58 protein-coding genes, 5 tRNA genes and 1 pseudogene (1 of these 64 only partly in view) are annotated in these 52,988 nt (G+C 64.5%); 28 read left to right on the top strand and 36 right to left on the bottom strand.

Features of this window, described 5'->3' with window-relative positions:
* Window positions 1–375 precede the first annotated feature (375 nt).
* Window positions 376–585: a cold-shock protein gene (locus tag FXN65_RS17030; RefSeq protein ID WP_151134597.1), complete on the top strand. Its 210-nt coding sequence runs from the start codon at window positions 376–378 to the stop codon at window positions 583–585.
* A 221-nt stretch (window positions 586–806) separates the two neighbouring features.
* Here the strand turns inward: FXN65_RS17030 and arsJ are convergent, their stop codons facing one another.
* The 7 genes from arsJ to FXN65_RS16990 are packed head-to-tail and all read right to left on the bottom strand — an operon-like array spanning window position 807 to window position 6,165.
* Entirely contained in the window at window positions 807–2,030 is a 1,224-nt protein-coding gene (gene arsJ / locus FXN65_RS17020) for an organoarsenical effux MFS transporter ArsJ (protein ID WP_151134595.1), read from the bottom strand.
* 9 nt (window positions 2,031–2,039) lie between these two features.
* On the bottom strand, window positions 2,040–3,044 hold the full coding sequence (locus FXN65_RS17015) for an ArsJ-associated glyceraldehyde-3-phosphate dehydrogenase (protein WP_151134593.1): 1,005 nt from the start codon (window positions 3,042–3,044) through the stop codon (window positions 2,040–2,042).
* A 33-nt stretch (window positions 3,045–3,077) separates the two neighbouring features.
* A complete protein-coding gene (gene arsH, locus FXN65_RS17010; RefSeq protein WP_151134591.1) occupies window positions 3,078–3,794 on the bottom strand; it encodes an arsenical resistance protein ArsH in 717 nt (238 codons plus the stop codon).
* A gap of 4 nt (window positions 3,795–3,798) precedes the next feature.
* A complete protein-coding gene (gene arsB, locus FXN65_RS17005; protein ID WP_151134589.1) occupies window positions 3,799–4,860 on the bottom strand; it encodes an ACR3 family arsenite efflux transporter in 1,062 nt (353 codons plus the stop codon).
* 16 nt (window positions 4,861–4,876) lie between these two features.
* Window positions 4,877–5,347, bottom strand: coding sequence for an arsenate reductase ArsC (locus FXN65_RS17000; RefSeq protein WP_151134587.1), 471 nt, complete (start codon window positions 5,345–5,347; stop codon window positions 4,877–4,879).
* A gap of 40 nt (window positions 5,348–5,387) precedes the next feature.
* The gene (locus tag FXN65_RS16995) at window positions 5,388–5,744 is read right to left on the bottom strand and encodes a metalloregulator ArsR/SmtB family transcription factor (RefSeq protein ID WP_151134585.1); all 357 of its coding nucleotides are present in this window, start codon (window positions 5,742–5,744) and stop codon (window positions 5,388–5,390) included.
* A 7-nt stretch (window positions 5,745–5,751) separates the two neighbouring features.
* Window positions 5,752–6,165 (bottom strand): arsenate reductase ArsC, encoded by a 414-nt coding sequence (locus FXN65_RS16990; RefSeq protein ID WP_151134583.1) that lies wholly within the window; start codon window positions 6,163–6,165, stop codon window positions 5,752–5,754.
* Between the two features lie 255 nt (window positions 6,166–6,420).
* Between FXN65_RS16990 and FXN65_RS16985 the strand changes: the two genes are divergently transcribed.
* Complete coding sequence (locus FXN65_RS16985) at window positions 6,421–6,567, top strand: hypothetical protein (RefSeq protein ID WP_226284048.1); 147 nt, start codon at window positions 6,421–6,423, stop codon at window positions 6,565–6,567.
* A 34-nt stretch (window positions 6,568–6,601) separates the two neighbouring features.
* Here FXN65_RS16985 and FXN65_RS27955 read toward each other — a convergent pair whose 3' ends face one another.
* Window positions 6,602–6,757 (bottom strand): hypothetical protein, encoded by a 156-nt coding sequence (locus tag FXN65_RS27955; protein WP_178119350.1) that lies wholly within the window; start codon window positions 6,755–6,757, stop codon window positions 6,602–6,604.
* A 164-nt stretch (window positions 6,758–6,921) separates the two neighbouring features.
* A pseudogene (locus FXN65_RS16975) lies at window positions 6,922–7,127 on the bottom strand (GMC oxidoreductase); the annotation flags it as partial.
* Window positions 7,128–7,297: 170 nt separating this feature from the next.
* On the opposite strand from FXN65_RS16975, the gene FXN65_RS16970 reads away from it, so the two are divergent.
* A complete protein-coding gene (locus FXN65_RS16970) occupies window positions 7,298–7,510 on the top strand; it encodes a BPSL0761 family protein (protein WP_151134579.1) in 213 nt (70 codons plus the stop codon).
* A gap of 174 nt (window positions 7,511–7,684) precedes the next feature.
* Window positions 7,685–7,888, top strand: a complete 204-nt coding sequence (locus FXN65_RS16965) for a hypothetical protein (protein WP_151134577.1) — start codon at window positions 7,685–7,687, stop codon at window positions 7,886–7,888.
* Window positions 7,889–7,890: 2 nt separating this feature from the next.
* On the opposite strand, the gene FXN65_RS16960 is transcribed toward FXN65_RS16965, so the two are convergent.
* The 4 genes from FXN65_RS16960 to FXN65_RS16950 all read right to left on the bottom strand — a co-directional run bounded on the left by FXN65_RS16960 (window position 7,891) and on the right by FXN65_RS16950 (window position 11,703).
* Complete coding sequence (locus FXN65_RS16960) at window positions 7,891–8,556, bottom strand: YcbK family protein (RefSeq protein ID WP_151134574.1); 666 nt, start codon at window positions 8,554–8,556, stop codon at window positions 7,891–7,893.
* Between the two features lie 103 nt (window positions 8,557–8,659).
* On the bottom strand, window positions 8,660–8,818 hold the full coding sequence (locus FXN65_RS27950; RefSeq protein ID WP_178119349.1) for a hypothetical protein: 159 nt from the start codon (window positions 8,816–8,818) through the stop codon (window positions 8,660–8,662).
* Window positions 8,819–8,896: 78 nt separating this feature from the next.
* Window positions 8,897–9,271, bottom strand: coding sequence for a helix-turn-helix domain-containing protein (locus tag FXN65_RS28095; RefSeq protein WP_151134572.1), 375 nt, complete (start codon window positions 9,269–9,271; stop codon window positions 8,897–8,899).
* 467 nt (window positions 9,272–9,738) lie between these two features.
* Window positions 9,739–11,703 (bottom strand): methyl-accepting chemotaxis protein, encoded by a 1,965-nt coding sequence (locus FXN65_RS16950; protein ID WP_151134570.1) that lies wholly within the window; start codon window positions 11,701–11,703, stop codon window positions 9,739–9,741.
* A gap of 275 nt (window positions 11,704–11,978) precedes the next feature.
* Between FXN65_RS16950 and FXN65_RS16945 the strand changes: the two genes are divergently transcribed.
* The 3 genes from FXN65_RS16945 to efp all read left to right on the top strand — a co-directional run bounded on the left by FXN65_RS16945 (window position 11,979) and on the right by efp (window position 14,049).
* A complete protein-coding gene (locus FXN65_RS16945) occupies window positions 11,979–12,188 on the top strand; it encodes a hypothetical protein (RefSeq protein WP_151134568.1) in 210 nt (69 codons plus the stop codon).
* A gap of 120 nt (window positions 12,189–12,308) precedes the next feature.
* On the top strand, window positions 12,309–13,439 hold the full coding sequence (earP, locus tag FXN65_RS16940; protein WP_244620769.1) for an elongation factor P maturation arginine rhamnosyltransferase EarP: 1,131 nt from the start codon (window positions 12,309–12,311) through the stop codon (window positions 13,437–13,439).
* A 43-nt stretch (window positions 13,440–13,482) separates the two neighbouring features.
* On the top strand, window positions 13,483–14,049 hold the full coding sequence (gene efp, locus FXN65_RS16935; RefSeq protein WP_151134564.1) for an elongation factor P: 567 nt from the start codon (window positions 13,483–13,485) through the stop codon (window positions 14,047–14,049).
* 59 nt (window positions 14,050–14,108) lie between these two features.
* Here the strand turns inward: efp and FXN65_RS16930 are convergent, their stop codons facing one another.
* Together FXN65_RS16930 and FXN65_RS16925 are read right to left on the bottom strand one after the other, a co-directional pair.
* Window positions 14,109–15,128 carry an alpha/beta hydrolase gene (locus FXN65_RS16930; protein ID WP_151134562.1) on the bottom strand — a complete coding sequence of 340 codons (1,020 nt, stop codon included), beginning with the start codon at window positions 15,126–15,128 and terminating at the stop codon, window positions 14,109–14,111.
* A 154-nt stretch (window positions 15,129–15,282) separates the two neighbouring features.
* Window positions 15,283–15,729 carry a MarR family winged helix-turn-helix transcriptional regulator gene (locus FXN65_RS16925; protein WP_151134560.1) on the bottom strand — a complete coding sequence of 149 codons (447 nt, stop codon included), beginning with the start codon at window positions 15,727–15,729 and terminating at the stop codon, window positions 15,283–15,285.
* A gap of 150 nt (window positions 15,730–15,879) precedes the next feature.
* Here FXN65_RS16925 and FXN65_RS16920 point away from each other — a divergent pair, with 150 nt between their 5' ends.
* Window positions 15,880–16,389, top strand: a complete 510-nt coding sequence (locus FXN65_RS16920; protein ID WP_151134558.1) for an RDD family protein — start codon at window positions 15,880–15,882, stop codon at window positions 16,387–16,389.
* Here FXN65_RS16920 and FXN65_RS16915 read toward each other — a convergent pair whose 3' ends face one another.
* Window positions 16,390–17,343, bottom strand: a complete 954-nt coding sequence (locus tag FXN65_RS16915; protein ID WP_151134556.1) for a LysR family transcriptional regulator — start codon at window positions 17,341–17,343, stop codon at window positions 16,390–16,392.
* 101 nt (window positions 17,344–17,444) lie between these two features.
* On the opposite strand from FXN65_RS16915, the gene FXN65_RS16910 reads away from it, so the two are divergent.
* Window positions 17,445–18,197: a sulfite exporter TauE/SafE family protein gene (locus FXN65_RS16910; RefSeq protein WP_151134554.1), complete on the top strand. Its 753-nt coding sequence runs from the start codon at window positions 17,445–17,447 to the stop codon at window positions 18,195–18,197.
* A 3-nt stretch (window positions 18,198–18,200) separates the two neighbouring features.
* Here FXN65_RS16910 and FXN65_RS16905 read toward each other — a convergent pair whose 3' ends face one another.
* A complete protein-coding gene (locus FXN65_RS16905; protein ID WP_151134552.1) occupies window positions 18,201–19,052 on the bottom strand; it encodes a LysR substrate-binding domain-containing protein in 852 nt (283 codons plus the stop codon).
* A gap of 97 nt (window positions 19,053–19,149) precedes the next feature.
* Here FXN65_RS16905 and FXN65_RS16900 point away from each other — a divergent pair, with 97 nt between their 5' ends.
* From FXN65_RS16900 to FXN65_RS16890, 3 genes are all read left to right on the top strand, one after another.
* Window positions 19,150–19,389: a DUF1127 domain-containing protein gene (locus FXN65_RS16900; protein WP_151134550.1), complete on the top strand. Its 240-nt coding sequence runs from the start codon at window positions 19,150–19,152 to the stop codon at window positions 19,387–19,389.
* Between the two features lie 77 nt (window positions 19,390–19,466).
* A complete protein-coding gene (locus FXN65_RS16895) occupies window positions 19,467–19,967 on the top strand; it encodes a DUF3291 domain-containing protein (RefSeq protein WP_151134548.1) in 501 nt (166 codons plus the stop codon).
* A 42-nt stretch (window positions 19,968–20,009) separates the two neighbouring features.
* The gene (locus FXN65_RS16890) at window positions 20,010–21,215 is read left to right on the top strand and encodes a winged helix-turn-helix domain-containing protein (protein WP_151134546.1); all 1,206 of its coding nucleotides are present in this window, start codon (window positions 20,010–20,012) and stop codon (window positions 21,213–21,215) included.
* 58 nt (window positions 21,216–21,273) lie between these two features.
* Here FXN65_RS16890 and FXN65_RS16885 read toward each other — a convergent pair whose 3' ends face one another.
* The 3 genes from FXN65_RS16885 to FXN65_RS16875 form a co-directional block, all read right to left on the bottom strand.
* On the bottom strand, window positions 21,274–22,623 hold the full coding sequence (locus tag FXN65_RS16885; RefSeq protein WP_151134544.1) for a class II 3-deoxy-7-phosphoheptulonate synthase: 1,350 nt from the start codon (window positions 22,621–22,623) through the stop codon (window positions 21,274–21,276).
* Between the two features lie 64 nt (window positions 22,624–22,687).
* Entirely contained in the window at window positions 22,688–23,410 is a 723-nt protein-coding gene (locus FXN65_RS16880; RefSeq protein ID WP_151134542.1) for a sulfite exporter TauE/SafE family protein, read from the bottom strand.
* Window positions 23,407–24,741, bottom strand: coding sequence for a flavin-containing monooxygenase (locus FXN65_RS16875; protein WP_151134540.1), 1,335 nt, complete (start codon window positions 24,739–24,741; stop codon window positions 23,407–23,409). Before FXN65_RS16875 ends, FXN65_RS16880 begins: the two co-directional genes overlap by 4 nt.
* A gap of 167 nt (window positions 24,742–24,908) precedes the next feature.
* Between FXN65_RS16875 and FXN65_RS16870 the strand changes: the two genes are divergently transcribed.
* Entirely contained in the window at window positions 24,909–25,655 is a 747-nt protein-coding gene (locus FXN65_RS16870) for a spermidine synthase (protein ID WP_151134538.1), read from the top strand.
* A 302-nt stretch (window positions 25,656–25,957) separates the two neighbouring features.
* Here the strand turns inward: FXN65_RS16870 and FXN65_RS16865 are convergent, their stop codons facing one another.
* Window positions 25,958–26,749, bottom strand: coding sequence for a crotonase/enoyl-CoA hydratase family protein (locus tag FXN65_RS16865; protein WP_151134536.1), 792 nt, complete (start codon window positions 26,747–26,749; stop codon window positions 25,958–25,960).
* A gap of 368 nt (window positions 26,750–27,117) precedes the next feature.
* On the opposite strand from FXN65_RS16865, the gene FXN65_RS16860 reads away from it, so the two are divergent.
* Window positions 27,118–28,785 (top strand): DEAD/DEAH box helicase, encoded by a 1,668-nt coding sequence (locus tag FXN65_RS16860; RefSeq protein ID WP_151134534.1) that lies wholly within the window; start codon window positions 27,118–27,120, stop codon window positions 28,783–28,785.
* A 129-nt stretch (window positions 28,786–28,914) separates the two neighbouring features.
* Here the strand turns inward: FXN65_RS16860 and FXN65_RS16855 are convergent, their stop codons facing one another.
* Window positions 28,915–29,682, bottom strand: coding sequence for a DODA-type extradiol aromatic ring-opening family dioxygenase (locus FXN65_RS16855; protein WP_151134532.1), 768 nt, complete (start codon window positions 29,680–29,682; stop codon window positions 28,915–28,917).
* A 99-nt stretch (window positions 29,683–29,781) separates the two neighbouring features.
* Between FXN65_RS16855 and FXN65_RS16850 the strand changes: the two genes are divergently transcribed.
* Window positions 29,782–30,438 carry a thiopurine S-methyltransferase gene (locus FXN65_RS16850; RefSeq protein WP_151134530.1) on the top strand — a complete coding sequence of 219 codons (657 nt, stop codon included), beginning with the start codon at window positions 29,782–29,784 and terminating at the stop codon, window positions 30,436–30,438.
* A gap of 112 nt (window positions 30,439–30,550) precedes the next feature.
* Here the strand turns inward: FXN65_RS16850 and htpX are convergent, their stop codons facing one another.
* The 3 genes from htpX to FXN65_RS16835 all read right to left on the bottom strand — a co-directional run bounded on the left by htpX (window position 30,551) and on the right by FXN65_RS16835 (window position 33,182).
* Window positions 30,551–31,423 (bottom strand): protease HtpX, encoded by an 873-nt coding sequence (htpX, locus tag FXN65_RS16845; protein WP_151134528.1) that lies wholly within the window; start codon window positions 31,421–31,423, stop codon window positions 30,551–30,553.
* Window positions 31,424–31,511: 88 nt separating this feature from the next.
* Window positions 31,512–31,964, bottom strand: coding sequence for a hypothetical protein (locus FXN65_RS16840; RefSeq protein WP_151134526.1), 453 nt, complete (start codon window positions 31,962–31,964; stop codon window positions 31,512–31,514).
* 6 nt (window positions 31,965–31,970) lie between these two features.
* Window positions 31,971–33,182, bottom strand: a complete 1,212-nt coding sequence (locus FXN65_RS16835) for a pyridoxal phosphate-dependent aminotransferase (RefSeq protein ID WP_151134525.1) — start codon at window positions 33,180–33,182, stop codon at window positions 31,971–31,973.
* 173 nt (window positions 33,183–33,355) lie between these two features.
* Here FXN65_RS16835 and msrB point away from each other — a divergent pair, with 173 nt between their 5' ends.
* The 3 genes from msrB (at window position 33,356) to FXN65_RS16820 (ending at window position 34,817) form a co-directional block, all read left to right on the top strand.
* A complete protein-coding gene (gene msrB, locus FXN65_RS16830) occupies window positions 33,356–33,748 on the top strand; it encodes a peptide-methionine (R)-S-oxide reductase MsrB (protein ID WP_151134523.1) in 393 nt (130 codons plus the stop codon).
* A gap of 119 nt (window positions 33,749–33,867) precedes the next feature.
* Window positions 33,868–34,353 (top strand): glutathione peroxidase, encoded by a 486-nt coding sequence (locus tag FXN65_RS16825; protein WP_151134521.1) that lies wholly within the window; start codon window positions 33,868–33,870, stop codon window positions 34,351–34,353.
* On the top strand, window positions 34,350–34,817 hold the full coding sequence (locus tag FXN65_RS16820) for a MarR family winged helix-turn-helix transcriptional regulator (RefSeq protein WP_151134519.1): 468 nt from the start codon (window positions 34,350–34,352) through the stop codon (window positions 34,815–34,817). Before FXN65_RS16825 ends, FXN65_RS16820 begins: the two co-directional genes overlap by 4 nt.
* Here FXN65_RS16820 and FXN65_RS16815 read toward each other — a convergent pair.
* Entirely contained in the window at window positions 34,798–37,167 is a 2,370-nt protein-coding gene (locus FXN65_RS16815) for a response regulator (RefSeq protein WP_212632315.1), read from the bottom strand. The two genes, FXN65_RS16820 and FXN65_RS16815, sit on opposite strands and share 20 nt — an antisense overlap.
* 56 nt (window positions 37,168–37,223) lie before the next feature.
* Here FXN65_RS16815 and FXN65_RS16810 point away from each other — a divergent pair, with 56 nt between their 5' ends.
* Entirely contained in the window at window positions 37,224–38,114 is an 891-nt protein-coding gene (locus tag FXN65_RS16810) for an ATP-binding protein (protein ID WP_151134515.1), read from the top strand.
* Entirely contained in the window at window positions 38,111–38,593 is a 483-nt protein-coding gene (locus FXN65_RS16805; RefSeq protein WP_151134513.1) for a GAF domain-containing protein, read from the top strand. Before FXN65_RS16810 ends, FXN65_RS16805 begins: the two co-directional genes overlap by 4 nt.
* A gap of 108 nt (window positions 38,594–38,701) precedes the next feature.
* Here FXN65_RS16805 and FXN65_RS16800 read toward each other — a convergent pair whose 3' ends face one another.
* Both FXN65_RS16800 and FXN65_RS16795 read right to left on the bottom strand, forming a co-directional pair.
* On the bottom strand, window positions 38,702–39,364 hold the full coding sequence (locus tag FXN65_RS16800) for a glutathione S-transferase family protein (protein ID WP_151134511.1): 663 nt from the start codon (window positions 39,362–39,364) through the stop codon (window positions 38,702–38,704).
* Between the two features lie 23 nt (window positions 39,365–39,387).
* Complete coding sequence (locus tag FXN65_RS16795; RefSeq protein WP_151134509.1) at window positions 39,388–40,158, bottom strand: hypothetical protein; 771 nt, start codon at window positions 40,156–40,158, stop codon at window positions 39,388–39,390.
* Window positions 40,159–40,388: 230 nt separating this feature from the next.
* On the opposite strand from FXN65_RS16795, the gene FXN65_RS16790 reads away from it, so the two are divergent.
* The 5 genes from FXN65_RS16790 (at window position 40,389) to FXN65_RS16770 (ending at window position 40,880) form a co-directional block, all read left to right on the top strand.
* Window positions 40,389–40,464 (top strand) — tRNA-Glu (locus tag FXN65_RS16790).
* A gap of 5 nt (window positions 40,465–40,469) precedes the next feature.
* Window positions 40,470–40,545: transfer RNA gene (locus FXN65_RS16785), tRNA-Gly, on the top strand.
* Between the two features lie 84 nt (window positions 40,546–40,629).
* Window positions 40,630–40,705: transfer RNA gene (locus tag FXN65_RS16780), tRNA-Gly, on the top strand.
* A gap of 6 nt (window positions 40,706–40,711) precedes the next feature.
* Window positions 40,712–40,787 (top strand) — tRNA-Glu (locus FXN65_RS16775).
* A gap of 17 nt (window positions 40,788–40,804) precedes the next feature.
* Window positions 40,805–40,880 (top strand) — tRNA-Gly (locus tag FXN65_RS16770).
* 54 nt (window positions 40,881–40,934) lie between these two features.
* On the opposite strand, the gene FXN65_RS16765 is transcribed toward FXN65_RS16770, so the two are convergent.
* Complete coding sequence (locus FXN65_RS16765; protein ID WP_151134507.1) at window positions 40,935–42,074, bottom strand: SRPBCC family protein; 1,140 nt, start codon at window positions 42,072–42,074, stop codon at window positions 40,935–40,937.
* 418 nt (window positions 42,075–42,492) lie between these two features.
* Between FXN65_RS16765 and FXN65_RS16760 the strand changes: the two genes are divergently transcribed.
* Complete coding sequence (locus tag FXN65_RS16760; protein WP_151134505.1) at window positions 42,493–42,684, top strand: hypothetical protein; 192 nt, start codon at window positions 42,493–42,495, stop codon at window positions 42,682–42,684.
* Between the two features lie 141 nt (window positions 42,685–42,825).
* On the opposite strand, the gene FXN65_RS27940 is transcribed toward FXN65_RS16760, so the two are convergent.
* From FXN65_RS27940 to FXN65_RS16730, 7 genes are all read right to left on the bottom strand, one after another.
* Window positions 42,826–42,999 carry a hypothetical protein gene (locus tag FXN65_RS27940; protein ID WP_178119347.1) on the bottom strand — a complete coding sequence of 58 codons (174 nt, stop codon included), beginning with the start codon at window positions 42,997–42,999 and terminating at the stop codon, window positions 42,826–42,828.
* Window positions 42,996–44,126, bottom strand: a complete 1,131-nt coding sequence (locus FXN65_RS16755; RefSeq protein WP_151134503.1) for a PepSY-associated TM helix domain-containing protein — start codon at window positions 44,124–44,126, stop codon at window positions 42,996–42,998. Before FXN65_RS16755 ends, FXN65_RS27940 begins: the two co-directional genes overlap by 4 nt.
* 61 nt (window positions 44,127–44,187) lie before the next feature.
* Complete coding sequence (locus tag FXN65_RS16750; RefSeq protein ID WP_151134501.1) at window positions 44,188–46,566, bottom strand: TonB-dependent siderophore receptor; 2,379 nt, start codon at window positions 46,564–46,566, stop codon at window positions 44,188–44,190.
* 222 nt (window positions 46,567–46,788) lie between these two features.
* Window positions 46,789–47,748, bottom strand: a complete 960-nt coding sequence (locus FXN65_RS16745; protein WP_151134499.1) for a FecR domain-containing protein — start codon at window positions 47,746–47,748, stop codon at window positions 46,789–46,791.
* Window positions 47,745–48,263, bottom strand: a complete 519-nt coding sequence (locus tag FXN65_RS16740; RefSeq protein WP_151134497.1) for an RNA polymerase sigma factor — start codon at window positions 48,261–48,263, stop codon at window positions 47,745–47,747. The genes FXN65_RS16745 and FXN65_RS16740 overlap by 4 nt, the downstream gene beginning before the upstream one ends.
* A gap of 160 nt (window positions 48,264–48,423) precedes the next feature.
* Window positions 48,424–48,834 carry a PA2817 family protein gene (locus FXN65_RS16735; RefSeq protein WP_151134495.1) on the bottom strand — a complete coding sequence of 137 codons (411 nt, stop codon included), beginning with the start codon at window positions 48,832–48,834 and terminating at the stop codon, window positions 48,424–48,426.
* A 70-nt stretch (window positions 48,835–48,904) separates the two neighbouring features.
* A complete protein-coding gene (locus tag FXN65_RS16730) occupies window positions 48,905–51,352 on the bottom strand; it encodes an acyl-CoA dehydrogenase (RefSeq protein ID WP_151134493.1) in 2,448 nt (815 codons plus the stop codon).
* 151 nt (window positions 51,353–51,503) lie between these two features.
* Between FXN65_RS16730 and FXN65_RS16725 the strand changes: the two genes are divergently transcribed.
* Window positions 51,504–52,166, top strand: a complete 663-nt coding sequence (locus FXN65_RS16725) for a transglutaminase-like domain-containing protein (protein WP_151134491.1) — start codon at window positions 51,504–51,506, stop codon at window positions 52,164–52,166.
* Between the two features lie 87 nt (window positions 52,167–52,253).
* Window positions 52,254–52,988, top strand: the 5' portion of a protein-coding gene (locus FXN65_RS16720; RefSeq protein ID WP_151134489.1) for an AAA family ATPase. The gene runs 183 nt beyond the window's last position; only the first 735 of its 918 coding nucleotides appear in the window; it begins with the start codon at window positions 52,254–52,256; its stop codon lies off the right edge, out of view.

Here is a 52,988-nt window from a genome sequence, read left to right as displayed (position 1 = left end):
CGTTCGGGTGCACATGCTGCTAGAGAGTGTGAACGGTAGCTTCCTGCTGCTCACTCGGGCTGACTCTTGGATGAAGGCCGCGGCGACGGTCGGTTGCAGGTGAGCGAATCGCCTGGCACGACGCAATCCCCATCCAGCCCCGCCCCGGATAATCGGCCGACCGTCCCAAATCGCTTCCCAGATAGCCGGCGATCCAGAAAGAGCTATCTAATCTCCCTAGACCCTGTATCCTTCCGCCACTGCCTGCTCAGTCTTGCGGCACCGTTTTGATGTTCTGTCCTCTCGATGTTCCATCTCCTCGGCACGCTTCACTTCGCATCCAGTCATGGCCAGGCCTTTGCCTGACCGCTATTTCTACACCTTGGAGATAACATCATGGCAACTCGCCAAAACGGTACCGTTAAGTGGTTCAACGCCGAGAAGGGCTTCGGCTTCATCACCCCCGAGCAGGGGCCGGACGTGTTCGTCCACTTCCGCCAGATCGAAAGCGACGGCTATAAGACCCTGGACGAAGGTCAGCGCGTGAGCTTCATCGTCACCGCCGGGGCGAAAGGTCCTCAGGCTGAACAGGTTCGCGCCCTGTAAGCACCTGCTTCAAAAAGAAGCCCCGCCCTCTGCGGGGCCTTTTTATTTCCGGCCTCTCGCCCCATTCGTCAAATGCCCCAGCAGTAGCGAGGCGAGCCTATCCGAAGCGCTACGGCATTTCCGACGACCCTGGCGACCCCTGGTGTGCCCAGCTGTGGTGGCCGTTCTGCAGATCGAGAACACCAGGCAGCGACTACAACTGACCTCTCGGGACGCCAGCCTCACGAGGCTGGTGTCTGGTGCCGAGGCAGCGCGATGGAAATCAGTGCCGCCAGTAGCACGAATCCGCTGGAAACCCAGAGGCAGGCTGCGAGCCCGTACTGCTGGAACACCCAGCCGGAGAGCAGGGTGCCGAGCAGACGGCCCAGCGCGTTGGACATGTAGTAGAAGCCCACATCCAGCGAGACGCCATCTTCCTTGGCGTAGCTGACGATCAGGTAGCTGTGCAGCGACGAGTTCACCGCGAACAGCACGCCGAACAGCATCAATCCTCCGAGCAACACCGCCTGTTCCGACCCGTCGGCGGCGAGCCCCAGGGCGATCAGTGCGGGAAGCCCGGCCAGGACCAGGGCCCAGGTGAAAGCGGCACGGCCGTCCGGCACATGGCCGCGCTGTTTGCCGGTGATGTGCGGGGCGAAGGACTGCACGATGCCGTAACCGATGATCCAGGCGGCGAGGAAGCCGCCAACCAGCCAGAAGTCCCAACCGAACACCTGGCTCAGGTAGACCGGCAGCGCCACCACGAACCAGACATCGCGGGCGCCAAAGAGGAACAGGCGCGCCGCCGAGAGGACGTTGACCGCCCGGCTTTTCGACAGGATGTCGCGGAATTTCGGCTTCGCCCTGGCCTTGCCCAGGTCCTTCTTCAGCAGCACCAGGCTGCCCAGCCAGATCAGAGCCAGCAGCGCCGCCATCGCCAGCACGGCCCCGGTGAAACCGAGCAAGGCGAGGAGCGCGCCACCGAGGAAGAAGCCCACGCCCTTGAGCGCATTCTTCGAACCGGTTAGGAGGGCCACCCACTGGTAGAGCGTACCCTGCTGGCTGTCCGGTACCAGCAGTTTGATGGAGCTCTTGGCACTCATCTTGTTGAGGTCCTTGGCGATGCCGGACAGCGCCTGTGCCCCCATCACCCAGGGGATGGTGAGCCAGGCCGTCGGCACAGCCAGCATCAGCAAGGCGACGACCTGCATCCCGAGACCGATGTTCATGGTGCGGTTCAGCCCCAGGCGGGCACCGAGGTAGCCGCCCACCAGGTTGGTGATGACGCCGAAGATCTCGTAGAACAGGAACAGCGCGGCGATCTGCAGCGGCGTGTAGCCCAGGGTGTGGAAGTGCAGCACCACCAGCATGCGCAGCGCGCCGTCGGTGAGGGTGAAGGCCCAGTAGTTGCCGGTGACCAGCAGGTATTGGCGCACTTGCGCGGAGAGGGCTGAGAACGCCTGCATGATCCCGGGTTACTCCGCCGCGCCGACCAGGCGGGCCAGTTCCGCCGCGCGATTGGCGTAGCCCCACTCGTTGTCGTACCAGGCGTAGACCTTCACCTGGGTGCCGTTGACCACCAGGGTCGACAACGCATCGATGATCGATGAGCGCGGGTCGGTGCGGTAGTCGATGGACACCAGGGGGCGTTCTTCGTAGCCCAGGATGTCCTGCAGAGGGCCTTCGGCGGCCGCCTTGAGCAGCGCATTGACTTCCTCGGCCGTGGTGGCGCGTTCCACTTCGAACACGCAGTCGGTCAGCGAGGCGTTGGCCAGCGGCACACGCACGGCGTGGCCGTTCAGCTTGCCGCGCAGCTCGGGGAAGATCTCGGCAATGGCCGTGGCCGAGCCGGTGGTAGTGGGGATCAGGCTCATGCCCGAGGCACGGGCACGGCGCAGGTCCTTGTGCGGCTGGTCGAGGATGCTCTGGGTATTGGTGAGGTCGTGGATGGTGGTGATGGAGCCGTGGAGGATGCCGAGGTTCTCGTGGATCACCTTGACCACCGGGGCCAGGCAGTTGGTGGTGCAGGACGCGGCGGTGACGATGCGGTGCCGTGCCGGGTCGAACAGGTGCTGGTTGACGCCCATGACCACGTTCAGCGCGCCCGTTTCCTTGACCGGCGCGCAGACCACCACGCGCTTCACCCCCTGGTCCAGGTAGGCCTGGAGTACCGCGACGGTCTTCATCTTGCCGCTGGCCTCGATCACCAGGTCGCAACCGCTCCAGTCGGTGTCGGCGATGGCCTTGTTGGCCGTGACCTGGAGGCGCTTGCCGCCGATCACCACGCAATCGCCCTCGCTGCCCGCTTCGTGCCGCCAGCGGCCGTGCACCGAATCGAAGTTCAACAGGTGGGCGTGGGTGGCGGCGTCACCCGCCGGGTCGTTGATCCGCACGAACTCCAGTTCGGGCCAGTCCCAGGCGGCGCGCAGCGCCAGGCGACCGATACGACCGAAACCGTTGATACCGACTTTGATGCTCATGCTCATGCTCGTGTTCTCGTAGGGCTGTCTGGATCAGATGGCGCGTTGATTGACGCGTTTGGAGAGTGCTTCCGCCGATTCCTTGCGTTCGGAGTAGCGGTCCACCAGGTAGTCCGCGCGCTCGCGCAGCAGCACGGTGAATTTCACCAGTTCTTCCATGACGTCGACGACGCGGTCGTAGTAAGCCGAAGGCTTCATCCGACCCGCCTCGTCGAACTCCAGGTAGGCCTTGGGCACAGAGGACTGGTTCGGGATGGTGAACATGCGCATCCAGCGCCCGAGCACACGCAGCTGGTTGACCACGTTGAACGACTGCGAACCGCCGCAGACCTGCATCACCGCCAGGGTCTTGCCCTGGGTGGGGCGAATGGCGCCCAGGGCCAGGGGAATCCAGTCGATCTGCGCCTTGAACACCGCCGACATCGCGCCGTGGCGCTCGGGCGAGCACCAGACCTGGCCTTCCGACCAGAGCACCAGTTCGCGCAGCTCCTGCACCTTGGGATGGCTGTCGGGGGCGTCATCCGGCAGCGGCAGCCCGGAGGGGTCGAAGATCCGCGTTTCCGCGCCGAAATGCTCCAGCAGGCGGGCGGCTTCGTGGGTCAGCAGGCGGCTGAACGAACGCTCGCGGGTCGAGCCATGGAGCAGCAGGATGCGTGGCTTGTGGATGGCCGACAGCGGACTGCCCAGCTTGTCCAGGTTGGGCAGGTCAACCAGGTCGGCATCGAGGTTCGGAATGTGGTCGTCGGTCATGGTTCTACTCCTCAGCAAGCGCGCCCTTCGGCTGATCAAACCAGCGGCGCTTCAGCCACCAGGCCACGCCTACCAGCGAGATCAGTACGGGAACTTCCACCAGCGGCCCGATCACAGTGGCAAAGGCCACAGGGGACGCCAGGCCGAAGGTCGCGATGGCCACCGCAATGGCCAGTTCGAAATTGTTGCTGGCGGCGGTGAAGGCCAGCGCTGTGGTGCGTGGGTAGTCAGCTTCCAGCAGCTTGCCCATCCAGAAGCTGAGGAAGAACATCACCACGAAATAGATGGTCAACGGGATGGCGATGCGCAGGACATCCAGTGGCAGTTGCAGCACCATGTCGCCTTTCAGGCTGAACATCGCAACGATGGTGAGCAGCAGCGCCACCAGGGTCAGCGGACTGATGCGGGGGATGAAGCGCTCGTGGTACCAGGTCTCGCCTTTCCGACGGATCAGCAATTTTCGGGTCAGGAAGCCGGCCAGGAACGGGATGCCCAGGTAGATCAACACCGACTCGGCGATATCGACGAAGCTGGTCTGGATCACGTTGCCCTCCAGGCCGAACAGTGGCGGCAGCAGGCCCAGGAATATCCAGGCGTACACGCTGAAGAACAGGATCTGGAAGATGCTGTTGAAGGCCACCAGCCCGGCGACGTACTGGTTGTTTCCTCCGGCGATCTGGTTCCACACCAGCACCATGGCAATGCAGCGGGCCAGGCCGATCAGGATCAGGCCGGTCATGTATTCGGGCTTGTCCGCCAGGAACACCACCGCCAGGACGAACATCAGCACCGGCCCGATGACCCAGTTCTGCGCCAGGGATAGCGCCAGGATGCGCTTGTCCTTGAACACCTGCGGCAGTTCCTCGTAACGCACCTTGGCCAACGGCGGGTACATCATCACGATCAGGCCGATGGCGATGGGGATATTGGTCGAGCCCACGGACAGGCTGTTCAGCCAGGCCGGCAGTCCTTCGAACAGGCTGCCAAGCCCTACGCCGATGGCCATGGCAAGAAAAATCCAGACTGTCAGATAACGATCCAGGAAGGCGAGACGGCTGTTGCCCATGGTCATGTCTCCAAGGTTAAAGGGTGCCGATCAAGGCCAGCTCCGCCTTGAGCTGCTCGCTGCTCATCTGCTTCAACGGCAGCGCCAGGAAGGCCCGGACACGGGTCTTGATCCGCTCCAGCGTGGCGTCGAAGGCCGCTTCGATCTCGTCGGAGCAGCCGGTGTGTTCGGAGGGGTCGGCCAGCCCCCAGTGCGCCTTCATGGCCGGGCCGAAGAACACCGGACAGGCCTCGCCAGCGGCCCTGTCGCACACGGTGATGACAAAGTCCGGGGCGAGATCCTGGTGGGCATCGCTCGACTTGCTGCTCAGCCCGTCCGTTGGGATGCCGGCCTTCTCCAGCGTCTGGAGGCTCATGGGGTGCACCGCCCCTGTTGGCCGGCTACCGGCGCTATAGGCCTGCATGCCAGCCGGTGCCAGGTGGTTGAACACGGCTTCGGAGAGAATGCTGCGGCAGCTGTTGGCGGTGCAGAGAAACAGGACTTTCATCGGACTATCCATATCGGCCAAACGGGGCTCTGGCCTGCGCTCAGCAGCAGGCGGCGACGCGCTCGGGCCGGTCGCCCATGCCATCGAGTCGCTTCGAATCGGGACTCAGCCAATGCTTGTTGGCCTCCAGTACCGTCGTCAGCACGCTGTGTACCCAATCCGGCAGGTTGGGATGCAGGCGGTAGTACACCCACTGCCCCTGGCGGCGATCCGCCAACAAGCCACAAGTGCGCAGTTGCGCCAGGTGGCGGGAAATCTTCGGCTGGCTCTCATCCAGGGCGCAGGTGAGTTCGCAGACGCACAGCTCCTCCTCGCGGGTGATGAGCAGCATCAGGCGAACGCGGGTTTCGTCGGCCAGGCATTTGAAAACGGTGGTCGGGGTCAGATGGTCGGTCATAGCGTTCTCAACGTTTGGTTTTCACCAGAACGAACATCTTGATGCGTTCGGCGATTTCCTGTGCGGCGCGGCGGAAGGCGTCAGGCCTGTCACTGCTGGCCGGATCTTCGAAGTGCCAGGCCAGCACCTCGCTGGCACCGGGCAATGCGTGGCACTCCAGCGCCGACTTGTCGCAGAGGGTGATCACATAGTCGAAGCGCTCACCAGCGAACTCGTCGACGGACTTGCTGCGCAGGCCCTCGGTACTGATACCCAGGTGCTGTAGCTCAGCCAGAGTACGTGGGTGGATCCCCTCTGGTGCGGTACCCGCGCTGAACGCTTCGAAGTGCTCGGAGTCGATGTGCCGAAGCAGCGCTTCGGCGAGCTGGGATCGGGCAGCGTTGGCGGTGCAAACGAACAGCACGCGGGTCTTGGAGGTCATGGCCATGCTCTTGGGTAGATATGGTTTTTCGAATATATGAATTTTCGTATATTAGGTAAAGCCGACTGGATGTATCGCAAGGGGAATCGGCCTGCGAAAGCTGGCGGAAATGGCTGTAAGCCTCAAGTTAGGCTGTTCGCCTCACCAGCAGTCACCCGAAACATCCGGTTACTCGCATATTCGAATATCGCCATGAACTTGTCATGACAGTCACCTTGGTTTCAGTCGCACCTCAACCCACACGGGAGCTGTACGATGAAAAAACTGACCTTGGGTGCAATGGTGCTGACCAGCCTGTTGACCGCCACCGCCTTTGCCAGCCAGTTCGACAAGCCTGGTTTCGTCACCGAAGTGGACGATGGTCGCCTCTCACCGATGTGGGCACCGGCCCGGAGGGCATGACGGTGAAGGCTGCCGACGAGAAAACCCTGAAGGACTACCTCCAGGCGATCAAGCAGTAGGCTGGGGGCCTACGCTGGCCCGCGCCGACATTGATGTCGACCTTTTCGATCAGGATGATCGCGTTGCGGACGATCATGCCGACCAGGGCAATGTCGCCGAGCTGCGCCACGAAGGCCGCGACCGCCGCCATGGCCGTGATTCGGCAGCGATTCCGGCAGGATCAGGGTGCCGAGCAATGGTGAAAACAGGACTGCGACCACCCAGGATGCCGACAGCGAGATCAGCGCCACCATGAACATCGAGTAGCGGTACCAACCCGCCTGGCCCGTCATGACGCAGCTTCTTGCCGGCGCCTCAAGCCGAGTCGACCCACTCGGCGCCGCGTTCGGCGATCATGATGGAGGCGGCGTTGGAATTGCCGCCCACCAGGGGCGGCATGACCGAGGCTCGATCACCCGCAGACCGTCGATGCCTTTCACGCGCAAGCAGCGGTCGACCATGGCCATTTCGTCCTGGCCCGTCTTGCAAGTACCGACCGGGTGGCAGATGGAGTCGATCCTCTACAGAAACGTTCCCTGAACCACGACAACCGATCGCTGTGATCGACTATGCCGGCGACCGCCCGGATTCCGTACAGTGACCTCTCTGCTGTTTTTGCCCTGGCGAAATCGAAGGGCTGCGGAAACATCAGCTATCCAATCGAAGACCTGCCTTTTACAGGAGGTACCGCATGAACTTCCCGAACAGACGCACTGAATCGGCACTCCAGACCCAGGATTTCCTGATCGGGCTGACCCGTAATGCCGACCTACCAGATTCTGTCCGGCAGGAAGTCGGCTGGTTGCTGCGGCATTATCCGAATGTCCTGCACGGCAGAATGGTCGTTGCCGGCACACTTGATACTCCAGCGTTACGGGAAGGATCTGTCCATTCCGGGCAGTGATGACGTGGGGTAGCCACGCGACACGGATGTGCCAGTCATGAGAAGGCTCAGCCAGGATGCTGGGCTTTTTGTCGTGGCCAGTACGGAAGCCCCCAGCGGATGGCCGAATATCGACCTCGCCCTGGTGCGGCGCTATAGTCCGCGACCTTCCCGACCCCCTCACGGCACCGCGCTATGGATGAAGATCTCGAGCTCCATGAACCCGAGCACGATCACCTGCTCGACAACGATGATGACCTGGACGACGAACTCGTCGATGACGAGGACCTCGACCCGCTCGATGCCTCGGAAGGAGAGTGCGAGTACTGCGGCGAACTGACCGAGTGCGTCGATCGGCGCGGCCATTTCGTGTGTGGAGATTGCGCCGACTTCGACTGAACTCAGGCGAAGTGTTCGCCCTGGTCCAGCACGGCCAGGGCCCATTCTTCCTGCCCCGGTTCTACCAGGGCGGCTACGCGCCAGGTCCTGACGCGACCGACATCGACGTGGATGAATCCTTTCGACGGATAGAAGCCCACGCCGCCAGCGCCGATGGCTCGGACCAGCTTGCCCAGTCGCTCGATGCTCACACCGGGAATGCGAATGTCGGCGGCCATGCCGCGGATGTGCAGGGAGTGGCGGGCGGCGCCTTCCAGGGTGGCGTTGTGTTGAGGGGTGCGATAGCCGCTGTTGACCAGGATGCGTGTGGGCAGCTTGTTGATGCGCAGCCAGGCCTGGATCAGGAACAGCAGGTCGAGCAGTTTGACGTTGATCTTCACCGTGCTCCTGTACTTCACATCACGCAGGATGCGGCAACCCTGGCGGTAGCCGTCGAGGTCCCAGCCCTTGCCCTTGCGGAAATAGCAGAAAGTGGCGACTTCACCCGATGCCGGGCGTTCCAGGCGCAGGTGCCGATCGCGGTTGAGCAGGCGTGCATGGAGGTTGCGGGGGCGCAGGGTCACTTCGATCCGAGTGGCCAGGGCATCGCCTGCGACCAGGGCGGCACCGAGGGCGGCGAAGGCCTGGAGCACCTGGCGTCTGGACAATCCGGAAGTGGAGGCAGCCATGGTGACCGCTCGCAGGGAGGACGGGGTTTCCGACTATACACCCGGCCGCAAAAGCTACAGAAGATCTCCGTAAAAACCCCGCAAATGCGGGGCTTTTCGTTACTCAGCGATGGCCTTTCCTGTGTCCGTCCCGGTCATCGTGGTCCCGGTGGCCGTCCCAGCCTCCGCGGTCATGGTCCCGATCGTAGTGATGGATGATGCAGCCGCCGCTGCTGGCGAGTACCACGGCCAGCAGCGCGATTTTCACAATATTGGCAAGCATGGGCGGTACCTCTCGAGGTGAGGGAAAGCATTTCCCATGTCCTTGAGACAGGCAGCCGGAGGAAAGGGTCGAGTCGAATCAGTCTTCGCGCTTTTCCAGGCGACGGGCGATCTGTTCCAGCAGGATCAGGTCCTGCTCGACCAGCCGGCCTTCGGTGGCGGCAAGCGTGAGGCGATCGAGCACCTGGCGTGAGCGGGGGCTGAGGTTCTGTTCCGGGTCGTAACGACCCTCTTCGGATTCGGCGATCTGCATGACGGGATTGAGCAGGTCGTTGAGCGATACCTCCAGCGCTTTGGCGATTCGCCTGAGGTCTTCGAACGAGGGCTCGCGGGTGTCCCGCTCGTAGTTGCCGATCCGGGACTGGGATTCCCACCCGCACTCGTTGGCCAGGGCCTGCTGAGAGAGTCCTTTCAGCTTTCTGTAGTGCGCAATGCGCGATCCAAGCGTATTCATGCCGCGAATCTTAATGACGGAATGAATCGTCCTTGGCTCACTTATCGTGTTTGCTTGGTTAGCAAAACGTGATTATCGTAGGCCGCAATCGACGGATTGCCAAGGGCATTCAAGGATGATGAGGAAAACCCGCAAGGACGGGGGAGGTAAGCCACCAGGGAAATGGCCATCCGGCAGTTCGACCTGCCGGGTGGCGAATGAACCTGGCGCTGGAAGTCGTGATCTGGTGTGGCGCGCCTGCCCGATGGTCCGCAGATGGAGCTGGGCTACCGGGCCGCCCGGGTGACGATTCGAGCACCCCGGCAGGCAGGATGAAGCTGATTCGGTAGGGGCGCCGGGCGCATCGGCGGTTTGACATGGTGCCGATGCTGATCCCGAACTCGGTGCGCACAGCGCATCCCTACGCCAGACCAGGCTCCCTCCAGAGGGCCATCCCAAGTCCACGTTCTATTCATGTTGGTGTTTCCTCAGGCCAGTCGGAAGCGATTGACTTCGGTCTGCAGTTCGCCGCCAAGGCGGGCGAGGTCGATGCTCGCGGCGGAGGTTTCTTCGGTGGCGGCGGCGGATTGTTCGGCCACGTCGCGGATGCTGGTGACGCTGCGATTGATTTCCTCGGCCACGGCGCTTTGCTGTTCGGCGGCGGTGGCGATCTGCTGGTTGAGTTGCTGGATGTCGGACACCGAGCGGTTGATGGCCTGCAGCGCAGTGCCGGCCTCCTTTGCGGCTTCCACGGTGTGACCGGCCTGGGTCTGGCTGCGGCCCATCATGTCCACCGCGCCCTGGGCGCCGTCCTGCAAGGTGCTGACCAGCTTTTCTATCTGAGTGGTGGATTCCTGGGTGCGGCGGGCGAGGGCGCGCACTTCGTCGGCCACCACGGCGAATCCACGGCCGGCTTCCCCGGCCCGCGCCGCTTCGATGGCGGCATTGAGGGCGAGCAGGTTGGTCTGCTCGGCAATGCTTTTGATCACGTCGAGCACGGTGCCGATGTTGGTGCTGTCGTGCTTGAGCCGCTCGATGGCACCGGCGGATTGCTCGATGGCCCGGGCGAGGTGTTCGATGCGTTCGATGGCTTGCTGGACGACGGCTGTACCGTGCTGCGCCTGGCGGTCGGCGTGGCCAGCGGAGTCGGCGGCGGACTCGGCATTGCGGGCGACATCCTGCACGGTGGCGACCATCTCGTTCATGGCGGTGGCCACCTGCTCGGTTTCCATCTTCTGCTGGGTCACGCCGGCGCTGGTCTGCTCGGTGACAGCGGACATTTCCTCGGCGGCGGTGGCCAATTGCTCGATTCCGCTGCTGAGGCGCTTGAGCAGGCTGCGCAGGCTTTCGGTCATGTCCTGCATGGCCTGCATCAGTTGACCCAGCTCATCCTTGCGGTTGCTGTGGATGTCCGAGGTCAGGTCGCCTGCCGCCACCTTGCGTGCCTGCTGCACGGCCTGGCGCAGGGGGGTGACGATCAGTTGGGCGATGACGAAGGCGGACAGCAATCCCACCACGAAACCGATGGCGGCTGCGGTGATGAGGATGGTCTTGGCCTTGCGGGCGTCGGCTTCCAGCAGCTGCATCTGGATGTTGAGTGCGTCGGTGGACGAGTCGGAAATGTCGGAGGCGCGGGTGGCCATTTCGGATTCGGAATCGGCGTGGAGCTGGATGCTCTGGCGCAAGTTGGCGAATTCGCTGCGATAGCGCTCGATCTGCTTGCGCGCCGAGTCGAGGTCTTCGCGGGCGCCGGGATCGCTGATCCGCCCGGCCAGGTCGCTGGCCCGGCTGTCCAGGGTGTTGAACAGGGCGTTGAGCTTGTCGGCGTACTGGTCGTCGCCGCGCATGACGAAGTCCTTCTCGTGGCGCCGCGCGGTGAGCATGTCCTTTGCCATGCCGGACGCGTGGGTCGCGCTTTCCAGCGCGCGGATGCTGTCCTCGTCGCCGTTTTGGCGAATCTGCACCAGGGCCGCCTGGGTCAGGTGCTGCTCCAACTCGTCGAACTGCTTGAGCGCCTCGCGGGCGGCCTGCTCCATGTTCTGCTGCGCGCTGCGCTTGTTCTTCTCCATGTCCTCCAGGCCGGTCAGATTCCGCTGATACTGGCCGAGATCGGTCTGAATCTGCTTCATCAGGTCGATGGTCCTGGGGATGGTCATTACCTGCAGGGTGTTGTCGGCGATGCCCTGGATTTCGCCGATTATCTGCAGTGCATTGCGGATGGCCTGCTCGTCGCTGCGGATGATGAAATCCTTCTCGTGCTGGCGAACCAGATACAGCTTGGTGTCGATGTCGTTCACCCGCAGCAGGATGTCGAAGCGGTGCAGGGCGCCTTCCAGAGCGCGCCAGCTGGTCCAGGCCACCAGCAGGGTGATGGCCAGCACCAGGCCGAATCCGGTGAGCAGCTTCTGACGGACGCTGAGGTCGTTGAAAAAGCCTGTGATGGAGCCGTTCATGGCAGCAGCCTCGCGTTGAGCAGGCGATAGGGGATGCAAAGGGCGAACGAACGTGTGGGGCGGGCGGGGGCGGGCATCGTTTGACTTCCTGTCAGGGGGCGCCATTCAAAGCTAATAGCTATGAGCCATCAATCTAGTCGCCCCATTTCGGTGCTGTCCAGTTGGCGACGGACGGCCAATTGCCGATATGGATAGCCACTATCGAGACAACTGATTTCTACCCAAGAGGCCGCCCTCGTAGTCTTTGCACCATGCAAAGCGAAGGAGGTGAGGCAATGTCCCACGTCGATGTCATGTCCCTGGTAGGTACTGCTGTTCCGGAACCGCTCCGGGCCGAAGGCCACATGGCCTGCTGGTTCGTCGTCGTGGATGGCGTGATGCGCTCCGGTCCCTTCACCTCCCGCGAAGCGGCTGGCGCCAGCAAGGCGATCTGGCTGCTGGAACTGTCCCGCCGCCAAAACGGCCCGCACCGCCTGGCCGCCTGAGGCGCCGGTCTTCCGCAAACATTTTTCGGCACCATGCTCCCCTTGGCCCGCCTTCATGGCGGGCATTTTGTTTGTGCGCCCCATGTCTTGGGTAAACTGCGGTTTTCTTCGGGAATCCGCATCGTGAAGTGGGACATCTTCTGCAACGTCGTCGACAACTTTGGCGACATCGGCGTGACCTGGCGCCTGGCTCGTCAACTGGTGGCCGAGCACGGCCAGGCGGTGCGCCTGTGGGTGGATGAGCCGGCGGTCTTCGCTCCCCTGTGTCCCCGGGCCGATCCCGAGGCGGAAAGCCAATACCAGCAAGGCGTGGAAATTCGTCACTGGCGAAAGGACTGGCCGGCAGTAGAGCCGGCGGACGTGGTGATCGAAGCCTTTGCCTGCCAATTGCCCGAACCTTACCTGGCGGCCATGGCTGCCCGGGCCGACAAGCCCTATTGGCTGAACCTGGAATACCTCAGCGCCGAAGACTGGGTGGCCGGCTGCCATGGGTTGCCATCCTTGCAGCCCAATGGCCTGCAGAAAGCGTTCTATTTTCCCGGCTTCGTAGAGGGCACCGGCGGTCTGTTGCGGGAAGACGCCCTGGCGGAGCGCCGTCAGCTCTTCCAGGCCGATCCAGAAGCGCGCCGGGCGTTCCTGGAGGAACTGGGGGTGGAGCTGGATGCAGCTGCATTGCTCATTTCCCTCTTCGCCTACGAGAACGCTGCCCTTGCCGGCTGGCTCGACGCGCTGGCGACAGGTGAGCGCCCCGTGCAGTTGCTGGTGCCCGTCGGTCGGGTGCTGGCGGATCTGGCCAATTGGCTGGGCGAGGAAAAGCTGAGCGCGGGTGAATGCTTCCGTCGTGGAAGCCTGGCGATCCAGATCCTGCCTTTCGTCAGCCAGGATGATTACGACCGGATTCTCTGGTGCTGTGATTTCAACGCAGTGCGCGGTGAGGATTCCTTCGTCCGTGCCCAGTGGGCTGGACGGCCGCTGCTCTGGCACATCTACCAGCAGGAGGAGGGTGCCCATTGGGACAAGCTGGAGGCGTTCCTTGCCCTCTACTGTCGCGATCTGTCCCCTTCCGCGGCCGCTGCACTGACCGAAGGCTGGCGGGCGTGGAATCGTGGAGAAGGCATGGGGACGGCCTGGAATGCCCTGCTGGCGCAGTGGCCGGAACTCGTCCTGCACGCCGAGCGCTGGTGCCGGGAACAGGTGGCCCGCACCGACCTCGCGGCGGGTCTGGTGCAGTTTTGTACAAAGCGGCTATGATACGCGGCCTGTTTTTTGTCACCCATCCACATCGGATATTCGTATGAAAACCGCTCAAGAGTTCCGCGCCGGCCAAGTTGCCATCATCAATGGCGCTCCCTGGGTCATCCAGAAGGCCGAGTTCAACAAGTCCGGCCGCAACGCTGCCGTGGTCAAGATGAAGCTGAAGAACCTGCTGACCGGCGCCGGCACCGAGACCGTGTTCAAGGCCGACGACAAGCTGGAGCCGGTCATCCTTGAACGCAAGGAAGTGACCTACTCCTACTTCGCCGATCCGCTGTACGTGTTCATGGACACCGAGTTCAACCAGTACGAGATCGAGAAGGCCGACCTGGAAGGCGTCCTGACCTTCATCGAAGACGGCATGACCGACGTCTGCGAAGCCGTGTTCTACAACGATCGCGTGATCTCCGTCGAACTGCCGACCACCATCGTTCGCCAGATCGCCTACACCGAACCGGCTGTCCGTGGCGACACCTCCGGCAAGGTGATGAAAGTGGCTCGCCTGAACAACGGCGCCGAGCTGCAAGTATCCGCCTTCTGCGAAATCGGTGACTCCATCGAGATCGACACCCGTACCGGCGAGTACAAGTCCCGCGTCAAGGCCTAAGCCTTCCAGTGGGATAGAAAAAGCCCGGCATATGCCGGGCTTTTTCGTTTCCGCCTTCCTTACTTCAGGTGCTCCTTCAGCGCTTCGCCGGCCTGCTGCATGGCGGCGCGGGTACCCGGGACCTTGGCCAGCACGTTGAGCAGGCCGAAGTCGTGGATCATGCCGTTGTAGCGCACCGCAGTGACCTCCACGCCGGCGGCGTCCAGCTTGCGGGCGTAGGCTTCGCCTTCGTCACGCAGCACGTCGAACTCGGCCGTCTGCACCAGGGCCGGCGGCAGGCCCTTCAGCTGTTCGGTCGAAGCCTGCAGCGGCGAGGCGTAGATCTCGGCGCGTTGGCGCGGATCGGTGGTGTAGCTGTTCCAGAACCACTTCATCATGTTGCGGGTGAGGAAGTGGCCGTTCTCGAACTGGTTGTAGGACGCATTGTTGAAGTTGGAGTCGGTTACCGGCCACAGCAGGGCCTGGAAGCGGATCTTCGGCGTGCCCTTGTCCTTGGCCATCAGGCTGACCACCGCGGCCATGTTGCCGCCGACACTGTTACCGGCCACCGCCAGGCGGCTGCCATCCACACCGATTTCCTTGCCGTGCTCGGCCACCCACTTGGTGGCGGCGTAGGCCTGGTTGATGGCGGTCGGGTACTTGGCTTCGGGAGAGGGCGTGTAGTTCACGTAGACCGCCACGGCGCCGGAGTTGGCCACCAGGTCGCGGATCAGCCGCTCGTGGGTCGGGTAGTCGCCCAGTACCCAGCCGCCGCCGTGGAAGAACATGAAGACGGGCAAGGTGCCTTTCACGCCAGCAGGGCGGACGATGGTCAGGTCGATCTTCTGGCCGTCGGCCTCGATGGCCTTCCGACTGACGTCGGCTTTCGGCAGTTCCAGCTTCACGCTGGCCTGGGCTCCGACCAGCACTGCGCGAGCATCTTTCGGTGCAAGGGTTTCCAGCGGCTTGCCGCCGCCGGCGGCCAGGGCTTCAAGGAAGGCCTGGGTGGTGCGTTCGACGCCAGGGCCGCCGGCGGCGAAAGCTTGGGTGACGGAGAGGGCGAGAAGGCTGCCTGCGACTACGGTGCTGATCGATTTCATGGTGGGTTTCCTCTAGCTGTCAATTAATTTGTCGCCTAAAAGTTTGCGCGCTAATCAAGTGCGTGAGGCAGAAGTTATCCGTGATTTATTTAGCGCGCAAGATATTTTTTGAAGATATTTGGAATATCGATCAGATGATTCTGGAATAAGGCCGTCAGACGGCCCTTTCCAGACTGCTGCGCAGGGACACCAGTTCTTCCTTGAGCTCGCCCAGTTGCTCAATGGTGAGCTCGGTGGCGGCGAGAATGCAGGCGGGCACCCGCTTGGCCTTTTCCTGCAAGTCCCGGCCTTGCTGGGTAAGGCGCAGCTCCACCACGCGTTCGTCCTTGCTGCTGCGGGTGCGGGTGATCAGCCCTTCGGCTTCCAGACGCTTGAGCAGGGGGGTGAGGGAGCCCGGGTCGGTGAGCATGCGGTTGCTGATTTCGCCCACGGTGATGCCGTCGCCTTCCCACAGCACCATCATTGCGAGGTATTGCGGATAGGTCAGGCCGAGCTCCTGGAGCAGTGGCTTGTAGACCTTGGTCATCATCAGCGAGGTGGAATACAGGGCGAAACAGAGCTGGTTGTCGAGCATCAGCTCCTTGCACGGGGGCGTGGACATGGATGGTCTCCAGAGGCAGTGATGGTGACCAATTTAGCGCGCAAGCCTTTCGCGGGCAAAATGCATTCTTTCCATCACCGTCCCAGGTGTTCTTGCATTGGCTCCATCAGATACCACAATTGCCCGGTCAACCTATGCAAGGACTGCATCATGGACAACCTGCAAAACCCCTATCAGGCGCCCCAGGCGGAACTCACGATCGACAGCGCCGCCCAGCCCCTGCTCGCGTCACGCTGGACCCGCCTTGGCGCGGCCCTGATCGACGGCCTCATCATGAGCCTGGCGACGGTTCCGGTGGCCTACTTCTCCGGTGCCTTCGCCGCCGCCCAACAGGGCATCGAGCCGAGCCTGGGCCAGCAGTTGCTGAGTCTGGTGGTGGGCGTAGCGGTGTTCCTGCTGGTCAACGGCCACTTCCTCAAGAACTTCGGCCAGACGCTCGGCAAACGCCTGCTCAAGGTTGCCATCGTCAACCTCGACGGCCAGGTCCCGGAGCTGGGGGGCCTGCTGCTCAAGCGCTACCTGGTCTGGTGGTTGCTGGCGTACCTCCCGATGATCGGCGTGCTGCTGGTGCTGGTGGACTACCTGTTCATCTTCCGCGCCGACCGCCGTTGCCTGCATGACCTGCTGGCGGGCACCCGAGTAGTCCAGCTGCCGCGCTGATCAGGCCCGGCCCAGACCGTCCAGGGCCAGGTCCCAGGGCGGCACCGGGCCGAAGCGGTTCTTCAGGAACTCCAGCAACAGCCGGCTTCGCGAGCTCGCTTCCCCTTCCAGGCGCAAGGCATAGATGCCACTGGGCTCCGGCGCCGGCAGGCCGTCTTGGCAGAACAGCGCCACCAGTTCACCGCGTACCAGGTATTCGCTGATCAGCCAGGTCGGCAGGTGGGCGATGCCGATACCGGCCAGGGCGCTGAATACCAGGGTTTCGGCATTGTTCGCCGTCATGCGCATGCGTCCTGGGCGAATGTGCTGCAGCTTGCCGTCCACTTCGAAGCGCCAGGCATAGGGCGGGGCCAGGGCGTCCCAATCCAGGCCATCGTGTTCCGGCAATTCGCGTGGATCGCGGGGGATGCCGCGCCGGCGCAGGTACTCAGGGCTGGCGCAGAGGATGCGCACCATCGGGGCGAGCGGGGTGGCGACCAGGCGCGTGTCGGCCAGGGGGCCGATGCGCAGCACCAGGTCCACCTGGCCAAGGCTTTCGCCCTGCATGTCGATGAAGCTGTCGATCAGCCGCAACTGCACGTCCAGGCCGGGATAGCTGGCGAGGAACTCCGCAATGGCTGGCGCCAGATGGCGGCGGCCGAACGGGCTGGGCGCATCGATGCGGATCAGCCCCTCCGGCGCGCTGCTCAGGGACACCGCTTCCGCACGGGCCAGGCGCAATTCCGCGAGTACCCGTTTTGCCCGTTCGGCAAAGGCGAGGCCAGCCGGGGTGGCTTTCACCGCGTGGGTGCTGCGCACGAACAGCGTGCTGCCAAGTGCGCGCTCCAGGGCATCGATGCGTCGCGCCACGGCCGAGGGTGTGAGCGGGTGGCGGCGGGCGGCGGCGGAAAAGCTGCCGGCGTCCAGGACATCGAGGAAGAGGGCCAGTTGTTCAGTCAGGGCATCGGGGTTCATCAGCATTGCCTATGCGAATTTCGCAAAGCCATTGTGCGTCGCTGTGCGTTTCCGCGGCAATTGGTGCTGCGTAGCATTGCGCCAACTGATTGGGAGGCGTCATGGATCTCGTTACGTTCGTTCTGAATATCGTGCTGGGTGCGTTGCTCGGCACCATGGGTGGCCTATTCGGCATCGGTGGCGGGTTGATCGCCATTCCCGCCCTGGGCGTGCTCTTCGGCCTCGACCAGCAAATGGCCCAGGGCACGGCCCTGGTGATGGTAGTGCCCAACGTGCTGCTGGCGCTGTGGCGCTATCACCAGCGCAATCGCATCGATCCGCGCTACGCGACGCTGTTGGCGGCTACCAGTTTCGGTTTCGCCTGGCTGGCTTCGCTGTTCGCGGTGCGGGTGGATGCGGAGAGCATGCGCCTGGCCTTCGTCGGCTTCCTGCTGGCCCTGGCTGCCTACAACTTCGCGCGGATGTTCATGGCCAAGGCACAGGCCAGTGCTGAACTGCGCCAGCCTTGGCCCTGGCTGGGCGTGCTGGGTGGCGTGGCGGGAGCGGCCGGTGGCCTGTTCGGGGTGGGCGGCGCGGTGATCGCCACACCGGTATTGACCAGTGTCTTCGGCACCAGCCAGGTGATGGCCCAGGGACTTTCCCTGGCGCTGGCCGCACCGAGCACCGCCGTGACCCTGGCCACCTACGGTCTGCATGACCACGTGAACTGGGCCATGGGCCTGCCCCTGGCGTTAGGAGGGCTGCTCAGCATCAGTTGGGGCGTGCGCCTGGCTCATGCCTTGCCGGAGCGGGTGCTGCGCTCGCTCTTTTGCGCCTTCCTGCTGCTCTGTGCGGTGATGCTGGCGATCAAGTAAGGCTCAAATGTGGAAGCCTTCAACGATGTGTTCGGCCAGGGTCTCTGTCACTGGTGACTGATGGCGCTCGTTGCGCAACAGCATGATGTTGCACACCGGTAGCTGTGGCAGGCCTTCGGCCTCGCCAAGGATGCGCATGTCCGGGGTGATCAGGCTCTGCAACTGGGCGGTAACCGCCAGCCCGGCGCTGACCACGGCCATGATGGCCGACAGGCTGGGGCTGGTGTAGGCCACCCGGTATTCGCGTCCAATGGCGTCCAGGGCATTACAAGCCCAGGCGCGACAGAAGCATTCGGAGTTGAACATGGCGAGCGGCAGGGCTGGTTGTTCGTGGGGGGTGAACCCAATGGCTTCGGCCCAGACGATACGCTCCTGGCGCAGGAACTCCCCGATATCGTCGCCCGGCTTGCGGGTCACAATGGTCAGGTCGAGGTCCTGGCGCTGAAGCAGTTGGGCGGAGGAGTCGCAGTGCACCTCCACCTGTACCAGCGGATAAGCCTGGGCGAAGCGCGAAAGGATGCCCGGCAGGAAACGCATCACATAGTCGTCCGGCGTGCCGATGCGCACCGAACCCACCATGTGAGGCTGGCGCAGCGTGTTCATCACCTCGCCATGCAGCTTGAGGATGCGCCGCGCATAGCCCAGCAGGATCTGCCCCTCGGCGGTGAGCCTGACCTGGCGGCCGTCGCGCTCGAACACCGCGCGCTGCAGCACATCCTCTTCCAGCCGTTTCATCTGCATGCTCACGGCCGACTGGGTGCGGTTGACCATTTCCGCTGCGCGGGTGAAGCCGCCATAGTCGGCGATAGCGACGAAGGTGCGCAGCAATTCGGTGTCGATGGCAGGGTAGTTCATTCATCAATTCCTGAGATGTACTGCATCAGAAACATTCGTTGGATTGATCTTAGTCCCGTGTGGAAACTGGCGCCATCCCCACAGGGAGGGCGATACGATGAAAGGTCAACACGGTTTTATCGGTACTTCGCATGACGCTCGTTTTGGCGCCGCGCATCATCACGAAAGCTGGCTTGCCGCCGCCTGGCACGCGATCAGGCGCTGGGAGCAATTGGCGTATGAGCGTGACCAGCTCGCACGCATGAGCGATGAAATGCTCAAGGACATCGGCCTGTCCCGTGCCGACGTGATGGAAGAGAGCGATCGTCACTTCTGGGAAGATCCGCTGAAAAAGTGAAACCAGGATGCGGCCCGCCACCGGTGAAGCGCAGGGCGGGCCGCAACCCCCGATGAATGGATGCACAGGACAGAAAAATGTCGAACACCCACGAGCTGGCTCAACTGAACATCGCCTCGATGAAGGCGCCTATCGATTCCCCGGTCATGGCTGACTTCGTCGCCAACCTGGCGCCAGTCAACGCCCTGGCCGACAGCGCCCCGGGATTCGTCTGGCGGCTGCAGGACGAGGAGGGCGATGCCACGGCCATCCGCCCCTTTGGTCCGGAGGTGCTGGTCAATCTATCGGTCTGGCGCGACGTGGCCAGCCTTACCGACTTCGTCTATCGCTCCGCCCATGTGGAAATGCTGCGCCGGCGCAAGGAGTGGTTCGAGCGTATATCCGGCATGCACCAGGTGCTCTGGTGGGTGCCCAAGGGACACCGGCCGGACGTCCGGGAGGCGGCGCAACGCCTGGCATTGCTGCAAGAGAATGGCCCCACGCCAGAGGCCTTCACCTTCCGCCAGAGCTTCCTGGCGCCGGATAAGGCCGTACCTGTCGCCCCTTTCGAGGTGGAGTGCGAAAGCCAGGCGGGCTGATGCTACTGTGATGCGTCATTCCCCCTGCCGGCACGGAGCCCCATGACGCTGACCCTTTCCCTTCCCGAAGCCCGTCGCCTGGCCCTGGCCGCCCAGGGGTTCGCGCGGGCGCCGCGCGGAGCCATACGCCATCGGCAATTGCTGGCGCAGCTGGATGCGCTGGGCGTCGTGCAGATCGATTCGGTGAACGCCCTGGTGCGCTCACATTACCTTCCGGCCTTTTCCCGCCTGGGCAATTACGACCGCGAACTGCTGGACGACCTGGCCTGGGGCAAACCCCGGCGCCGGGCGCTGTTCGAATACTGGGGGCATGAGGCGTCGCTGCTGCCGCTGGAGCTTTATCCGCTGATGCGCTGGCGCATGTGCCGGGCGGCGAAAGGCCAGGGTATCTACCAGCAGTTGGCACGCTTTGGTTGCGAGCAGCAGGCGGTGATCCAGCGTGTCCTGCAGGCGGTGCGCGAGCAGGGCCCGCTGGGTGCCGGTGCCCTGAGTACGCGGGAAGAGCGCGCCGGCCCCTGGTGGGACTGGAGCGCGGAAAAGCACGCCATGGAATGGTTGTTCGCCGCGGGTGAGGTGACGGTTGCCGGGCGTCGGGGCTTCGAGCGCCTCTATGACCTGCCTGAGCGGGTGATTCCTGCTGACATCCTGAACCGGCCTGGCTTGCCTGAAGCCGACGCCCAGCGCCAGTTGCTGCTGCGCGCCGCCCAGGCCCTTGGCGTGGGCACCGAGCGGGACCTGCGGGACTATTACCGGCTGGATACCGGCGACAGCCAGGCGCGCCTGGCCGAACTGGTGGAAGAGGGCGCGTTGCAACAGGCGCAGGTCGATGGCTGGAAACAGCCGGCCTACTGCCTGGGCGAGCCAAAAGCGCCGCGCAAGGTACGCGCCAGCGCATTGCTGTCGCCCTTCGATTCGCTGATCTGGGAGCGGGCGCGCACGGAGCGCCTGTTCGACTTCCGCTATCGCCTGGAAATCTACACGCCACAGCACAAGCGCCAATACGGCTATTACGTGTTGCCCTTCCTGCATGACGAGCGCCTTGCCGCGCGAGTGGACCTGCGCGCCGAACGTGCCCAGGACCGCCTGGCGGTGCATGCGCTGCACGAGGAGGAGCACGGCCTGAGCGAAGCCGGAATGCAGGCGCTGGCGGAGAACCTGCGAAGCATGGCGGGCTGGCTTGGGTTGGGCGAAGTGGCGGTCACCTGCAGACGGCCGGGGACGCTGCGGTTGCAGCAGTGCCTGGGCTAACGCCCGGGGAGCGAATTCATTCGCGAATGAACTCGCTCCCACAACATCGAAACGAACGTCAGCGGCGAATCTGCTTCAGCGTTTCGGCGATCAGGAAAGCCAGCTCCAGGGACTGGTCGGCGTTCAGGCGCGGGTCGCAGTGGGTGTGGTAGCGGTCGGAGAGCGCGTCTTCGGTGATGGGGCGGGCGCCGCCGATGCATTCGGTGACGTTCTGCCCGGTCATCTCGATATGGATGCCACCGGCATAGGTGCCCTCGGCCCGGTGCACCTCGAAGAACTGCTTCACCTCGCCGAGGATGGCAGCGAAGTCGCGGGTCTTGTAGCCGCTGGAGGCCTTGATGGTGTTGCCGTGCATGGGGTCGGAGCTCCACAGCACCTTGCGGCCTTCGCGTTCGACTGTGCGGATCAGGCGGGGCAGGTGCTCGCCGACCTTTTCGGCGCCCATACGCACGATCAGGTTGAGGCGGCCCGGGTCGTTGTCCGGGTTGAGGATGTCGATCAGGCGGATCAGTTCTTCGCCGTCCATGCTCGGCCCGACCTTGACCCCGATGGGGTTGCCGACGCCGCTCATGAATTCCACGTGGGCGCCATCCAGCTGGCGGGTGCGGTCGCCGATCCAGAGCATGTGTGCGGAGCAGTCGTACCAGCCGCCAGTGAGGCTGTCGCGGCGCACGAATGCCTGCTCGTAGTTCAGCAGCAGCGCCTCGTGGGCGGTGAAAAAGCTGGCTTCGCGCAGCTGCGGTGCGCTATCCAGGCCGCAGGCGCGCATGAAGGCCAGGGCTTCGTCGATGCGGTTGGCCAACTGGCTGTACTTCTCGGTCAGCGCCGAGTTGGCGATGAAGTCCAGGTTCCACTGATGCACCTGGTGCACGTCGGCGAAACCACCCTGGGCGAACGCGCGCAGCAGGTTGAGGCTGGCGGTGGCCTGGTGATAGGCCTGCAGCAGGCGCTCCGGGTCCGGTACGCGGCTGGCGGCGTCGAAGCCGATGCCATTGACGATGTCGCCGCGGTAGGCCGGCAGGGTGATGCCGCCCTGGGTTTCATTGCCGGAGGAGCGCGGCTTGGCGAACTGGCCGGCCATGCGCCCGACCTTCACCACCGGGCAGCCGGCGGCGAAGGTCATGACGATGGCCATCTGCAGCAGCACCTTGAAGGTGTCGCGGATCTTGGCGGCGGAGAACTCGGCGAAGCTTTCTGCGCAGTCGCCACCCTGAAGCAGGAAGGCGCGGCCTTCGGTGACCTCGGCGAACTGGCGGCGCAGCTCGCGCGCTTCGCCGGCGAACACCAGGGGCGGGAAGCTCGCCAGGGTCTGCTCGACATGCGCCAGCTTGGCGGCGTCCGGGTACTCGGGCTGTTGCTGGATGGGTTTGTCCCTCCAGCTTTCAGGGCTCCATTCTTGGCTGCTCATCAGGGTCTCGATTCGGCGGCTTGCGGTAGATGAGCCATGGTAACCGAAAGGCCCCGAGGCGGCGCTAGGCGCGCCAGCAGAGCAGCACGCCGCAGAGGCAGAGCAGCAGGTGGATGGCGGTGCGGAAGTGTCCTTCGGCCAGGCGCTGGTGCAGGTACTCCCCGGTCAGCGCGCCGAGCACGAGCAGCGGCGCGTAGGTGCCGATTCGCGGCAGCGCGGGTGCCAGGCTGCCGTCGTGGAGGAAGGCCAGGGTCAGCAGGCTGTTGAGGCCGAACCAGGCGCAGAGCAGCGTGGCGCGCAGGGGTGCCTTGTCCAGCGCGGTGCCGGCCAGGGCGTGGACCAGCAAGGGGCCGCCGGAGGCGAACAGGCCATGGCTGATGCCCGCCGCGCCGGTCTGCAGGCGCGTCATCCAGGACGGCCTATGGCCTTGGGGCGCGCCGCGCAGCAACTCGCGCAGCGCGAACCAGAGGATCAGCAGCCCGAAGCCCAGTTTCATCGGGCCGTCATCCAGCCAGTGACGCAGGCCGTAGCCGATCGAAGTACCGATGAGCATGCCGGGCAGGACGGTTGCCAGCAGCAGGCGCCATTGCACCTGGTGGCGATTCCTCCAGGCGAGGAAGCCGCTCATGAGGATGTTCAGCGGCACCAGCACCGGTAGCAGGTCATCGATCGGCAGCAGCAGGGCGCCCAGTGACAGCGCGACAAGGGTGCTGCCGAAACCGGTAATGGCTTCCAGGGTGTAGGCGAGGAGGATGAACAGGCCCAGCCAGAGCCAGGCGTCGCTCATGTCCCGGCCGGGATGCCGGCAAACGGCTGGACACATTCCAGGCCCTGGCCGAGTTCGGCGATGTGTCGCTTCACCTGATTGCGGTAGCTGTCCTTGTGCACGTAGTACGCCATGCGTTCCAGCTCCAGGTAGGCGTAACCACCGTCGAGGCGCTGGCAGGCGCGATCGGCCTTGAGGGCACGGAAGCGTTCGGCCTGCTGGCTGCGGGCCTGCTGCTGGCGAATGTACAGGGCCACCAGTTCCGCCTGTTCCGCGCGGCCCTGCCAGCCCAGGCCTGACGCCTCGACCATGCCCATCATGAACAGGTCGTCGTACTCCGGATGGAAGATGTTCAGGTAGAGCTGCGGGGCGCCGGCGCGCTCGGGCCAGTTCAGCTGGGCGCGGTCGATGAAGGGGTAGTCCAGCTTGTAGCCGGTGGCCTGGAGGATCAGGTCGTACTCGGCCTGGCGGCCATCGCTGAAGGTCACGCGGCGGCCGTCGACGTGCGTGATGTCCGGACGCGCCTTGATGTCGCCATGTCCCAGGTGATGGAGCACCAGGGAGTTCATCACCGGGTGGGATTCGTAGAGCTTGTAGTCCGGGTCGGGAAGGCCGTACTGCGACGGCTTGCCGACCAGCGCGCGCACCAGCAGGCCATCGACCAGTTGCTTGAGCCGGCGCGGGAGCTTCACGGCGCCGCCGAATGTGTCGCTGGGGCGGCCAAGGATGAACTTGGGCAGGAAGTAATAGCCACGGCGTACCGAGAGGTCCACGGAGGCGGCGCGGTGCACGGCGTCGACGGCGATGTCGCAGGCTGAATTGCCGCAGCCCACCAGTAGCACCCGCTTGCCCTCGAACATGACTGGCGAGCGGTAGTCCGCCGAGTGCAGCAGTTCACCGTCGAAGTGGCCAGGCAGGGCGGGACGATTGGCTGTGTGCAAGGTGCCATTGGCGATCAGCACCCCGTCGAAATGGCCCTCGCGACGTTGGCCGTCCTGCTCGCTGATCAGTTTCCAGCCGCGCTCCAGACGTTCCAGGTGAACTACACGGGTATTGAAGCGGAAGTGCTTGTACAGATCGAAATGCCGGGCGTAATCGCGGAAGTAGCGGCGCATTTCGCTGTGGTGCGGGTAGGGTGCCACGTCGGCATCCATGGGAAATTCGCTGAACTCGGTGGTGTGCTTCGACGAGATCAGGTGCGCCGAGTCGTACATGGTGCTGTGGGGATTGTCGATGTCCCACAGCCCGCCGACATCGCCATTCAGCTCGAAGCCGACGAAGGGAATGCCATGTTTCTGCAGTTGGCGGGCACTGCACAGGCCCATGGGGCCCGCGCCGATGATGGCGTACATGCTGGATTCGACCTCTGCGCTGTTATTCTTGTGCGGTTTTTCGCCCCTGGGGCGCGCGGTTCGGATTATGCCGGGAGCACAGGCTCCGGCTTCAATGGCAATAGGCGCCGGTGCAGCGCCGGGTTGGTGCGAAATGTCAGCGCCGGCCTTGAAGGAGTGATGACTTGATGTCCGAGGAGCGCCTGCTCGCGGAAGTGCATGATGATTTCGGCGTGATCCGCGTCTACGAAGTCGGCCCCTATCGCATCCTCGAATTCGGCGAGGCGGTGGAGCAGAGCTGCGTCTTCGTAGCCGATCCGGCCTGGCTGGAATACGACTACACCCGGGCCATGCTGCTGGGGGCGCTGTGCCACGAAGCGCCGGAAAGCGCGCTGTTCCTCGGACTGGGGGCCGGCACCCTGACCCAGGCGTGCCTGAAGTTCCTGCCGCTGGAAGATGTGGAGGTGATCGAGTTGCGCCCCGATGTGCCGCGCCTGGCCATGGAGTACCTGGGGCTGACCGACGACCCACGGCTGTACGTGCGCATCGGCGATGCCCTGGAGCTGCTCGACAGCGCCGAGCCTGCTGACCTGATCTTCGTCGATCTCTATACCGACCAGGGACCGGGCGTCGGCCACCTGGCCTGGAATTTCCTCGGCGCGTGCCAGAAGCGCCTCAGCCCCGGAGGCTGGCTGGTGATCAACCAGTGGGCGGCGGACGATGGCAAGCCCCTGGGTGCCGCCCTGTTGCGCGGGCTGTTCCATCGCCATTACTGGGAGTGCCCGGTGAAGGAGGGCAACGTGGTGCTCTTCGTGCCTGCTGACCTCGAACAGACCCTGGATCACGACGCGCTCAAGGCCAGGGCCGACGCGCTGGCCCCTGTGCTGGGCTATTCGCTGCAATCGCTGCTGGATGTGGTGCGGCCGGCGAGTTAGCCGGGAGGAGCTAACCGCTTTCCTGGCGGACTCATCGGGATGTGGTTAAGAGTCAACGTCTCTGCCTGTGATGCGTCGAATGCCCGGGCCAGCAGGATGAAACCGATCCTGTAGGGTGCGCACAGCGTACCCTGGGGTCCAGACCGAGCTGCAAGTCAGTAGGGAGTGTCTATCCGGCTTTCTTGTGGGGGCGAATTCATTCGCCAAGGGCTGCGGAGCAGCCCCATCGATGGGAGTGGTTGGGCATCATGCGGCGTTCAGCCGGGTGCCGGGTGCCGGGTGCCGGTGGCCTTGGCGGCCGGTCATTTCCCCTTGAAGTGCCCGTCGCGCCGTTCCAGCATGGCCCGCAGGCCTTCCTTGGCATCCTCGGTTTCCAGCAGGCGCTTGGCCTCGGCCGGCAGGGCTGCTGCTGCAGCCTTTTCACCTTCGACCAGGGTCTGGCGCGCGGAGGCCAGCGTGGCGCGGACTCCCAGTGGTGCCTGGGCGGCGACCCGTTCCGCCAGCCAGATGGCGCGGGGCAGCAGATCTTCGGGTGGCAACACTTCCTGGACCAGCCCCAGCCGATAGGCCTCGTGCGCATCGAACTCATCCCCCGTGAGCAGCCAGCGCATGGCATTGCCCCAGCCGGCGATCTGCTGCAGGCGCAGGGTGGCGCCACCGAAGGGGAAGATGCCGCGCTGCACTTCCAGCTGTGCGAATCGGGTGGTACTGGCGCAGAGGTTGATGTCGGCCGCCAGCATCAGTTCGATGCCGATGGTGTAGCAGTAGCCCTGCACGGCGACCATCAGCGGCTTGGTCGGACGCGGGCCGCCGAAGGTACCCCAGGGGTCCACGGAGCCGGCCGGCATCTTCCAGCCCTGTTTGAAGGTATCCCCGACGCTGGCCAGATCGAGCCCCGCGGTGAAGTGCTCGCCATGGGCGAAGACCAGTGCGCAGCGCGCATTTTCGTCTCGTTCGTACTCGCCCAGTGCCAGGACCAGATCGTCCAGCATCGCCTGGTCGAAGGCATTGCGCTTGGTTGCGCGATCAAGGCCGATCAGCATGATGTGGCCGCGCTTTTCACGGCTGACGCGGCCGGCGGAACTGGTGGACATGGATGGCTTTCCTTCGTGGGAATGGCAGGAGGGCAGGTGGGATATAGACCCGCGCAATGGGCTTGTCCATTGCCTCGCACCGTCTGGCGGTGAGGAAGCCGGAGCACTGAAAAAGCTGCACGCGAGCAAGAATTTTCCTGTATTATGCGCGCCGGCCTATTGACGGCCCCGTTCAAGTACTGCGTTTTCCCGAGGCGCTTTGCCTTCGGCTGCAAGTCCGGCCTGCGGACTACCCTTGACGTTTCATCCATTCCCAATAAAGCGATCACGCAAATTCTCTACCAGGCTGCCAGGGTGACCCACAAGGTCCTTCACGGCATGTGCAGCCATGGAACAAGGGTCTTTGCGGATGCACATGAGGCAGACCCATGACCCAGGAACTCGGCACTTTCGCCGCGCTCGGCATTCATCCCAATGTACTGGCCGCAATCACTGCGGTTGGCTATGAAGAGCCGTCCCCCATCCAGGCCCAGTCGATTCCGGTGATCCTCGCCGGTCACGACATGATTGGCCAGGCCCAGACCGGTACCGGCAAGACCGCAGCCTTCGCGCTGCCGATCCTGTCGCGTATCGATCCGGCCAAACGTGAGCCGCAGGCGCTGATCCTGGCACCGACCCGCGAGCTCGCACTGCAAGTCGCTACCGCCTTCGAAACCTACGCCAAGCAGATGCCCGGCCTGAACGTGGTCGCCGTCTACGGCGGCGCGCCCATGGGTCCCCAGCTCAAGGCCCTGCGCCAGGGCGCCCAGGTGATCGTGGCTACCCCCGGCCGCCTGTGCGACCACCTGCGTCGCGATGACAAGATGCTCGCCACCGTGCAGCAACTGGTGCTGGACGAAGCGGACGAGATGCTCAAGCTCGGCTTCATGGATGACCTCGAAGTGATCTTCGAAGCCCTCCCGGAAAGCCGCCAGAGCGTGCTGTTCTCCGCCACGTTGCCGCCGTCGATCCGCTCGATCGCCGAGCGTCACCTGCGCAACCCGCAGCACGTCAAGATTGCTGCCAAGACCCAGACCGTAGCGCGCATCGAGCAGGCCCACCTGATGGTCCACGCCGACCAGAAGACCCCGGCTGTCCTGCGTCTGCTGGAAGTCGAGGAATTCGACGCGCTGATCGCCTTCGTGCGTACCAAGCAGGCCACCCTGGACCTCGCCAGCGCCCTGGAAGCCAAGGGCTACAAGGCCGCTGCGCTGAATGGCGACATCGCCCAGAACCAGCGTGAGCGCGTGATCGAGTCGCTCAAGGACGGTCGTCTGGACATCGTGGTCGCCACCGACGTGGCTGCCCGTGGTATCGACGTACCGCGCATTACCCACGTGTTCAACGTGGACATGCCCTACGACCCGGAATCCTACGTGCACCGTATCGGCCGTACCGGCCGTGCCGGTCGCGATGGCCGTGCGCTGCTGCTGGTGACCCCGCGCGAGCGCCGCATGCTGCAGGTGATCGAGCGTGTGACTGGCCAGAAGGTCGCTGAAGTGCGCCTGCCCAACGCCCAGCAAGTGCTGGATGCGCGCATCAAGAAGCTGAACACCAGCCTCACCCCGCTGGTGGCCGAGGCCGACGCCAAGTACGGCGACCTGCTGGACCGCCTGGTGGCCGATATCGGTTGCACCCCGCGTGCCCTGGCTGCCGCACTGTTGCAGCGTGCCACCAACGGCCAGGCCCTTAACCTGGCCGACGTGGAGCGCGAACAGCCCCTGGTGCCGAGCTTCCAGCCCCGCGAGCGCCGCGAGCGTGATGGTGCCGAGCGTGGCGAGTACCGCGAGCGCCGTGCGCCAATGCCGCTGGCCGAAGGCCGTGTACGCTGCCGTACCGCGCTGGGTACCCGCGACGGCATCGCCGCGAAGAACCTGCTGGGCGCCATCCTCAACGAGGGCGGTATTGCCCGTGAGGCCATCGGTCGCATCCAGATTCGCGAAACCTTCAGCCTGATCGAGCTGCCGGAAGACGGCCTCGACCGCCTGCTGGGCAAGCTCAAGGACACCCGTGTGGCCGGCAAGCAGCTCAAGCTGCGCCGCTATCGCGAAGACTGAAGCGCGATGCTGTAAAACGAAAAGGCCCCGCAATTGCGGGGCTTTTTTTTGTCTGGCGGGCGGAGTGGCGGTCAATCCTGCGGGAGCGAATTCATTCGCGAATGAATTCACTCCCATAAAGTTAAGCCGTTAGTCGAAGCGGTAGATATCCATCCCCAGCGCCCCCAGGGTGAAACCGCTGTGCACCAGGCCGAAGCGGTTGCCGGCGCCACGGGCGAAGTAGAGCGGCAGCAGATGCTCGTCCCGTGGATGGTTGCGCGCGGCGTGGGGCGCGAGGCTGCGGTAGTCGTGCAGGGCGGCCTCGTCGTCGGCTTCCAGGCGCTTCACCATCCAGTCGCGGAATTCCCTGGCCCAGGGGGTGACCACCTCGGGGCCGGCGTGCCAGTCCAGTTCACCCAGGTTGTGGGTGATGCTGCCTGAGCCGATCAGCAGGATGTCACGTTCCCGCAGGCTCGCCAGGGCTTTGCCGATGCGGGTCTGGAACGCAGGGCCGAGGCGGGTGGGCAGCGACAGCTGGACCACCGGGATATCGGCCTCGGGGTACATCAGTGTCAACGGTACCCAGGTGCCATGGTCGAATGGGCGTTGCGGGTCGACCCCGGCGGGAAAGCCGGCTTCGGTGAGCAGGTCGGCGATTTCCTCGGCCAGCTGCGGTGCGCCGGCTGCCGGGTATTGCACGGCGTAGAGCGGCGGCGGGAAGCCGTAGAAGTCGTGCCAGGTTTCCGGAAGCGGGTTGCCGCTGAGCAGCAGCTGGTTGCTCTCCCAGTGGGCAGAGACGACCAGGATCGCCTTGGGGCGCGGCAGGGAGTCGGCCAGGGCCTTTAGCGCCGGACCGCTTTCGCCGGGCTCCAGGGCGAGCATGGGAGAGCCGTGGGAGATGTAGAGGCTGGGTAGCATTTCGGAATTCCTCCGGTAGGATTCCGGCATCATCCTGGCTGGATATATCGATTTCCAGCATAAATATTTGAGCTATTTGATCGAATTCATGGAGGCGTCATGGACGAGCAATTCTGGCAGTCGCGCTGGGCGGAGAATCAGATTGGATTCCACCAGCGCGATGTAAACCCCTATCTGGAGCGCTACTGGCCACAACTGTCGCTGCCCCGTGGCTGCCAGGTACTGGTGCCGCTCTGTGGCAAGACCCTGGATATGGCCTGGCTGGCGGGGCAGGGGCACCGGATTCTGGGCGTGGAGCTGGCCGAACGCGCCGTGGTGGATTTCTTCGCCGAACAGGGGCTGACGCCCGAAGTGACGCAGCAGGGTGTGCTGCGCCGCTATAGCGCGGGTGCCATCGAAATTCTCCAGGGCGATTTCTTCGCCGTCACTGCGGCGGATGTTGCGCAGTGCCAGGCGCTCTATGATCGCGCCGCGCTGATCGCCCTGCCGCCGGTCATGCGTGATGACTACGTCGCGCACCTGCAGCGCATTCTGCCGGCCCGTTGCAATGGCTTGCTGGTCACCCTGGACTACGAGCAGGCGCGCCTGCAAGGGCCGCCTTTCTCAGTGCCGGAGGCCGAGGTGCGCAGGCACCTGGAAGCCGGCTGGGAGGTGGAGATGCTGGAGCGCAATGACGTTCTGGAGAAGAACTGGAAGTTCGCCTCCCGCGGGCTGGATAGCCTGCACGAGCCGGTGTTCCGCCTGACCCGCCGATAGCCGCGACACGCAGGTCTGCCACGTAGGTCTGCGCTGAACTCAGCCACAACCTGCGGTCCGGAGCAGGCAAAAAAAGGCGGCCAGTTGGCCGCCCAAGTCAGTGTGATTCGTTTCAGCCGCGGCGGCGCAGGGCCTCGATGCGGTCTTCCAGCGGCGGGTGGCTCATCAGCAGGCCGGCGAGGCCGTGCTTCAGGCCGCCGTTGATGCCGAAGGCGGTCAGGCTGTCGGGCATCTGCACCGGTACGCCTTGCTCGGCACGCAGGCGCTGCAGGGCGCCGATCATGGCGTTGGTGCCGGCTAGGTTGGCGCCGGCTTCGTCGGCGCGGTATTCGCGGCGGCGCGAGAACCACATGACGATGATGCTGGCGAGGATGCCCAGGACCAGTTCGGCGAAGATGGTCGCGACGAAGTAGCCGATGCCGGGGCCTTCTTCGTTCTTCAGGATCACCTTGTCGACGAAGTTGCCGAAGATGCGCGCGAAGAACATCACGAAGGTGTTCACCACGCCCTGGATCAGCGACAGGGTGACCATGTCGCCATTGGCCACGTGACCGATCTCGTGGGCCAGCACGGCTTTCACTTCATCGGGGGAGAAGCGCTCCAGCAGGCCCTGGCTCACGGCCACCAGTGCGTCGTTCCGGTTCCAGCCGGTGGCGAAGGCGTTCGCTTCGTAGGCCGGGAAGATGCCCACTTCCGGCATCTTGATGCCGGCTTCGCGGGACAGTTGCTCGACGGTCTGCAGCAGCCACTGCTCATGGCGGGTGCGGGGTTGGGTGATGATCTCGGTACCGGTGCTCATTTTCGCCATCCACTTGGAGATGAACAGCGAGATCAGCGAGCCGGCGAAGCCGAACACGGCGCAGTAGACCAGCAGGCTGCCGTAGTTCTGGCCGGTGAACCGGTCTACGCCCAGCAGTTTCAGGGTGATGCTGGCAATCACCAGGACTGCAAGGTTTGTGGCCAGGAACAACAGAATGCGCATCATGATTGGAACAGTCTCCTCACGGCGGAAAGCGGTTTCGTATGCGGGGGTATATAAGGGGCGGCCCTGGCGTATTCAACCAGGGACTATTTCAAACTATGTCGCCCATGGCGTCCGCACTGCTCTCGAAGATTAGCCGAGTCAGGCGTACGAGGCGTTCGCTGTCGGCTCCGCGCAGGGCCTCGCGCAGTTGCTGCGCAAGGCTGGCGCGGACCCGCAGGATGCTGGGTGGCAGATTTTCGGGGTTGGTCAGCGCGCCAGGCAGCGCGCGGGACATCCGCAGGAAACCCTTCTCGGTGAGGGTCGCCTGGTCCAGCGCTTCGAAATGGATGGTGCTGTCGAAACGCAGGTAGCCCTCGTCGGCAAGCCAGAGCAGCGCGCCCAGGCAGCTTTCGTGGCGCTTGCTGGGCAGGCCGAACTCATCCGGTTCGGACGGACCGATCAGGTCTTCCACATAGAGCGCGACCCGCCTCGGAAAGGCCTGATACAGCTGTAGCAGGCCAGTGGCGCAGTCCTTGTAGAAGTCGTCGATCTGCAGGTCCATGGGGCGTTACTGGCGATACGACTTGAGGAAGCTGCCGATACGGCCGATGGCCTGCTCGAGGTCGTCGACGCGGGGCAGGGTGACCACGCGGAAGTGGTCCGGCCACGGCCAGTTGAAGGCGGTGCCCTGGACGATCAGCAGCTTCTCGGAGAGCAGCAGGTCGAGGACGAACTTCTCGTCGTTGTGGATCGGGCAGACCTTCGGATCGATCTTCGGGAAGGCGTAGAGCGCGCCCATGGGCTTCACGCAGCTGACGCCGGGGATGTCATTGAGCAATTCCCAGGCGCGGTTGCGTTGTTCCAGCAGGCGGCCGTTGGGCAGTACCAGGTCGTTGATGCTCTGGTAGCCGCCGAGCGCGGTCTGGATCGCGTGCTGGCTGGGTACGTTGGCGCACAGGCGCATGTTGGCCAGGATATCCAGGCCTTCGATGTAGCTCTGGGCCTTGTGCTTGGGACCGGAAATCGCCACCCAGCCGGAACGGAAGCCGGCCACACGATAGGACTTGGACAGGCCGTTGAAGGTCAGGCAGAGAACGTCCGGCGCGAGGGAGGCAGTGGAGATGTGCTGGGCCTCGTCGTAGAGGATCTTGTCGTAGATCTCGTCGGAGAAGAGCACCAGGTTGTGCTGGCGGGCCAGTTCGACGATGTCCATCAACACTTCGCGCGAATACACGGCGCCAGTGGGGTTGTTCGGGTTGATCAGCACCAGGGCCTTGGTGTTCGGGGTGATCTTTGCCTTCATGTCGGCAATGTCGGGGAACCAGCCGGCCTGTTCGTCGCACAGGTAATGCACCGGCTTGCCGCCACCCAGGGCCACGGAAGCGGTCCACAGCGGGTAGTCCGGTGCCGGGATCAGCACCTCATCGCCGTTGTTCAGCAGGGCCTGCATGGCCATCACGATCAGCTCGGAGACGCCGTTGCCGAGGTAGATGTCCTCGATGCCGACGCCTTCCACCTGCTTCTGCTGGTAGTACTGCATCACCGCCTTGCGCGCGCTGAACAGGCCCTTGGAATCGCTGTAGCCCTGGGCTGTGGGCAGGTTGCGGATCACGTCCTGGAGGATTTCCTCCGGGGCTTCGAAACCGAACGGTGCCGGATTGCCGATGTTCAGCTTGAGGATGCGATGGCCTTCCTCTTCCAGGCGTTTGGCGTGCTTGAGCACCGGTCCGCGGATGTCGTAGCAGACATTGGCGAGCTTGTTCGATTTGCTGACCTGCATGATGCGTGGATGTCCCGAGTGAAAAGGGTCGCGCGAGGCGACGGGGATCGTTGCGCCTTGGCAGCCTGTAACGCCACTGCCAGACTGGCGTCTGATGAATCGCGCATGATACGTGCGGCCCGATGGCCCGAAAAGGTCGGGATCGGGCTTTTTTACCATTGCCGAGGACTGTCATGGACAAGCTTGAGAAACCCCTGGAAAGCTGGCGCGAAGAGCTTTCCGATGCCCAGTTCCACGTCTGCCGTCTGGGCGGCACCGAGCGCGCCTTCACCGGCGAGTACTACGCCACCAAGACGCCGGGCATCTACCACTGCGCCTGTTGCGGTGAAGCGCTGTTCGACTCCGATGCCAAGTACGATTCTGGCAGCGGCTGGCCGAGCTACTTCCAGCCGGTGAACAAGGAGGTCATCGCCGAGCGCGAGGACTTCAGTCACGGCATGCACCGCATCGAGGTGCGCTGTGCCCGCTGCGACTCCCACCTGGGTCATGTCTTCCCGGACGGCCCGCGTCCCACCGGACTGCGTTATTGCATCAACTCGGTGTCCCTGAAGCTCGAACCGCGTTAAGTGCGCGGCTTTCGCCGAGGCCCGCCAGAAGGCGGGCCTTTTTATGGAGAATTTAAATTGCACACAATTTAATTGAGAGCTATTTTTCCGGAACTCACTTCATCCAACAGGTTCCGACCATGAGCGACAAGATTCTCGATATCCCCGTAACCACCATCAAAGGCGAGCAGAAGACCCTCGGGGACTTCGGTGGCAAGGCCCTGCTGGTGGTCAACACCGCCAGCAAATGCGGATTCACCCCGCAGTACAAGGGCCTGGAAGAACTCTGGCAGCAATACAGGGAGCGCGGCCTGGTGGTGCTGGGCTTCCCGTGCAACCAATTCGGCAAGCAGGAGCCGGGTGACGAAGGCGCCATCAGCGAGTTCTGCGAGCTGAACTTCGGCGTCAGCTTCCCGCTGTTCAAGAAGATCGACGTCAATGGCGCGCAAGCCCATCCGCTCTACGTGCAGCTGAAGAAGCGTGCGCCGGGCTTGCTGGGCAGCCAGGGCATCAAGTGGAACTTCACCAAGTTCCTGATCAGCCATGACGGCCAGCGCATCAAGCGTTTCGCGCCGACCACCAAGCCGGAAGAGATCACCGCCGAGATCGAAGCCCTGCTGAAATGAACACGCCATCGATCGAGCCGGAGCTGCTGCTGGACAACCAGCTCTGTTTCAAGCTCTATGCCGCGTCCCGCGCGGTGATTCGCGGCTATCGGCCACTGCTGGAGCCCCTTGGCCTGACCTACCCGCAGTACCTGGTCATGCTGGTGCTCTGGGAGTGGCACGCACGGGCGCCGGAACAACCCACGGTCAAGGCCCTGGGCGAGCGCCTGCTGCTGGATTCGGGCACCCTCACGCCGTTGCTGAAACGCCTGGAGCAGCTCGGGTTGGTGCGCCGCCAGCGCGCGGCCCACGATGAGCGTGAAGTGCACCTGGCGCTGACGGAAGAGGGCGCGGCTCTGCGTGACAAGGTGATGCCGCTGCGCAACGAGCTGATCTGCGCCAGCGGGCTGGACCTCAACGAAATGGCTGAACTGCGCGCCCGCCTCGGCGAGTTGCTGGGTCAGCTCATCGGGTTGCCTGAGTAGTCGGCAGCCAGGTGTCGAGCAAGGCGACCAGCTCTTCGCGGCGGAAGGGCTTGGCCAGGTAGTCGTCCATGCCGGCGGCGCGGCAGCGTTCGCGTTCGTCCGGCAGGGCATTGGCGGTCAGGGCGATGATCGGCAGTTCCGGCCAGCGCCCACTCTGGCGAATGCGCCGGGTCGCTTCGTAGCCGTCCATCACCGGCATGTTGCAGTCCATCAACACCAGGTCGACGGACGATTGCTCCAGATGGCTCAGGGCCTCGGCGCCGTGAGTCGCCAGCAGCACGTCGCAGCCCAGCTTGGCCAGCATGCCCTTGGCCACCAGCTGGTTCACCGCGTTGTCTTCCACCAGCAGCACCCGCGCATGGCGATGCTGAGGTTCGGCCGCTTCCGGCGGTGCCGCCGGGGTTTCGTCCGGTAGTTTCAGCAGCACCCGCTGCAGCGCCTGGTGCAGCGCCGCCCGTGACAGGGGGCGGGCCAGCTGGTGCAGGGGCGTCAGGGTCGCCGCCCGTGGTGGCGGCAGGAAGCTGCCGTAACCGGTGACCAGCAGGATGGGCATATGGGCGGTGCGCCGCAGATTTTCCAGGCAGTCCGGGTTGTCGCTGATCAACAGGTCGGCGTGCGCGCCGCTGAGGTCGGTGCCCGCGTCGCGGCGTTCGAAATCCAGCCCCCACAGCGGCAGCCAGGTTCCCAGCATCTCGGCGAGGCCGCTCTTGGCGCCGCACAGGGCGATGACCTTGCCCTGCATCGGCGCGAGGGATTCCGCCGGGCTGTGCTCCACCAGCGGCAATTCCGCGCTGAACAGGCTGCCCAGGCCTTCCTGGGATTTGACGTCCAGCTGGCCCTGCATGGCCTCGCACAGATGGCGGGTCAGTGCCAGGCCAAGGCCGGTGCCGCCGAATTGCCGGGTGATGCCGGCGCTGCCCTGGGAGAAGGGCTGGAACAGTTTGGGCAGGGCTTCGGCGGAAATGCCGATGCCGGTGTCCCGAACCGTGATCAGCACGCCGCCTGGGCTGGGTGCGGCACGCAAGTCGACGCGGCCGAAACGGGTGAACTTGAGGGCATTGGACAGGAGATTGCTGATCACCTGGCGCACCCGCGTCGGGTCGCCCACCACCAGCGACGGCAGCTTCGGGTCGATCAGGCAGGTCAGCTCGACGCCTGGCGCGGTGTTCTGCGACAGCAGGTTGGCGGTGTCTTCCAGCAGCGTGCCCAGGTCGAAGGGGATCTGCTCCAGCTCCAGTTGGCCGGCTTCGAACTTGGACAGGTCGAGGATGTCGTTGAGCAGCTCCACCAGTACGCTGCCGGAGTCATGGGCGATCTGCAGCTGGCGCCGCTGCTCGTTGTTCAGCGGCCCGTCCAGCGCCAGGTCGAGCATCCCCAGCAGGCCGTTGAGCGGCGTGCGGATCTCGTGGCTCATGTTGGCGAGGAAGGCGGCGCGGGCCTTGGCCATTTCCAGTGCGGTGCTGCGTGCCACCTCCAGTTCCTGGTTGTAGCGGCTGAGGCGGCTGTTGGCGGCCTTCAGCTCGGCGGTGCGCGCCGACACGATGTTCTCCAGCTCGGCCAGGTACTGGTTGAGGCGCTCGTCCGCCTCGCGGCGTTGCTGCATTTCGGTGGCCAGGCTGGCCAGCTGGCGGTTCGTCACTTCCACCAGTACGCCGATCTCGTCCTGTTCGTGGCCGGGCGGGCAGGGCAGCCTGGTATCCGGCGAAGCGCGCGGGTCGCGCTCGCTGAGGCCGCGGATCAGCTCCACCAGCGGCTTGGTCAGCATGCTGTAGAACAGCACCAGGAGGATCAGCGACAGCAGCAGGCTGCGCACGAAGCCGCTGAGCAGGGTGATCATCGCCCGACGCAGGAAATGGCTGCCGAAGGCGAAGGTGTCGACTTCCAGGCGCAGGACGCCCAGGGTTTCGTTGGGGGCGTGGATGATGTAGAGGGGGTCCTCGAACTCGCGCTGCTCGCCGAACAGGTAGTCGCTGAAGATGCGGAAGTCGCTTTCGGTGCGCGGACGGCTGACGCTGGCCAGCACCGCTCCATTGTTGTCGATGATTTCCGCGCGAATCACCGCCGGCGAGCGCAAGAGGCCGAGGACCAGTTCCTGGGCCAGTTCGGCGTCGATGTTGTAGGCGATGCGCGCAGCCGGGCTGTGGGCGATCTCGAGGAGCGCCTTGATCTCGCGGTCGATCGAGGCGTTTTCGTTGAGATAGTCGCTGGCGACCTGGATGACGCTGAGGACGGTGCCGAGGAGGAACGCCACCAGCACGGTGAGGCTGGCCTGCTTGAATGACAGCCGTTGTGTCAGCGGAATATCCATGGGGCTTGGGATTTGGCCTTGTTCCGAGGGCTTGCCAAGCATAGCCTATCCCGTCTGCCGGCAGCGCCTGATGGCTGCGGCTGAAGAAGGAGTTGAACGTGGATTCCCGCCTGTATGAGATTCTCGAGCGCGCCGATGCGGTGCTGGCTCGTCTCGAACCCCTGTTGCCGGTCCCTCGGCCGGTAATCGACTGGCAGAAGAGCCTGGCTGCTCGCTGGCATCGCGATGGCCGCAGCGGATACCTGCAACCGCTGGACGTCAGCCTGGACCTGTCCCTCGCCGACCTGATCGGTGTCGACAAGCAGCGCGAGCAGCTGGCTGGCAACACCCGCCAGTTCGTCGACGGGCTGCCGGCCAACCATGCGCTGCTCTGGGGCGCCCGGGGTACCGGCAAGTCTTCCCTGGTCCGCGCGCTGCTGGCCGAGCATGCCGGTGCCGGCCTGCGCCTGATCGAGATCGAGCGCGACCATCTGGCGGACCTGCCGCGCGTGGTGGAGCAACTGGCCGGCCTGCCGCAGCGCTTCGTGCTGTTCTGCGATGACCTGTCCTTCGAGGCGGGCGAGGGCGACTATCGCGTGCTCAAGAGCGTGCTGGATGGCTCCCTGGAACGTGCCCCGGACAACGTGCTGCTCTACGCCACCTCCAACCGCCGCCACCTGGTGCCGGAGAAACAGAGCGACAACGAGCACTGGCAGATGGTCGACGGCGAACTGCATCCCAACGAGGCGGTGGAGGACAAGATCGCCCTGTCCGACCGCTTCGGTCTATGGCTGTCCTTCTATCCCTTTACCCAGGATCACTTCCTGGCCGTGGTGCGCCACTGGATCGGCGTCCTGGCCGAGCCGGCAGCCCTGCGCTGGGAGTGGACCGAGGAACTGGAAATACTGGCGATTCGCTGGGCCCTTGGCCGCGGCAATCGCAATGGCCGTTGCGCCTATCAATTCGCCCGCCACTGGGTCGGGCTCGCTTTACTGGAGTCTTCCAAATGATCGATCTGCAACAGGCCGGCGCGGGCCTCTCCGGTTATGCGCTGCTGGCTGCCCAACTGGAGTCCCTGCTGGCCGATGAGCGCGATTTCATCGCCAACAGCTCGCAATTTTCCGCCTTTCTTTTCAACGAGCTGGCGGACCTGAACTGGGCCGGGTTCTACCTCAATCGCAACGAGGAACTGGTACTCGGCCCGTTCCAGGGCAAGGTCGCCTGCGTTCGCATCCCCTTCAGCAAGGGCGTCTGCGGCGCAGCGGCACGCACCCGGGAAACCCAGCGAGTGGAAGACGTGCACGCCTTCCCCGGCCACATCGCCTGCGACAGCGCGTCCAACAGTGAGCTGGTGGTGCCGCTGCTGAAGGACGGCCGACTGATCGGTGTGCTCGACCTGGACAGTCCCAAGCCGGCGCGCTTCACCGCAGAGGACCAGGCCGGTATCGAGCAGCTGGCGGCGATCTACCTGCGCCTGACCGACTGCTGATCGCGCTGTAATGCAAAAGCCCGGATCAATCCGGGCTTTTTCGTTTGGGCTTGGGATACCACGTCCTTGCGAGGTGGTTTGCTAGAGGGCGTTGAAGGAGCTACAGGCTCAGGCGCGGCCAGCCAGCTTGGCGAGGATCTTCTGTTCGCCCGGCAGGACCGCTTGCGCCGATTCCCGCGCGGTCATGCGCGCGTAGTGGGCCGCCAGCTGCGGCCAGCACCCGGCATCGAGGCGCTCGCCGCCGTGCTCCATGTTGATCATCTGGGTGGTGAAGGCGAGGTCGGCGATGGTCAGGCGCTCGCCCACGAAGTACTCGGCGGTGCCCAGGGTCTTTTCCAGGTAGTCGAAGTGGGGCGGCAGCTTGTCCACCAGGGCTGCCTGGACGATGGCTTCGTCGCAGGATTGGCCCATTGACGGCTTCAGGGTCCGGTTGCGGAACACGCCGAAGGTGGCCAGCGGGGCCACTTCGTAGTCGCAATATTTCTCCAGCCAGCGGACTCGCGCGCGCTCCTCGGCGTCACGGCCATAGAGCGGGGCGAGGTGGGGGTGTTTCTCTTCCAGGTACTGGCAGATCACGCTGGAGTCGGCGAGGGTCATATCGCCGTCGCGCAGGGCCGGAATGCGGCCCAGGGGGCTCAGCTCGCGGAACCAGCTCGGCTGGCTGAAGGGCGAGACGATTTCCAGTTGGTAGTCCAGCCCCTTTTCCAGCAGGTAGAGGCGCACTTTGCGCACGAAAGGAGACAGCGGGGCGCCGTAGAGGGTCAGGCTCATCGGGAGGTCCTCGTCTGAGCGGATCAGTCGTAGATGTTCTTCTTCTTCCAGGTATCTTCGTCTTCCAATGACTTAAGACCCTCAGTCAGCTCGCTCGGTTCGTCAGCGCTCGGCTGGGCGTTTTCCAGCACCATGGCATTGGCGCGGGCGAGCTGGGCTTTCAGCTGTTGCAGCTGATTCTGGTAGTGGGCGGGGTCGGGCTGCTTCTGCAGGTACTGGACGCCGCGCTCGAAGGCCAGGCGAGCCTGGCGCGGCTGGTTTTCCTGCAGGGCCTGCAGGCCGAGGTTGGTGAAGAACTCCACGTGCAACTGGACCAGCATGTCGCGGATTTCCTTCACCCAGCTCTTGGCCTCGTTGGCCGGCAGCAGGCCATCCTGGGCGGCGCGGGTGATCTGGCCGTGGAGGCTTTCCAGCTGGAAGCGGATTTCCTTGGCCTTGGCTTCGCTGGCGATCTTCTGCGGTGGGTTGTTCACCGGGATGGATTCGCCCTGGCCAACCAGCGGGCGGAGCTGCCCGAGGCGGGTCTTGAGGGCGTTGTCATTCTTGTCCACCTGCAGCAGGCGTTCGCCGAGCTGCAATTGCAGGCGGGTCAGCAGCAGCTTGAGGGCGGGGGAGACCATCTGGCCGGGGAGGGTTTCGGAAAGGTCGGCGCAGCGGCGGATGCGGTCACTGAGGTCGGCCTTGAGTCGGGCCTTCTCCAGTTTGCTGTTCTCCACCATGTGGTTCACGTAGCCAATGACAATAAGGATGACGATACCGACAACGATCAACAGGGTGATCACGAGTGGCGACATCTATAGGGCTCCGAGGTTCTTGTCAGAATGGGCTGAGTGTAGAGGCTCGACTACCGCGCTCATAGAGGTGGATCAAATTTTGAGCAGAAGTCATTGATTTTAAAAAGTTTTTGATAAGGGGTTGACGGGTGTTCGAGGCGTCCCTAGAATGCGCGCCACTTCGACGCGATGCCCAGGCAGCGCTGAGAAGCCGGAAGAAAGCATGAAAGCTGTTGTAAGTTCCGGGCCGCGTCCCCTTCGTCTAGTGGCCTAGGACACCGCCCTTTCACGGCGGTAACAGGGGTTCGAGTCCCCTAGGGGACGCCAATATTGCGGGAATAGCTCAGTTGGTAGAGCACGACCTTGCCAAGGTCGGGGTCGCGAGTTCGAGTCTCGTTTCCCGCTCCAGATTCAAAGCAGGGCCAGTGCCTTGCTTACCCGGTCCCGAGAAGGGATTGGGCGCACCTAGAGTGCGGGCTGTAAAGGTTGCACGCGGGAATAGCTCAGTTGGTAGAGCACGACCTTGCCAAGGTCGGGGTCGCGAGTTCGAGTCTCGTTTCCCGCTCCAATTTCAGTCCCCTTCGTCTAGTGGCCTAGGACACCGCCCTTTCACGGCGGTAACAGGGGTTCGAGTCCCCTAGGGGACGCCACTTTGTAAATGCTGTACGCGGGAATAGCTCAGTTGGTAGAGCACGACCTTGCCAAGGTCGGGGTCGCGAGTTCGAGTCTCGTTTCCCGCTCCAAATAAACGAAAACGCCGCTCATACGAGCGGCGTTTTCGTTTCCGCATTCCGGGTTCAGACCAGATCGAGCTGGTGGACCGGAGCCTTCTCGATGGCGCGTTCGGCCATCTCCTTCAGTCGCTTCATGGATTCGGCCGATTCGCGGTCGATCTTGCCACGCATCACCAGCCAGTTCGCAAGCCGCATGGCCAGCCCTGAGAAGCCGTACTCCAGGGTGCGGACGAAGCGGGTGCCGCTCGCCGTGCTTTCGCATTCATAGGTCAGCACCAGATTCAGTCCGTGGGTACCCCGGGCGGTTGCGCGCCAGCGGCGGCCGGGGCTGAACTCGGTCACCGCCCAGCTCAGGTGCCCGGCACGCCCGCCCGCATGGATGTCTTCCTCGAAGTGGCTGCCAGCCGGCAGAGGTCCGGCGGTGCCGTCCACGCGAAGGGAGGAGGGGTGCCACTCCGGCCAGCGGGTGACGGTGGCGGCATAAGCCAGGACCCGCTCGGGGCCGCGGTCGATTTCCACTTCGTGCTGCAGTCGGGTCATGGCGCGCTCCTGTTCCAGTGGCTCCCAGTGCAGGCTCCCCTTGAGCCAGTCCATCAGGGGGAAAACCAGGTTGAAGTTGTGGGTCTGCATCAGGTCTCGGCGATGGTGCAGTTCGTGCAGCCGGCGCATGTGGCGAATCCAGGGCAGGCGCGAGATCGGGTGGTCGGCTGGCAAGTGCTCGCAGGCGTGGAAGACCTCGTAGCTCAGGTAACCGGCCAGCAGGGTGGCGGAGAACAGGGCGGCGACGTTGGCGTTGATCAGGGACAGCAGCCACCAGGCGGCGAACAGGCCAACGCTGTAGAACAGGATCAGCCAGGCGGGGAAGAGGATCACCCGCCAGTCCCGGGCCGATTCCCAGGTCATTCGCCCGGCGACGAAGAAGCTGTGGTGGTCGCCGGTGTGGCGCTTGTAGAACATCCCGCCAAGGCGCGTCTTGCGGTGGCCCAGGTTCTTGTGGATGGAGTATTCCCCCCAGCTGAAGAACACCAGGGCGGCCGGCACCACCAGCCACTCCCAGGCTTCCACCTGTTCCAGGTGGCTGATGAAGAACGCCAGGCAGGTGGCGCCGTAGAGCAGCACGAAGCCGCCATGCGCCCAGGCGTTGTAGAGGGGGTGGATGCCCGCGCGATAGCGGTCGCGAAACGCCTGGGTGTCGTGGCTCATGGCTGCTCCGGCAGTCTTGTTGGTGTGCCCCGCAGTCTAGTGAGGGTTCCCGTCTTTTGAAGCGGGGTTCCCGGTTATTCGTGAATTTTGGCAGAAGTGTCGGCCTCCCGTGGTGCTCGCGGTTCGGAGAACTCGGCGGAGTCCGGATGCTGGAAACGGCTTTCCCCAAGGGCTGTTCGGAGGGGGTTCAGCGGGTCGCCCGACGGGCGGTTCGCGCCGCTCTAGGCTCCCGGTGGTGCGGATTTTTCCAGGGGCTGCGGCGTGGTGCATTTCGTTAGCTAGCGAACGAAGTGCACGTGGGCCGGTCCTAGTTTCCGAGACCGATCGTTGGTTCGTAGCCCTCCAGTCACCCGTATTGGCCGAGGAGGCTCCCGCTGATCGTTTCTGTTTTGCCCTTTTTGTTGTTCGGAGTTTGATTATGAAATCTGTTATCGCCCTTGCTTCCGCACTGACCATCGTTCTCTCGGCCACCTCGGCCATGGCCGCAGGCGGTGGCGATCGTACTACTGCACGCTGGCAGGCCCGTCTGGCGAAAGTCCAGATGCAAGAGCAGAAGCAGCAAGAAGCTGTGGCTGCAAAACAACGCGCCGAACTGTCCAAGCAGGGCTGATTCGAGGCGCTGGCTGGCGTCCTCCTTCAGGGACCCCCAACGCAATTCGCGCCCCATCAGAAAAGCCCGCCCGGCAATGCCAGGCGGGCTTTTTTTGCATCCCTCGAATCACCTCAGGCCGGGTAGCGCGAGCGAGACAGCCTACTCGCGCGGTCGGCGCAGCAGCGGCCAGGTGCCGAGCGCGGCGGGTACGCCCAGGCCGAGCCAGGACAGGGCATCCCACCAGCCGTCGCCCAGCAGGGCGCTGAACAGGCCCAGGGAGCAGAGTAGGCCGATGACCGTGGGCAGGACAAAGGTGGATTGCCGCCAGTTCATGCCGCAACCTCTTCGGTCGAGCGCTGCCCGGCGCTGCGGCGCTGTCGTACCCACCAGAGGTACAGGCCGCTGGCGAGCACGATGATGGTGAGGATATCCAGCGCGGCCCAGAGCAATTGCATGGGACGGCCACCATAGTCGCCGAAGTGCAGCGGCTGCGACATCGCCAGGGCGTCCATGTACCAGGGACGCTGCGCCACGGCGGTGACCTCCAGGGTGCGGGCATCGATCAGCACCGGCGTCCACAGGTGGGCGGTGAGGTGCCTGCTGCCGACCATGAACACCGTGTAGTGATGCTCGCTGGAGAAGCGGGTGCCGGGGAAGGCGATGAAATCCGCCTGCATGCCGGGCAGGGCTTCGGCGGCGATCTTCAGGACGTTGTCCGCCGGCGCGCGCTCGGTGAGCTGCGGCGCATTGCGGTAGGGCTCCACCAGGGCGCTGAGGGCGTCCTGGCGCCAGGCGCTGATCAGCAGGTCGGCACAGGCGCTGACGACGCCGGTGATGCCCACCACCAGCGCCCAGGTCAGGGTGACGATGCCGATCAGGTTGTGCAGGTCCAGCCAGCGCGTGCGGGTGGCGCGCTGGTGCCGCACTTCCGCGAACTTCAGGCGGCGCATGAAGGGTGAGTAGAGCACCACGCCGGAAACGACGGCGACCACGAAGAGCACGCCCATGAAGGCCAGCAGCAGCTTGCCGGGCATTCCGGCGAACAGGTCGACGTGCAGGCGCAGGATGAACATCAGCACGCCACCGTTGGCAGCCGGCATGGCCACGGGCTCACCGGTGCGGGCGTCGAGCATGAAGGTGTGGGATGAGTTGGGTTCGGTGCCGGCGGTGGCGGCGGTGATCGCAACCACGCCGTTGGGCTCGTCCTTCTCAAAACCCAGGTACTGGACCATCTCGCCGGGGCGGTGGCGTTGGGCGGCCTCCACCAGTTGCTGCAGGCCCGGGTGCGGTGTGTCCGGTGCCATCTCGCGCAGCTCGGGCGCTTCACCCAGCAGGTGTTCCAACTCGTGGTGGAAGATCAGCGGCAACCCGGTAAGGGCGAGCATCAGCAGGAAGAGGGTGCAGATCAGGCTGGTCCAGGTATGGACGCCGGACCAGCGGCGGATGGTGCTGCTTTGCATGGTGAATCCCTGTTGCGTGGGCTGCCCGCCGGGGCAGCCCTTGTTCACGATCGCGCGAGGCTCAGAACTTGTAGTTCACGCTGCCGACCACGGTGCGTTCGTCACCGTAGTAGCACCAGTAGCCGTCGCACGTGGACAGGTACTCCTTGTTGAACACGTTCTTCGCGTCCACCGCGACGGAAACACCGCGCAGCGAGCTGTCCAGGCGGCCCAGGTCGTAGTGCACGGAGGCGTCGTAGACGGTGTAGGAGCCGGTGTGGCCCAGCCAGGTATTGGCGGTGTTGCCATAGCTGTCGCCGACGTAGCGCACGCCAGCGGCCACGCCGAAGCCGTCGAGGGCGCCGCTGTGCCAGGTGTAGTCGGCCCAGGCGGTGGCCTGGTTGCGCGGCACCTGGGCCATGCGATTGCCCTTGTCCGGGCCTTTCTGGATTTCGCTGTCGGTATAGCTGTAGGAGGCCACCAGCTTGAGGTTCTCGGTGACGTCGGCGATGGCTTCCAGCTCCAGGCCGCGAATCTCCAGCTCGCCGATCTGGCGGGTCACGCTGCCTTCGGTGACGCTGACGTTGGTCTGGTTCAGGTCGTAGACCGCGGCGGTCAGCATGGCGTCGGTGCCGGGCGGCTGGTACTTGATGCCGACTTCGTACTGCCTGCCCTCGGTGGGTTCGAAGGAGACGGTGCTGTCGACGTTGGCGCCCATGGCCGGCTGGAAGGACTCGGCGTAGGAGAAATACGGGGTGATGCCGTTGTCGAACAGGTAGCTCAGGCCCACGTTGCCGCTGAAGGCAGCGTCGCGCTGGGTATTGGTGGCATCGTTCTTGTTGAAGAACTCGGTGCCGGTGTGCACCCAGTCCTCGCGGCCGCCGAGGGTCAGGCGCCAGTTGTCGAGGGCGATCTGGTCCTGGATGTAGAGGCCGGTCTGGTAGGTCTTCTGGTTGAAGTCCTGCATGGTGAAGTAGGTGACACCGGACATGTCCGCCCCGTAGATCGGGTTGTTCACGTTGATCGGCGGTACGCCCATGCCGTAGAGCCAGCGGTAGTTGGTATTGGCGCGCTGATGGTCGAGGCCCAGCAGCAGGGTGTGGTCCAGCTCGCCGGTGCTGAAGTCGGCCTGGAAGTTGTTGTCCACGGCGAACTGGCTTATGTCTTCGTCGACGATGCCGGACTCGCGGTTGACGTTGCCGTTGGCGTCGATGCTGTTGAAGGTGGCCACGTTCACCGCCTGGAATTCCAGGTCGCTCTTGGTGTAGCGCAGGTTCTGGCGGAACTGCCAGACATCGTTGAAGCGGTGCTCGAAGGAGTAGCCCAGCGCGTAGTAGGTGCGGTCGTAGAAGTCCCAGTCCGGCTCGCCCAGGTTCTTGTGGTGGGAGATGTCGCCGAAGGGCGAGTCGATCTTGGTGCCTTGCAGCGGCAGGAACTGCCCGGTGATGCCCGTATCGTCGCGGGTGTACTGGGAGAGGAATGTCAGGCGGGTGTCTTCGTTGATGTTCCAGGTCAGGCTGGGCGCGATGTTGTAGCGCTTGTCCGGGATGTGATCGATGGGGGTGTTGCTGTCGCGCACGGTACCGCTGACGCGGTAGAGGAACTGGCCCTCGTCGTCGATCTTGCCCGTGCTGTCGAAGTTGATCTGCTTGTGTTCGTTACTGCCGGCCTGCAGCTCCACCTCATTGGCCTGCTCCTCCCGGGGGCGACGGCTGACCATGTCCAGCAGGCCGCCGGGCGGCGTCTGGCCGTAGACGGAAGAGGCCGGGCCACGCAGCACGGCGATGCGCTCCAGGTTCCAGGGCTCGATCTTCGGGTTGGCGAAGGAACCGACTGGCAGCGGCAGGCCATCGAGGAACTGGGTCGGCACGAAACCCCGCACCTTCAGCCAGTCGGCGCGGGAGTCGGAGCCGTAGCCGCTGCTCATCACGCCGGCGGTGTAGCGCAGCGAGTCGTTGAGGTTGAGGGTGGGGCGGGAATCCAGCTGTTCACGGGTGATCACGGAGATGGAACGGGGAATCTCGTTGATCGCGGTGTCGGTCCTGGTGCCGGCGGCGGTGCGGGTGGCGACCATGCCGGTGGTGGGGCCCCAGGCGGTTTCGTAGTTGCGGCTGCCGTCGATGTTAACGTCCGGCAGGTTCATCACCTCGTCGGCCACGGGCGCCAGGCTGTAGCTGTCGGTGCCGTTCTGCACCAGGCGCAGATTGCTGCCCTGCAGGGCCTGGGACAGTGCCTGCAGCGGGGTGAGTTCACCCTGCACGGCAGGCGCGGTCCTGCCGGCGGTCAGGGCAGGGTCGACGCTGATGACGATGCCTGCATCCGCGGCGATGCGATTCAGGGTGCTGGCCAGCGAGGCGGACGGTAGCTGGTAGGGCTCGGCCAGTGCCTGGGTGGACAGGCCGCCAAGGGTGACGGCCAGCGCCAGCAGGGGGCGTCGGAACGGGGCGGAAGCAGGGTGCATTGCGAAACTCTCCTAAGTGAGAAATCGTCTCAATGCCTTCTTGCCGAGCCAGAATCGAAAAGTGACAGGGGGACGGAGAAAATTTTTTCTAGCCCGTCCCTGGACTCATTCTGTGTGGGGCGAATCGACCCTTTCGGCGGTTATCGTCGTTGTGCTCGAGGGTTCTCGCGGCGTGGGTAGAGGCGCGCAGCCCATCGCTGGACCGATGGGCTGCGCCCGGGTCTAGTCCCTGGCCGGTACCACGCGCACCCACCAGTCGCTGAAACGCTCGATGCGCACCGGCAGGCTGGGGGGCAGGGCGGCCAGGGCCTTGTCGCTGTCGTTCAGCGGGAACACGCCGCTGATGCGCAGGTTGGCCAGGGCCGGGTCCAGGCCCAGGTAGCCGCTGCGGTATTCGCCCAGGCTGTCGATCAGCTCCGCCAGCGGCATGTCGTCGGCCACCAGCATGTCGTGGCTCCAGGCTTCGGCACCGACCGGCGCGGCTTGGGTGGGGCCGAGGTGCTGTCGGTCGATGCGTACCTGTTCGCCGGCCTGGATGATGCGCTCGCCGGACGCGCTGCGCGGCTCGGCGGCGACCGCCGATTCGAGCACGATCAGGCGGGTCGCATCGCCCTCGCGGCGAACCAGGAAGCGGGTGCCCAGCGGCTGCAGTCGACCCTGGTCGGTATAGACGAAGAATGGACGCGAATCGGCGTGGCCGGTCTTCACCAGGATTTCGCCGCTGCGCAAGTAGAGCCGGCGTTGCGGACCGTCGAAGTCGATATCCAGCGCCGTGCGGCTGTTGAGCTGGACGACGGTGTTGTCCGCCAGGCGCAGTTCGCGGTGTTCGCCGCCGGTGGTCATTTCATCGGCCAGGTAATCACCGAGGGGGCGCTGCTGTGCGAGCAGGCCGAGTCCCAGGCCCACCGCCAGTACCAGCGCGAGGGGGTTGCCGGCGACACGGTGAAGGCTGCGCCGACGAAGGCCGCCGCCGCGCAACAAGGCGCGACGGGCATGGCCGGGAGCGGCAGCTGAGAGGTGCTGGTCGATGCCCGCCAGTTGCTGCCAGACCTGCGCGTGTTCCGGGTGCGCTCCCAGCCAGCGGCGGAATTCGTGGCGTTCCTGCTCGGTGGCCTCGCCTGAGTCCAGGCACAGCTGCCAGGCGATGGCTTCGTCCAGGGCGCGCGCGGATACCCGGCTCATGTCGGTTCTCCATAGAGGGCGATGTAGCACTGGCGCATGCCCTGGGCCAGGTACTGGCGCACCCGCGAGGTGGAAACCCCTAGGCGCTCGGCGATTTCGGCATGGCCAAGGCCGTCCAGGCGGTTGTAGAGGAAGGCGGCGCGCGCCTTGCTGGACAACTGGCCCAGCAGGCGATCGATCTCCCGCAGGCATTCCAGGATCAGCGCCTGTTCTTCCGGGCTTGGGTGGAGGTCCTGGGGCGCCCGGGCCAGCTCTTCCAGGTAGGCGCGTTCCAGGTCATTGCGGCGGAACTGGTCCACCAACAGGCCGCGGGCGATGGTCGCCAGCAGGGCGCGAGGCTCGTGGGGCGGTTGCAGGTCGGCGCGGGAGAGCAGGCGCAGGAAAGTGTCCTGGCTGACGTCCTCGGCACGGTGGGGGCACTGCACCGTCCTGCGCAGCCAGCTGAACAGCCAATCACGATGGTCTCGGTAAAGCAGCCCTACCAGATGCGGGTTCGCGGGATCGCCGGCCGACACGCTGACCTCATTGAGAATAACTGGGAAGAGTGTTTAAGAATTATTCGCAATGATGGCAGAGGCTGGCACCGTGCTGCAATTGGCGAACGGCAGTGGGCGATGGATGGCGGTGCGGGGGAGAAGGGCGGCAAGGGGCGGCACGGGCGCCGCCCCGGAGGGCTCAGTGCTTGTTACCGTCTTCCGGCAAGGCGAGCAACTGCTTCTCCTGGTTCCAGTCGAAGGGCTCGTCGTTCTGTTCGGCCTCGTAGCGGCGCTCGTCGAGACGCTGGTACAGGTCGATCTCTTCATCGGGCATGAAGTGCAGGCAGTCGCCACCGAAGAACCAGAGCAGGTCGCGCGGCACCAGGTGGGCGATCTGCGGATAGCGATGGAATACCTGGCTGATCAGGTCCTGGCCCAGGTACTGGCTGCCTTCCGGGTCACGCGGCAGCTCGCTCATCAGTTCGTCGAAGCGCTCGACGAAGAGGGCGTGGTTTTCCTCCGGAACCTGTTCGGCCTCGCCCAGGGCGACCAGGATGCTGCGCAGGTGGGCGAGCAGGGCTATGTGGTGGTCGAGGTAGGGATTGGCCATGGCGGATGTCCTGAAGCTGAATCGGGCGCGGGAGTATAAGGCCCCCCGCGCCCGCTGTCGTGCCCGGGGCTCAGCGGATGCCGCCCTCGCGGAGGTGGAGTTCCTCCTTGGCGAAGTCGTCGACGTCGATCACCCGCCGCCGTGCCGCTTCGGCGGCGCGGACCTGCCGCGCGTCATCCGCATCCAGCAGGCCCGCTGCCAGGGCCGCGTCTACCAACGGCTCACCCGGCGCAGGACGCAACTGGCCGGACTTCACCGCCGCTTGAAGCTTCTGCAGCAGGGGGCGGCTGTGGCCGGCCTGGTCGATGGCGACTTGCAGGGCGCCTACCGGATCGTCGGCGGAGTGTGGGCGATAGCAGCCAGACAGCAGTTCCTCCAATGCCGGGTCGCCTCGGTCACGGCCGATCACCCCGGCGACCTCGGCGTCCAATGCGTCCGATGGGCCTGGATGGCGGCGGCCAAGGGGGAACACCAGTACCCGCAACAGGCCGCCCGCGATGGTGTTGGGGAAGTTGCCCAGCAGCCCGTCCAGGGCCGACTCGGCCTTGCCCAGGCTCTCCTCCAGGGCCCAGCGCACCAGGGGTTGCAGATGCTCGGGATAGTCGCGGTCGTGGTAGCGCTTGAGAGCCGCCGAGGCCAGGTAGAGATGGCTGAGGGCGTCGCCGAGGCGCGCGGACAGCCTCTCCCGGCGCTTCAGCTCGCCGCCGAGCAGCAACATGCTGCTGTCAGCCAGCAGGGCGAACGCCGCGGCCAGGCGGTCGAGGGCACGGAAGTAGGGACGGCTGAGGTTGTCGCCCGGAGCGTCGCCCATACGCCCCAGGCTCAGGCCCAGCAGCAGGCTGCTGGCAGCATTGCCCACGGCGAAACCGATGTGCTTGAGCAACAGCTGGTCGAACTCTTCCAGCGCCTGGTGGCGATCTTCACGGCTGGCCAGGGCCATTTCCCTGAGCACGAACGGATGGCAGCGGATGGCTCCCTGGCCGAAGATCATCAGGTTGCGCGAGAGGATGTTGGCGCCTTCCACCGTGATGGAGATGGGGGCTCCCTGCCAGGCGCGGCCAAGGTAGTTGCTCGGGCCGAGGATGATGCCCTTGCCGCCGTGCACGTCCATGGCGTGGCCGATGCATTCGCGGCCGCGCTCGGTGAGGTGGTACTTGAGGATGGCCGAAAGCACCGAGGGCTTTTCTCCCTGGTCCACCGCGCTGGCAGTGAGGATTCGCGCGCTGTCCATCAGCCAGGCGTTACCGGCGATACGTGCCAGGGCTTCCTGGACCCCTTCGAATGCCGCCAGGGGCACATTGAACTGCTCGCGGATACGGGTGTACTGGCCCGTCACCAGGCTGGTGAACTTGGCCGCGCCGGTGGCCGCCGCCGGCAGGGAAATCGAACGGCCCACGGAAAGGCAGTTCATCAGCATCATCCAGCCTTTACCGAGCATGGCCTGGCCGCCGATGACGAAGTCCAGCGGCACGAACACATCCTTGCCGGAGTTGGGGCCGTTCATGAAGGCGGCGCCGAGGGGCAGGTGGCGCCGGCCGATCTCCACGCCGGGGGTGTCGGTCGGGATCAGCGCGAGGCTGATGCCGAGGTCTTCCTCTTCGCCCAGCAGGTGCTCCGGATCGTAGGCCTTGAAGGCGAGGCCGAGAAGCGTGGCCACCGGGCCGAGGGTGATGTAGCGCTTCTCCCAGGTCAGGCGCAGGCCGATGACGTCCTCGCCCTGCCACTGGCCCTTGCAGATGATGCCCAGGTCCGGCATGGCGCTGGCGTCCGACCCGGCCAGTGGGCCGGTCAGGGCAAAGCAGGGAATGTCCTCGCCGCTCGCCAGGCGTGGCAGGTAGCGCTGGCGCTGCTGGTCGGTGCCGTAGTGCAGCAGCAACTCGGCGGGGCCGAGGGAGTTGGGCACCATCACGGTGGAAGCGAGGTCGGCACTGCGGGTCGCCAGCTTCATCGCCACCTGGGAATGGGCATAGGCGGAGAAACCCTTGCCGCCATATTCCTTCGGGATGATCAGGGCGAAGAAGCCGTGCCGCTTGATGTGCGCCCAGGCCCTGGGGGGCAGGTCCAGCTGCTGGCCGATTTCCCAGTCGCTGACCATGGCGCAGAGTTCTTCGGTGGGGCCATCGAGGAAGGCCTGTTCTTCATCCGTCAGTTGCGGGCGGGGCGAGTCCAGCAACTTGCGCCAGTCCGGCCGGCCGCTGAACAGCTCGCCGTCCCACCAGACGGTGCCGGCCTCGATGGCATCGCGCTCGGTTTCGGACATGGGCGGCAGCACTCGCTGGAACCAGGCGAACAGGGGGGCGCTGAGCCAGCGGCGGCGCAGTTCCGGCATTGCCAGGGGCAGGGCGGTGGCGAGCCAGCCCAGCCAGAACAGGAGCAACAGCCAGCCCGGGGCGTGGCTGAAGTAACCCATCAGCAGCAGGAAGCCGGCCACCAGGCCCAGGGCGGGAAATGGCGCGGTACGGCGATGGGCGAGACAGGCGATACCCAGGGCCAGGGCGAGCAACCAGAAGAACAGCATGAACGATCCTCCTTGATGGTGGCAGGCGCGTCACGAGCTTAGTCGCCATCCAGGAGCGTGGCGACAGGAGAGCCAAACTTGGCCGGAATGTCGTATCCGCAAGGAAATCGGGCTGGATAGACTGGGCGCCATGTCCGCAGGAGATTTCCCCATGCAGCGCTATCTGGAACCCGGCCGCTTCGTTGATAGTGACCACCCCCTGGTGGTCGAGTTCGCGGAAAGACACCGTGGCGCCAGCCGCGATCCCGTCGATACGGCCGTCAGCCTCTACCTCGCGGCGCGTGACGAGGTTCGCTACAACCCCTACGTGTTCAGCCGCGATCCCGAGACCCTGAAGGCCAGCCATGCCCTGGCGGCGGGCGAGTCCTACTGCGTGCCCAAGGCGATCCTGCTGGCCGCCTGCGCGCGGCATTGCGGCATTCCCGCGCGCATCGGCCTGGCCGATGTGCGTAATCACCTGGCCACGCCCCGGCTGCTGGAACTGCTGCGCAGCGAGGTGTTCGCCATGCACGGTTACACCGAGCTGTACCTCGAGGAGCGCTGGGTCAAGGCCACGCCGGCCTTCAACCTCGCGCTGTGCCGGATGTTCAACGTGGCCCCGCTGGAGTTCGATGGGCGCAGCGACAGCATCTTCCACCCCTTCAATCGCCAGGGTGAGCGCTACATGGAATACCTGGCGGACCACGGCCAGTTCGCCGATCTACCCGAGGCGCTGTTCTTCGACCACCTGGCGTCTGTCTATCCGCACCTGTTCCAGGAAGGCTCGCCGTTCCTGTCGGGCGACCTGCACGCCGAGGCCGCCGCAGCGAGCTGACGCACAGTTTCATAAGCAAAGTTTGCCGGGCACTTTGCCATTGCCCGGCCTGCCAGTAGCATCGTCGCATCACACAGGGAGCGACGAATGCGAACCAAACTGGATGCCTGCCTGCACGCGGTCAATCAGGTGCTGTTGGGCAAGGAGGCACAGGTGCGCCTGGCCCTGACCTGCCTGCTGGCCCGTGGACACCTGTTGATCGAAGACCTGCCCGGCATGGGCAAGACCACTCTGGGCCATGCCCTGGCGAGGGTGCTGGGGCTGAGCTTCCAGCGCATCCAGTTCACCTCCGACCTGTTGCCCGGCGACATCCTCGGCACCTCGGTCTTCGACAAGGACAGTGGCCAGTTCGTCTTCCACCCCGGCCCAGTGTTCGCCGAGCTGGTGCTGGCCGACGAGATCAACCGCGCCACGCCCAAGAGCCAGAGCGCATTGCTGGAGGCCATGGAAGAAGGGCAGGTGACCATCGAAGGTGCGACCCGCCCATTGCCGGAGCCCTTCTTCGTCATCGCCACCCAGAACCCGGCGAGCCAGGGTGGCACCTTCGCCTTGCCGGAGTCGCAGCTGGACCGCTTCCTCATGCGCCTGTCCCTGGGCTATCCGGCCAAGGCGGCGGAGAAGGCGTTGCTGCAGGGCGAGTCGCGCCGCGAACTGCTGCCGCGCCTGGAGCCCATCTTCACCCATGCCGAACTGGGGCTGATCCAGGCCGAAGTGCCCAAGGTGATAGCCCGTGATGCCGTGGTTGACTACGTGCTGCGCCTGGTGGACGCCACCCGTAGCCAGCCGCAGTTCGCCTGGGGGCTGTCGCCGCGCGCCAGTCTG

The organism is Pseudomonas lalkuanensis, assembly GCF_008807375.1.
Classification (GTDB): Bacteria; Pseudomonadota; Gammaproteobacteria; order Pseudomonadales; family Pseudomonadaceae; genus Metapseudomonas; species Metapseudomonas lalkuanensis.
Note: the sequence above shows the minus strand (reverse complement) of the source record. Positions and strands in the feature narration are given on the sequence as shown.

Bases quoted from the DNA above. Each gene is read 5' to 3' on its own strand.
- arsB (WP_151134589.1), bottom strand. From the start codon at position 4,860: ATGGGCAACAGCCGTCTCGCCTTCCTGGATCGTTATCTGACAGTCTGG.
- FXN65_RS16765 (WP_151134507.1), bottom strand. From the start codon at position 42,074: ATGAGCCACGACACCCAGGCGTTTCGCGACCGCTATCGCGCGGGCATC.
- FXN65_RS16805 (WP_151134513.1), top strand. From the start codon at position 38,111: ATGATCGATCTGCAACAGGCCGGCGCGGGCCTCTCCGGTTATGCGCTG.
- FXN65_RS16820 (WP_151134519.1), top strand. From the start codon at position 34,350: ATGAACACGCCATCGATCGAGCCGGAGCTGCTGCTGGACAACCAGCTC.
- FXN65_RS16760 (WP_151134505.1), top strand. From the start codon at position 42,493: ATGAAATCTGTTATCGCCCTTGCTTCCGCACTGACCATCGTTCTCTCG.
- FXN65_RS27955 (WP_178119350.1), bottom strand. From the start codon at position 6,757: ATGGCGGCGGTCGCGGCCTTCGTGGCGCAGCTCGGCGACATTGCCCTG.
- FXN65_RS16905 (WP_151134552.1), bottom strand. From the start codon at position 19,052: ATGAACTACCCTGCCATCGACACCGAATTGCTGCGCACCTTCGTCGCT.
- FXN65_RS16850 (WP_151134530.1), top strand. From the start codon at position 29,782: ATGGACGAGCAATTCTGGCAGTCGCGCTGGGCGGAGAATCAGATTGGA.
- FXN65_RS16745 (WP_151134499.1), bottom strand. From the start codon at position 47,748: ATGAGCCGGGTATCCGCGCGCGCCCTGGACGAAGCCATCGCCTGGCAG.
- FXN65_RS16835 (WP_151134525.1), bottom strand. From the start codon at position 33,182: ATGCAGGTCAGCAAATCGAACAAGCTCGCCAATGTCTGCTACGACATC.
- FXN65_RS16910 (WP_151134554.1), top strand. From the start codon at position 17,445: ATGGATCTCGTTACGTTCGTTCTGAATATCGTGCTGGGTGCGTTGCTC.
- FXN65_RS28095 (WP_151134572.1), bottom strand. From the start codon at position 9,271: ATGAATACGCTTGGATCGCGCATTGCGCACTACAGAAAGCTGAAAGGA.
- FXN65_RS16865 (WP_151134536.1), bottom strand. From the start codon at position 26,749: ATGTCCACCAGTTCCGCCGGCCGCGTCAGCCGTGAAAAGCGCGGCCAC.
- FXN65_RS16750 (WP_151134501.1), bottom strand. From the start codon at position 46,566: ATGCACCCTGCTTCCGCCCCGTTCCGACGCCCCCTGCTGGCGCTGGCC.
- FXN65_RS16725 (WP_151134491.1), top strand. From the start codon at position 51,504: ATGCAGCGCTATCTGGAACCCGGCCGCTTCGTTGATAGTGACCACCCC.
- FXN65_RS16965 (WP_151134577.1), top strand. From the start codon at position 7,685: ATGGATGAAGATCTCGAGCTCCATGAACCCGAGCACGATCACCTGCTC.
- FXN65_RS17015 (WP_151134593.1), bottom strand. From the start codon at position 3,044: ATGAGCATCAAAGTCGGTATCAACGGTTTCGGTCGTATCGGTCGCCTG.
- htpX (WP_151134528.1), bottom strand. From the start codon at position 31,423: ATGATGCGCATTCTGTTGTTCCTGGCCACAAACCTTGCAGTCCTGGTG.
- FXN65_RS16915 (WP_151134556.1), bottom strand. From the start codon at position 17,343: ATGAACCCCGATGCCCTGACTGAACAACTGGCCCTCTTCCTCGATGTC.
- FXN65_RS16795 (WP_151134509.1), bottom strand. From the start codon at position 40,158: ATGTCGCCACTCGTGATCACCCTGTTGATCGTTGTCGGTATCGTCATC.
- arsH (WP_151134591.1), bottom strand. From the start codon at position 3,794: ATGACCGACGACCACATTCCGAACCTCGATGCCGACCTGGTTGACCTG.
- FXN65_RS16880 (WP_151134542.1), bottom strand. From the start codon at position 23,410: ATGAGCGACGCCTGGCTCTGGCTGGGCCTGTTCATCCTCCTCGCCTAC.
- FXN65_RS16960 (WP_151134574.1), bottom strand. From the start codon at position 8,556: ATGGCTGCCTCCACTTCCGGATTGTCCAGACGCCAGGTGCTCCAGGCC.
- FXN65_RS16900 (WP_151134550.1), top strand. From the start codon at position 19,150: ATGAAAGGTCAACACGGTTTTATCGGTACTTCGCATGACGCTCGTTTT.
- FXN65_RS16755 (WP_151134503.1), bottom strand. From the start codon at position 44,126: ATGCAAAGCAGCACCATCCGCCGCTGGTCCGGCGTCCATACCTGGACC.
- FXN65_RS17030 (WP_151134597.1), top strand. From the start codon at position 376: ATGGCAACTCGCCAAAACGGTACCGTTAAGTGGTTCAACGCCGAGAAG.
- FXN65_RS16815 (WP_212632315.1), bottom strand. From the start codon at position 37,167: ATGCTTGGCAAGCCCTCGGAACAAGGCCAAATCCCAAGCCCCATGGAT.
- msrB (WP_151134523.1), top strand. From the start codon at position 33,356: ATGGACAAGCTTGAGAAACCCCTGGAAAGCTGGCGCGAAGAGCTTTCC.
- FXN65_RS17000 (WP_151134587.1), bottom strand. From the start codon at position 5,347: ATGAAAGTCCTGTTTCTCTGCACCGCCAACAGCTGCCGCAGCATTCTC.
- FXN65_RS16875 (WP_151134540.1), bottom strand. From the start codon at position 24,741: ATGTACGCCATCATCGGCGCGGGCCCCATGGGCCTGTGCAGTGCCCGC.
- FXN65_RS16730 (WP_151134493.1), bottom strand. From the start codon at position 51,352: ATGCTGTTCTTCTGGTTGCTCGCCCTGGCCCTGGGTATCGCCTGTCTC.
- FXN65_RS16990 (WP_151134583.1), bottom strand. From the start codon at position 6,165: ATGACCTCCAAGACCCGCGTGCTGTTCGTTTGCACCGCCAACGCTGCC.
- FXN65_RS27950 (WP_178119349.1), bottom strand. From the start codon at position 8,818: ATGCTTGCCAATATTGTGAAAATCGCGCTGCTGGCCGTGGTACTCGCC.
- FXN65_RS16890 (WP_151134546.1), top strand. From the start codon at position 20,010: ATGACGCTGACCCTTTCCCTTCCCGAAGCCCGTCGCCTGGCCCTGGCC.
- FXN65_RS16860 (WP_151134534.1), top strand. From the start codon at position 27,118: ATGACCCAGGAACTCGGCACTTTCGCCGCGCTCGGCATTCATCCCAAT.
- arsJ (WP_151134595.1), bottom strand. From the start codon at position 2,030: ATGCAGGCGTTCTCAGCCCTCTCCGCGCAAGTGCGCCAATACCTGCTG.
- FXN65_RS16925 (WP_151134560.1), bottom strand. From the start codon at position 15,729: ATGTCCACGCCCCCGTGCAAGGAGCTGATGCTCGACAACCAGCTCTGT.
- FXN65_RS16895 (WP_151134548.1), top strand. From the start codon at position 19,467: ATGTCGAACACCCACGAGCTGGCTCAACTGAACATCGCCTCGATGAAG.
- FXN65_RS16885 (WP_151134544.1), bottom strand. From the start codon at position 22,623: ATGAGCAGCCAAGAATGGAGCCCTGAAAGCTGGAGGGACAAACCCATC.
- FXN65_RS16735 (WP_151134495.1), bottom strand. From the start codon at position 48,834: ATGGCCAATCCCTACCTCGACCACCACATAGCCCTGCTCGCCCACCTG.
- FXN65_RS16800 (WP_151134511.1), bottom strand. From the start codon at position 39,364: ATGAGCCTGACCCTCTACGGCGCCCCGCTGTCTCCTTTCGTGCGCAAA.
- FXN65_RS16970 (WP_151134579.1), top strand. From the start codon at position 7,298: ATGAACTTCCCGAACAGACGCACTGAATCGGCACTCCAGACCCAGGAT.
- FXN65_RS16930 (WP_151134562.1), bottom strand. From the start codon at position 15,128: ATGAAATCGATCAGCACCGTAGTCGCAGGCAGCCTTCTCGCCCTCTCC.
- FXN65_RS16945 (WP_151134568.1), top strand. From the start codon at position 11,979: ATGTCCCACGTCGATGTCATGTCCCTGGTAGGTACTGCTGTTCCGGAA.
- FXN65_RS16950 (WP_151134570.1), bottom strand. From the start codon at position 11,703: ATGAACGGCTCCATCACAGGCTTTTTCAACGACCTCAGCGTCCGTCAG.
- FXN65_RS16855 (WP_151134532.1), bottom strand. From the start codon at position 29,682: ATGCTACCCAGCCTCTACATCTCCCACGGCTCTCCCATGCTCGCCCTG.
- FXN65_RS16995 (WP_151134585.1), bottom strand. From the start codon at position 5,744: ATGACCGACCATCTGACCCCGACCACCGTTTTCAAATGCCTGGCCGAC.
- FXN65_RS27940 (WP_178119347.1), bottom strand. From the start codon at position 42,999: ATGAACTGGCGGCAATCCACCTTTGTCCTGCCCACGGTCATCGGCCTA.
- FXN65_RS16870 (WP_151134538.1), top strand. From the start codon at position 24,909: ATGTCCGAGGAGCGCCTGCTCGCGGAAGTGCATGATGATTTCGGCGTG.
- FXN65_RS16985 (WP_226284048.1), top strand. From the start codon at position 6,421: ATGAAAAAACTGACCTTGGGTGCAATGGTGCTGACCAGCCTGTTGACC.
- FXN65_RS16825 (WP_151134521.1), top strand. From the start codon at position 33,868: ATGAGCGACAAGATTCTCGATATCCCCGTAACCACCATCAAAGGCGAG.
- efp (WP_151134564.1), top strand. From the start codon at position 13,483: ATGAAAACCGCTCAAGAGTTCCGCGCCGGCCAAGTTGCCATCATCAAT.
- FXN65_RS16840 (WP_151134526.1), bottom strand. From the start codon at position 31,964: ATGGACCTGCAGATCGACGACTTCTACAAGGACTGCGCCACTGGCCTG.
- FXN65_RS16920 (WP_151134558.1), top strand. From the start codon at position 15,880: ATGGACAACCTGCAAAACCCCTATCAGGCGCCCCAGGCGGAACTCACG.